General features: G+C 67.5%; 51 protein-coding genes (1 of these 51 running past the window's edge). 20 read left to right on the forward strand and 31 right to left on the reverse strand.

The features are described from left to right. Both N5C88_RS31450 and purN read right to left on the reverse strand, forming a co-directional pair. A partial coding sequence (locus N5C88_RS31450) for an RsmB/NOP family class I SAM-dependent RNA methyltransferase (protein WP_347881412.1) occupies positions 1-1,266 on the reverse strand: 1,266 nt, incomplete at its 3' end. A 1,114-nt stretch (positions 1,267-2,380) separates the two neighbouring features. Beyond that, positions 2,381-3,046, reverse strand: a complete 666-nt coding sequence (gene purN, locus N5C88_RS27520) for a phosphoribosylglycinamide formyltransferase (protein WP_059380499.1) — start codon at positions 3,044-3,046, stop codon at positions 2,381-2,383. Positions 3,047-3,171: 125 nt separating this feature from the next. Here purN and N5C88_RS27525 point away from each other — a divergent pair, with 125 nt between their 5' ends. From N5C88_RS27525 to coaBC, 4 genes are all read left to right on the forward strand, one after another. After that, on the forward strand, positions 3,172-4,137 hold the full coding sequence (locus N5C88_RS27525; protein ID WP_059380498.1) for a bifunctional riboflavin kinase/FAD synthetase: 966 nt from the start codon (positions 3,172-3,174) through the stop codon (positions 4,135-4,137). Continuing rightward, positions 4,127-6,988 (forward strand): isoleucine--tRNA ligase, encoded by a 2,862-nt coding sequence (gene ileS, locus N5C88_RS27530; RefSeq protein ID WP_118932853.1) that lies wholly within the window; start codon positions 4,127-4,129, stop codon positions 6,986-6,988. Before N5C88_RS27525 ends, ileS begins: the two co-directional genes overlap by 11 nt. A 2-nt stretch (positions 6,989-6,990) precedes the next feature. After that, positions 6,991-7,530: a signal peptidase II gene (gene lspA, locus N5C88_RS27535; RefSeq protein ID WP_059380496.1), complete on the forward strand. Its 540-nt coding sequence runs from the start codon at positions 6,991-6,993 to the stop codon at positions 7,528-7,530. A gap of 165 nt (positions 7,531-7,695) precedes the next feature. Then, positions 7,696-8,892 carry a bifunctional phosphopantothenoylcysteine decarboxylase/phosphopantothenate--cysteine ligase CoaBC gene (coaBC, locus tag N5C88_RS27540; RefSeq protein ID WP_059380495.1) on the forward strand — a complete coding sequence of 399 codons (1,197 nt, stop codon included), beginning with the start codon at positions 7,696-7,698 and terminating at the stop codon, positions 8,890-8,892. A gap of 95 nt (positions 8,893-8,987) precedes the next feature. Here coaBC and N5C88_RS27545 read toward each other — a convergent pair whose 3' ends face one another. From N5C88_RS27545 to N5C88_RS27575, 7 genes are all read right to left on the reverse strand, one after another. Next, the gene (locus N5C88_RS27545) at positions 8,988-9,881 is read right to left on the reverse strand and encodes a cation diffusion facilitator family transporter (protein ID WP_280016622.1); all 894 of its coding nucleotides are present in this window, start codon (positions 9,879-9,881) and stop codon (positions 8,988-8,990) included. 123 nt (positions 9,882-10,004) lie between these two features. Beyond that, complete coding sequence (locus tag N5C88_RS27550; protein WP_059380503.1) at positions 10,005-10,994, reverse strand: tripartite tricarboxylate transporter substrate binding protein; 990 nt, start codon at positions 10,992-10,994, stop codon at positions 10,005-10,007. 119 nt (positions 10,995-11,113) lie between these two features. Further along, complete coding sequence (locus N5C88_RS27555) at positions 11,114-11,800, reverse strand: AroM family protein (protein WP_118932851.1); 687 nt, start codon at positions 11,798-11,800, stop codon at positions 11,114-11,116. Beyond that, the gene (locus N5C88_RS27560; protein ID WP_059380492.1) at positions 11,797-12,726 is read right to left on the reverse strand and encodes a DUF1177 domain-containing protein; all 930 of its coding nucleotides are present in this window, start codon (positions 12,724-12,726) and stop codon (positions 11,797-11,799) included. Before N5C88_RS27560 ends, N5C88_RS27555 begins: the two co-directional genes overlap by 4 nt. Beyond that, on the reverse strand, positions 12,723-13,427 hold the full coding sequence (pepE, locus tag N5C88_RS27565) for a dipeptidase PepE (RefSeq protein ID WP_118932850.1): 705 nt from the start codon (positions 13,425-13,427) through the stop codon (positions 12,723-12,725). Before pepE ends, N5C88_RS27560 begins: the two co-directional genes overlap by 4 nt. 70 nt (positions 13,428-13,497) lie before the next feature. Further along, the gene (locus N5C88_RS27570) at positions 13,498-14,265 is read right to left on the reverse strand and encodes an IclR family transcriptional regulator (RefSeq protein ID WP_118932849.1); all 768 of its coding nucleotides are present in this window, start codon (positions 14,263-14,265) and stop codon (positions 13,498-13,500) included. Positions 14,266-14,425: 160 nt separating this feature from the next. After that, positions 14,426-15,379 (reverse strand): LysR family transcriptional regulator, encoded by a 954-nt coding sequence (locus N5C88_RS27575; RefSeq protein WP_118932848.1) that lies wholly within the window; start codon positions 15,377-15,379, stop codon positions 14,426-14,428. 137 nt (positions 15,380-15,516) lie between these two features. Here N5C88_RS27575 and N5C88_RS27580 point away from each other — a divergent pair, with 137 nt between their 5' ends. Further along, on the forward strand, positions 15,517-16,509 hold the full coding sequence (locus tag N5C88_RS27580; RefSeq protein WP_118932847.1) for a tripartite tricarboxylate transporter substrate binding protein: 993 nt from the start codon (positions 15,517-15,519) through the stop codon (positions 16,507-16,509). 17 nt (positions 16,510-16,526) lie between these two features. After that, positions 16,527-17,954 carry an amidase gene (locus N5C88_RS27585; RefSeq protein ID WP_280016623.1) on the forward strand — a complete coding sequence of 476 codons (1,428 nt, stop codon included), beginning with the start codon at positions 16,527-16,529 and terminating at the stop codon, positions 17,952-17,954. Between the two features lie 9 nt (positions 17,955-17,963). On the opposite strand, the gene N5C88_RS27590 is transcribed toward N5C88_RS27585, so the two are convergent. Beyond that, entirely contained in the window at positions 17,964-19,004 is a 1,041-nt protein-coding gene (locus N5C88_RS27590; RefSeq protein ID WP_118932845.1) for a metal-dependent hydrolase, read from the reverse strand. A gap of 106 nt (positions 19,005-19,110) precedes the next feature. Here N5C88_RS27590 and N5C88_RS27595 point away from each other — a divergent pair, with 106 nt between their 5' ends. The 6 genes from N5C88_RS27595 (at position 19,111) to N5C88_RS27620 (ending at position 23,398) form a co-directional block, all read left to right on the forward strand. Beyond that, positions 19,111-19,749 (forward strand): DedA family protein, encoded by a 639-nt coding sequence (locus N5C88_RS27595; protein ID WP_054455998.1) that lies wholly within the window; start codon positions 19,111-19,113, stop codon positions 19,747-19,749. A gap of 16 nt (positions 19,750-19,765) precedes the next feature. After that, a complete protein-coding gene (locus N5C88_RS27600; RefSeq protein ID WP_118932844.1) occupies positions 19,766-20,275 on the forward strand; it encodes a hypothetical protein in 510 nt (169 codons plus the stop codon). A 69-nt stretch (positions 20,276-20,344) separates the two neighbouring features. After that, a complete protein-coding gene (locus tag N5C88_RS27605; RefSeq protein ID WP_280016624.1) occupies positions 20,345-21,031 on the forward strand; it encodes a dUTPase in 687 nt (228 codons plus the stop codon). A gap of 173 nt (positions 21,032-21,204) precedes the next feature. Further along, on the forward strand, positions 21,205-21,897 hold the full coding sequence (locus tag N5C88_RS27610; RefSeq protein WP_280016625.1) for a 2OG-Fe(II) oxygenase: 693 nt from the start codon (positions 21,205-21,207) through the stop codon (positions 21,895-21,897). Positions 21,898-21,947: 50 nt separating this feature from the next. Then, positions 21,948-22,652 (forward strand): 2OG-Fe(II) oxygenase, encoded by a 705-nt coding sequence (locus tag N5C88_RS27615; protein WP_280016626.1) that lies wholly within the window; start codon positions 21,948-21,950, stop codon positions 22,650-22,652. 14 nt (positions 22,653-22,666) lie between these two features. Beyond that, positions 22,667-23,398, forward strand: coding sequence for a 2OG-Fe(II) oxygenase (locus N5C88_RS27620; RefSeq protein WP_251881646.1), 732 nt, complete (start codon positions 22,667-22,669; stop codon positions 23,396-23,398). A 12-nt stretch (positions 23,399-23,410) separates the two neighbouring features. Here the strand turns inward: N5C88_RS27620 and N5C88_RS27625 are convergent, their stop codons facing one another. Beyond that, on the reverse strand, positions 23,411-24,346 hold the full coding sequence (locus N5C88_RS27625) for a LysR family transcriptional regulator (protein WP_059380482.1): 936 nt from the start codon (positions 24,344-24,346) through the stop codon (positions 23,411-23,413). A gap of 146 nt (positions 24,347-24,492) precedes the next feature. Here N5C88_RS27625 and N5C88_RS27630 point away from each other — a divergent pair, with 146 nt between their 5' ends. Together N5C88_RS27630 and N5C88_RS27635 are read left to right on the forward strand one after the other, a co-directional pair. Then, on the forward strand, positions 24,493-25,482 hold the full coding sequence (locus N5C88_RS27630; RefSeq protein WP_280016627.1) for a tripartite tricarboxylate transporter substrate binding protein: 990 nt from the start codon (positions 24,493-24,495) through the stop codon (positions 25,480-25,482). Next, on the forward strand, positions 25,479-26,573 hold the full coding sequence (locus tag N5C88_RS27635) for a maleylacetate reductase (protein ID WP_223283241.1): 1,095 nt from the start codon (positions 25,479-25,481) through the stop codon (positions 26,571-26,573). The genes N5C88_RS27630 and N5C88_RS27635 overlap by 4 nt, the downstream gene beginning before the upstream one ends. Before the next feature lie 66 nt (positions 26,574-26,639). Here the strand turns inward: N5C88_RS27635 and N5C88_RS27640 are convergent, their stop codons facing one another. From N5C88_RS27640 to N5C88_RS27665, 6 genes are all read right to left on the reverse strand, one after another. Further along, complete coding sequence (locus N5C88_RS27640; protein WP_059380480.1) at positions 26,640-27,752, reverse strand: NADH:flavin oxidoreductase/NADH oxidase; 1,113 nt, start codon at positions 27,750-27,752, stop codon at positions 26,640-26,642. A gap of 107 nt (positions 27,753-27,859) precedes the next feature. Beyond that, positions 27,860-28,630, reverse strand: a complete 771-nt coding sequence (ehuA, locus tag N5C88_RS27645; RefSeq protein WP_059380479.1) for an ectoine/hydroxyectoine ABC transporter ATP-binding protein EhuA — start codon at positions 28,628-28,630, stop codon at positions 27,860-27,862. After that, positions 28,627-29,298 (reverse strand): ectoine/hydroxyectoine ABC transporter permease subunit EhuD, encoded by a 672-nt coding sequence (gene ehuD, locus N5C88_RS27650; protein ID WP_118932839.1) that lies wholly within the window; start codon positions 29,296-29,298, stop codon positions 28,627-28,629. The genes ehuA and ehuD overlap by 4 nt, the downstream gene beginning before the upstream one ends. Then, the gene (gene ehuC, locus N5C88_RS27655) at positions 29,295-29,948 is read right to left on the reverse strand and encodes an ectoine/hydroxyectoine ABC transporter permease subunit EhuC (RefSeq protein ID WP_118932838.1); all 654 of its coding nucleotides are present in this window, start codon (positions 29,946-29,948) and stop codon (positions 29,295-29,297) included. The genes ehuD and ehuC overlap by 4 nt, the downstream gene beginning before the upstream one ends. 10 nt (positions 29,949-29,958) lie before the next feature. Further along, a complete protein-coding gene (ehuB, locus tag N5C88_RS27660) occupies positions 29,959-30,867 on the reverse strand; it encodes an ectoine/hydroxyectoine ABC transporter substrate-binding protein EhuB (protein ID WP_280016628.1) in 909 nt (302 codons plus the stop codon). Positions 30,868-31,043: 176 nt separating this feature from the next. Further along, on the reverse strand, positions 31,044-32,198 hold the full coding sequence (locus tag N5C88_RS27665) for an ABC transporter substrate-binding protein (RefSeq protein ID WP_118932836.1): 1,155 nt from the start codon (positions 32,196-32,198) through the stop codon (positions 31,044-31,046). A gap of 263 nt (positions 32,199-32,461) precedes the next feature. Between N5C88_RS27665 and N5C88_RS27670 the strand changes: the two genes are divergently transcribed. Both N5C88_RS27670 and N5C88_RS27675 read left to right on the forward strand, forming a co-directional pair. Continuing rightward, positions 32,462-32,887, forward strand: coding sequence for an OsmC family protein (locus N5C88_RS27670; protein ID WP_280016629.1), 426 nt, complete (start codon positions 32,462-32,464; stop codon positions 32,885-32,887). A 138-nt stretch (positions 32,888-33,025) separates the two neighbouring features. Beyond that, positions 33,026-34,315 carry an Nramp family divalent metal transporter gene (locus N5C88_RS27675; RefSeq protein WP_280016630.1) on the forward strand — a complete coding sequence of 430 codons (1,290 nt, stop codon included), beginning with the start codon at positions 33,026-33,028 and terminating at the stop codon, positions 34,313-34,315. Positions 34,316-34,384: 69 nt separating this feature from the next. On the opposite strand, the gene N5C88_RS27680 is transcribed toward N5C88_RS27675, so the two are convergent. Then, entirely contained in the window at positions 34,385-34,606 is a 222-nt protein-coding gene (locus tag N5C88_RS27680) for a hypothetical protein (RefSeq protein ID WP_054455972.1), read from the reverse strand. A 184-nt stretch (positions 34,607-34,790) separates the two neighbouring features. Beyond that, positions 34,791-35,399 (reverse strand): TetR/AcrR family transcriptional regulator, encoded by a 609-nt coding sequence (locus N5C88_RS27685; protein ID WP_059380472.1) that lies wholly within the window; start codon positions 35,397-35,399, stop codon positions 34,791-34,793. A 104-nt stretch (positions 35,400-35,503) separates the two neighbouring features. Here N5C88_RS27685 and N5C88_RS27690 point away from each other — a divergent pair, with 104 nt between their 5' ends. Next, positions 35,504-36,787, forward strand: coding sequence for an MFS transporter (locus N5C88_RS27690; protein WP_088159629.1), 1,284 nt, complete (start codon positions 35,504-35,506; stop codon positions 36,785-36,787). 63 nt (positions 36,788-36,850) lie between these two features. Here the strand turns inward: N5C88_RS27690 and N5C88_RS27695 are convergent, their stop codons facing one another. Continuing rightward, positions 36,851-37,552 (reverse strand): GntR family transcriptional regulator, encoded by a 702-nt coding sequence (locus tag N5C88_RS27695; RefSeq protein WP_280016631.1) that lies wholly within the window; start codon positions 37,550-37,552, stop codon positions 36,851-36,853. Positions 37,553-37,681: 129 nt separating this feature from the next. Here N5C88_RS27695 and N5C88_RS27700 point away from each other — a divergent pair, with 129 nt between their 5' ends. Genes N5C88_RS27700 through N5C88_RS27710 form a run of 3 tightly spaced genes read left to right on the forward strand, consistent with a single transcriptional unit; the run spans position 37,682 to position 40,800 of the window. Continuing rightward, on the forward strand, positions 37,682-38,677 hold the full coding sequence (locus N5C88_RS27700) for a tripartite tricarboxylate transporter substrate binding protein (RefSeq protein WP_059380470.1): 996 nt from the start codon (positions 37,682-37,684) through the stop codon (positions 38,675-38,677). 50 nt (positions 38,678-38,727) lie between these two features. Continuing rightward, entirely contained in the window at positions 38,728-39,528 is an 801-nt protein-coding gene (locus N5C88_RS27705; protein WP_118932832.1) for an enoyl-CoA hydratase-related protein, read from the forward strand. A 21-nt stretch (positions 39,529-39,549) separates the two neighbouring features. Continuing rightward, the gene (locus tag N5C88_RS27710) at positions 39,550-40,800 is read left to right on the forward strand and encodes a CoA transferase (protein WP_280016632.1); all 1,251 of its coding nucleotides are present in this window, start codon (positions 39,550-39,552) and stop codon (positions 40,798-40,800) included. Positions 40,801-41,398: 598 nt separating this feature from the next. On the opposite strand, the gene N5C88_RS27715 is transcribed toward N5C88_RS27710, so the two are convergent. The 11 genes from N5C88_RS27715 to N5C88_RS27765 form a co-directional block, all read right to left on the reverse strand. Beyond that, entirely contained in the window at positions 41,399-42,133 is a 735-nt protein-coding gene (locus tag N5C88_RS27715) for an ABC transporter ATP-binding protein (RefSeq protein WP_059379867.1), read from the reverse strand. Then, a complete protein-coding gene (locus N5C88_RS27720) occupies positions 42,130-42,930 on the reverse strand; it encodes an ABC transporter ATP-binding protein (protein WP_059379868.1) in 801 nt (266 codons plus the stop codon). The genes N5C88_RS27715 and N5C88_RS27720 overlap by 4 nt, the downstream gene beginning before the upstream one ends. Then, positions 42,927-44,015 (reverse strand): ABC transporter ATP-binding protein, encoded by a 1,089-nt coding sequence (locus N5C88_RS27725; RefSeq protein ID WP_059379869.1) that lies wholly within the window; start codon positions 44,013-44,015, stop codon positions 42,927-42,929. The genes N5C88_RS27720 and N5C88_RS27725 overlap by 4 nt, the downstream gene beginning before the upstream one ends. Further along, positions 44,012-44,941, reverse strand: a complete 930-nt coding sequence (locus tag N5C88_RS27730; RefSeq protein WP_059379870.1) for a branched-chain amino acid ABC transporter permease — start codon at positions 44,939-44,941, stop codon at positions 44,012-44,014. Before N5C88_RS27730 ends, N5C88_RS27725 begins: the two co-directional genes overlap by 4 nt. A gap of 157 nt (positions 44,942-45,098) precedes the next feature. Next, positions 45,099-46,244 carry a branched-chain amino acid ABC transporter substrate-binding protein gene (locus N5C88_RS27735; protein WP_059379871.1) on the reverse strand — a complete coding sequence of 382 codons (1,146 nt, stop codon included), beginning with the start codon at positions 46,242-46,244 and terminating at the stop codon, positions 45,099-45,101. 237 nt (positions 46,245-46,481) lie between these two features. After that, positions 46,482-50,303 (reverse strand): trifunctional transcriptional regulator/proline dehydrogenase/L-glutamate gamma-semialdehyde dehydrogenase, encoded by a 3,822-nt coding sequence (gene putA / locus N5C88_RS27740; RefSeq protein ID WP_059379872.1) that lies wholly within the window; start codon positions 50,301-50,303, stop codon positions 46,482-46,484. Positions 50,304-50,459: 156 nt separating this feature from the next. Continuing rightward, entirely contained in the window at positions 50,460-51,092 is a 633-nt protein-coding gene (locus tag N5C88_RS27745; RefSeq protein WP_280016633.1) for a PqiC family protein, read from the reverse strand. Between the two features lie 80 nt (positions 51,093-51,172). Continuing rightward, positions 51,173-52,837 (reverse strand): MlaD family protein, encoded by a 1,665-nt coding sequence (locus N5C88_RS27750; protein WP_059379874.1) that lies wholly within the window; start codon positions 52,835-52,837, stop codon positions 51,173-51,175. A 39-nt stretch (positions 52,838-52,876) separates the two neighbouring features. Continuing rightward, on the reverse strand, positions 52,877-54,193 hold the full coding sequence (locus tag N5C88_RS27755) for a PqiA/YebS family transporter subunit (protein ID WP_280016634.1): 1,317 nt from the start codon (positions 54,191-54,193) through the stop codon (positions 52,877-52,879). A gap of 8 nt (positions 54,194-54,201) precedes the next feature. Beyond that, a complete protein-coding gene (clpA, locus tag N5C88_RS27760; RefSeq protein ID WP_059379976.1) occupies positions 54,202-56,514 on the reverse strand; it encodes an ATP-dependent Clp protease ATP-binding subunit ClpA in 2,313 nt (770 codons plus the stop codon). A gap of 55 nt (positions 56,515-56,569) precedes the next feature. Further along, positions 56,570-57,200 carry part of the coding region annotated (locus N5C88_RS27765; protein WP_280016635.1) for a penicillin-binding transpeptidase domain-containing protein on the reverse strand (this coding region is incomplete at its 5' end). The annotated region continues 873 nt past the right edge of the window, so 631 of the 1,504 annotated nt are shown.

Here is a 57,200-nt window from a genome sequence, read left to right on the forward strand (position 1 = left end):
GGCTACTTCGGCCGCGGTCGCCGCGCCCTTCTTCTTGCGCTCGAATACCGCGGCGAAAAAGCCGTCGGTGCCGTGCACGTCGGGGCGCAGCTGCACGTAGGGGCCGTCCAGCTTCAGGTTTTCACAGCGCGCGGCCAGGATCTCGGCGGCGTCCAGGCGCTCGAAATCGGGATGGCTGGCGAGGAAACGCTCGGCCTGGACCTCGTTTTCCTCGGCCAGCAGGCTGCAGGTGGCGTACACCAGGCGGCCGCCCGGAGCAACGCAACGCGCCGCGCTGTTGAGAATGCGTTCCTGCAGCTGACCCAGTTCGGCCAGCGCCTCGGGGTGCTGGCGCCATTTCAGGTCCGGATTGCGGCGCAGGGTACCGATGCCGCTGCAAGGGGCGTCGACCAGCACGCGCTGGGCCTTGCCGGCCAGACGCTTGACGCGGGCGTCGTTTTCGCTGTCGATGACCACCGGCACCACGTTGGACAGGCCGCTGCGCGCAAAGCGCGGCTTGGCGCGCTGCAGGCGGGCCGCGGACACGTCGAACGCGTACAGGCGGCCGGTGGAGCGCATCAGCGCGCCCAGCAGCAGCGTCTTGCCGCCCGCGCCGGCGCAGAAATCGATGATCATTTCGCCGCGGCGCGGCGCCACCAGCAGCGCCAGCAACTGGCTGCCCTCGTCCTGGACTTCGATGCTGCCGTTCTCGAACTGCGGCCAGCGATTGATGGCCGGACGGCCTTCCATGCGGATGCCCCAGGGCGAATAAGGCATGGCGACAGGCTCGTAGCGGCCGGCGCCCTGCTGCAATTCGGCCAGCATGGCGTCGCGCTCGACCTTCAGCGGGTTGACGCGCAGGTCCAGGCTGGCCTGGCGGTTCAACGCCTCGATCAGCGTTTCCGGGCTGTCCATGGCGCCCAGGCGTTCGTCCAGCCAGTCAGGGATGCTGCCGCGCACGGCGCGCGGCAGGGTCGCCAGGTCGATCTGCGACACGCGCTGCAGCCATTCGGCTTCGCCGGCGTCCATGCCTTCGGCCAGCGCCTCGGCGCCCAGCGTCGCGGCCAGTCCCAGGATGGCCAGGCGGCGCGAAGCGGGACCGACGCCGCTTTCGCCGAACTGGCGGTAGCGGCGCAGATGGCGCAGCACGTCGTAGACGGCCTCGGCGACCTCGGAGCGATCGCGCGCGCCCAGATTCGGATGGTTGCGCAGCCAGTGCGACAGGGCCGCGTCGGCCGGATAGGTCCATTGCAGGATTTCGCCCAGGACGCGCTGGACCTGGTCGATGCGGATCGCCGCGTGCGATTGGCGCGGGCGGTTGAATTGAGGTTTGGGCGGACGGTCCTGGCCGCCGTCGCTGCCGCCGCCGCGCGGGCCGCCATACTGGCCGCGCTCGCCGCCGCGATCATCGCCTCGCGGCGAGCCATAAGACGGACGCGAGTCCGAGCGGCCATCACGACGATCCGAACCATAGGAGGCGCGCTCGCCGCCACGGCCTTCGCCGCGCGGAGCGTCATAGGACGGACGCGAGTCCGGGCGGCCTTCACGGCGTTCCGAACCATAGGAGGCGCGCTCGCCGCCACGGCCTTCGCCGCGCGGGGCGTCGTACGACGGACGTTGGCCCGGGCGGCCTTCACGGCGTTCCGAACCATAGGAAGCGCGTTCGCCGCCACGGCCTTCGCCGCGCGGAGCGTCATAGGACGGACGCGGGCCGGGACGACCTTCGCGGCGTTCCGAACCATAGGAAGCGCGCTCGCCGCCACGGCCTTCGCCGCGCGGGGCGTCGTACGACGGACGTTGGCCCGGGCGGCCTTCACGACGTTCCGAACCATAGGAAGCGCGCTCGCCGCCACGGCCTTCGCCGCGCGGGGCGTCGTAGGACGGACGCTGGCCCGGGCGGCCTTCACGACGTTCCGAGCCATAGGAAGCGCGTTCGCCGCCACGGCCTTCGCCGCGCGGGGCGTCGTACGACGGACGCTGACCCGGACGGCCTTCACGGCGTTCCGAACCATAGGAAGCGCGTTCGCCGCCACGGCCTTCGCCGCGCGCCGGGTCGAAGGACGGACGCGGGCTCGGACGGCCTTCGCGGCGGTCCGAACCGTAGGAGCCGCGTTCGCCGCCACGGCCTTCGCCGCGCGGCGCGTCGTAGGACGGGCGCGGCGTCGGGCGACCGCCGGAGCGCTCGTCGCGGCTGCCGCCGGAACGGTCGTCACGGGCGCTGTCGCGTGCGATCGGCGCGCGCGCGTCGCCCTTGGGGCGCGAGAAGAAGGACCGACCGTCGCGGCCTTCGGACGCGGCCCTGGCGGCGCCTGCCGGACGGGAACGCGGAGATTGGGGTTTGGTCATGGTGTATTCCAGTGGGGCGGAGGGCTTCCGCCCGAAAAATTCGATTCGGGGCCGCTCAGGCGGCCGGCGACCAGGCGAAAAGGCGATCGGGATCGCCCTGCACGTTGACGCGATGGTCGCTGGTCAGGGTAACCCGGCCTTCGGCAAGCCAGCGCACCGCCGCCGGAAAAGCCCGGTGTTCGACCGCCAGCACGCGCTCGGCCAGGGATTCGGGCGTATCGCCCGCCAGGACCGGCACGCAGCCCTGGGCGATGATGGGGCCGTGGTCCAGCACCGGCGTGACGAAGTGCACGGTGCAACCGTGCACGCGCACCCCGGTCGCCAGGGCCTGGGCGTGCGTGTGCAGCCCGGGAAACGCCGGCAGCAGCGACGGGTGGATGTTCACCAGCCGGCCGGCGTAGTGATTGACGAAGCCCGGGGTCAGCACGCGCATGAAGCCCGCCAGGATGACGTAATCGGGTTCGTAGCGGTCGATTTCGGCGGCCAGCGCGGCGTCGAAGGCTTCGCGGCTGGCGTAGTCCTTGTGGTACAGCGCGCCGGTGGGGATGCCCTGCTGGGCCGCCCACTCCAGGCCGGCGGCGTCGGGCTTGCTGGCGATGACGGCGGCGACTTCGGCCGGCCAGCCTTCATTGCGGCAGGCCTCGGACAGCGCCTGCATATTGCTGCCGCGTCCCGAGATCAGGATGACGATGCGGCGCTTGGTGGTAGATATTTCCGGCAAGATAAGGAATTCCAAGGGAAATCGGGCCCGTCCGCCCTACGCAATCCCGCGCGCGGCGACAGCCTGGACGCGCGGCAAGTAAGGACAGGAACAAACCCGGAATCCAAAATTGTAAACTCTCGCTCGTGAAACCATCGCTGCGCATCTACCGATCCCTGCCCCCGCCCGACCGGCGCGCCCCTTGCGCGCTGACGATCGGCAATTTCGACGGCGTCCACCGCGGACACCAGGCCATGCTGGCGCGCGTCTGCCAAGTCGCGCGCGACCGCAACCTGACGCCCGCCGTGATGACCTTCGAGCCGCATCCGCGGGAGTATTTCGCCACCCTCAACCAACGCCCTGAGCTCGCGCCCACCCGGATTTCGGGTTTGCGCGACAAGCTGGCGGCGCTGGCGCGTTACGGCATCAGCCAGGTCGTGGTGGAGCGTTTCAACGCGCGCCTGGCTGAAATGTCGGCCAACGCCTTCATCGAACAATTGCTGGTCCAGGGCCTGCACGCCAAATGGCTGCTGGTGGGCGAAGACTTCCGCTTCGGCCACAAGCGCAGCGGCGACATCGACCTGCTGCGCGAGGCCGGCCTGCGCCATGGCTTCGAGGTGCAGACGCTGGCGGACGTGACCGACCAGCAAGGGCACCGGATATCCAGTTCCGAGGTGCGCACCGCGCTGGCGGTGGGCGACCTGGAACGCGCCCGCCACCTGCTGGGCCACCCGTACCACATCAGCGGCCACGTGATCCACGGCCAGAAGCTGGGCCGCACGCTGGGCTTTCCCACCATGAACCTGCGGGTGGCGGAGCGCTGCGCCGCGCGCTCGGGCATTTACGTGGTGCAGGTCTACGGCCTGGCCGAGCGGCCGCTGCCGGCGGTCGCCAGCCTGGGCGTGCGCCCCACGGTCGAAGACCGCGGCCGCGTGCTGCTGGAGTCGCACCTGCTCGACGAGACTGTCGACGCTTACGGTAAACTCGTACGCGTCGAATTCCTGCAAAAGCTGCGGGACGAAGAAAAATTTCCTGACCTCCCTTCCCTGACTGCCGCCATCGCCGAAGACGCGCGAAACGCGCGCGCCTATTTTGCCGTTCATGGACTATAAAAAGACCCTCAACCTGCCCGATACCTCCTTCCCCATGCGGGGCGACCTTGCCAAGCGCGAGCCCGCCTGGATTTCGCAGTGGGAGGAAAACCACGTCTACCAGGCGATCCGCGCCGCCAGCCGCGGCCGGCCGCGCTTCGTGCTGCACGACGGCCCGCCCTACGCCAACGGCGACATCCACATCGGCCACGCGGTCAACAAGATCCTGAAGGACATCATCGTCAAGAGCCGCAACATGGCCGGCTATGACGCGCATTACGTGCCGGGCTGGGACTGTCACGGCATGCCGATCGAAATCCAGATCGAAAAGAAGTACGGCAAGCACCTGCCCGTGGCGGAAGTGCAGTCCAAGGCCCGCGCCTACGCGCTCGAGCAGATCGACCGCCAGCGCAAGGACTTCAAGCGCCTGGGCGTGCTGGGCGAGTGGGATCGTCCCTACATGACGATGAACTTCAGCAATGAAGCCGACGAAATCCGCGCGCTGGGCCGCATCCTGGACAAAGGCTACGTGTTCCGCGGCCTGAAGCCCGTGAACTGGTGTTTCGACTGCGGCTCGGCCCTGGCCGAAGCCGAGGTCGAGTACGCCGACCGCGTCGACCCGGCGGTGGACGTGGCCTTCCCGTTCGCCGAGCACGCCAAGCTGGCCAGCGCCTTCGGCCTGGACTCGGTGGAAGACGGCGCCATCGTCATCTGGACCACCACGCCCTGGACCATCCCGTCCAACCAGGCGCTGAACCTGCATCCCGAAATCGAATACGCGCTGGTGCGCGTGACGCCGGTTCCCAAGTTCGGTCCGCTCCTGCTGATCGCCAAGGAACGCGTCGAAGCCTGCCTGAAGGCCTGGAACCTGGAAGGCGAAGTGATCGCCACGGCCCCGGGCGCGGCGCTGTCGGGCATCGAATTCCGCCACCCGCTGGCGCAGTTCAATGCCGCCTACGACCGCAAGTCGCCCGCCTACCTGGGCGACTACGTCACGGCCGACTCCGGCACTGGCGTGGTGCACTCGGCGCCGGCCTACGGTATCGAAGACTTCATCTCGTGCAAGGAGCACGGCATGAAGGACACCGATTTCATCAGCCCGGTCATGGGCGACGGCAAGTACGTGGACAGCCTGGCGCTGTTCGGCGGCCTGTCCATCTGGGACGCCAACCCCAAGATCGTCGAGGCGCTGACGGAAGCCGGCGCGCTGATGCACGTGGAAAAGCACAAGCACAGCTACATGCACTGCTGGCGCCACAAGACCCCCATCATCTACCGCGCCACCAGCCAGTGGTTCGCCGGCATGGACGTGGCCCCCAAGGACGGCGGCCCGACCCTGCGCGAATCGGCGCTGGCCGGCATCGACGCCACCGCCTTCTACCCGGCCTGGGGCCGCGCCCGCCTGCACGCCATGATCGCCAACCGCCCCGACTGGACCTTGTCGCGCCAGCGGCAATGGGGCACGCCGATGGCCTTCTTCGTGCACAAGGAAACCGGCGCGCTGCACCCGCGCACCGCCGAATTGCTGGAGCAGGTGGCGCAGCGCGTCGAGCAAGGCGGCATCGAAGCCTGGCAGACCCTGGACCCGCGCGAACTGCTGGGCGACGAAGCCGACCAGTACGAAAAGAACCGCGACACGCTGGACGTGTGGTTCGACTCTGGCAGCACGCACGCCACGGTGCTGGGCGGCAAGGACGGCGACTTCGCCGGCTCGCACGGCGCTGAGCTCGCCTGGCCCGCCGACCTGTACCTGGAAGGCTCGGACCAGCACCGCGGCTGGTTCCATTCGTCGCTGTTGACCGGCTGCATGCTTTACGGCCAACCGCCCTACAAGGCCCTGCTCACGCACGGCTTCGTGGTGGACGGCCAGGGCCGCAAGATGAGCAAGTCGGTGGGCAACGTGATCGCCCCGCAAAAGGTGTCCGACTCGCTGGGCGCGGAAATCCTGCGCCTGTGGGTGGCTTCCACCGATTACTCCGGCGAGCTGTCCATCTCCGACGAGATCCTGAAGCGCGTGGTCGAAGGCTACCGCCGCATCCGCAACACGCTGCGCTTCCTGCTGGCCAACCTGGCCGATTTCGACGCCGTGACGCAGTCCGTTCCCTATGGCGAGCTCTTCGAGATCGACCGCTACGCGCTGGCCATGACCGCGCAGATGCAGGCGGAAGTCCAGGCCAACTACGAACGCTACGACTTTCACCCGGCCGTCTCGCGCCTGCAGACGTTCTGCTCGGAAGACCTGGGCGCGTTCTACCTGGACATCCTGAAGGACCGCCTGTACACCTCGGCCGTGGACAGCCGCGCGCGCCGCTCGGCCCAGACGGCCCTGCTGGACATCACGCAAACGCTGCTCAAGCTGATGGCCCCGATCCTGTCCTTCACTGCCGAAGAAGCCTGGAAGGAACTGGTCAACTCGGCCTTGAAGAACCAGGCCGACGCCGCCCGCACCACGATCTTCACCGAGGTCTACCACGCCCTGCCGCCGTTCGCCGACGCCGACGCCCTGTCGGCCAAGTGGACGCGCCTGCGCGCCATCCGCGCCGAAGTCCAGCGCAAGCTGGAAGAAGTGCGCACGGCCGGCGACATCGGCTCCTCGCTGCAGGCGGAAGTGGACCTGTACGCCAACGGCGCCGACCAGGAACTGCTGGCCAGCCTGGGCGACGACCTGCGCTTCGTGCTGATCGTCTCGCGCGCCACGGTGCACGCGGGCGAAGGCGAGACCCGCATCGAGGTCACGCCGTCCACGCACAAGAAGTGCGAGCGCTGCTGGCACTGGCGCCTGGACGTGGGCCAGGACGCGGACCATCCCGAGATCTGCGGCCGCTGCGTGTCCAACCTGTTCGGCTCGGGCGAAGCCCGCGACAAGGCTTGAGCATGGCCCGCCCCTCCGAACCCGGAGTGACGGGCGCCGCCGCCCCCGCCCGCGCCGCGCCTGCGCGCGTGGGCGGCTGGCTGGCGCTGGCATTGCTCATCATCGTGCTGGACCAGCTGACCAAGGTCTACTTCAACACCTCGTTCCAGTATGGCGAGCGCGTCAACGTGCTGCCGGTCTTCGACTTCACGCTGATGTACAACCGCGGCGCCGCCTTCAGTTTCCTGGCGTCCGAGGAAGGCTGGCAGCGCTGGCTGTTCACCGGCCTGGGCTGCGTGGCGGCGGTGGTCATCACCATCATCCTGCGCCGCACCCATGGTCAGCCGCGCTTCAGCCTGGCGCTGACCCTGATCCTGGGCGGCGCCATCGGCAACGTCATCGACCGCGTGGTCTATGGCCACGTGGTGGACTTCCTGCTGTTCTACTGGAACAACTCCTACTTCCCCGCCTTCAATCTGGCGGACGTGGGCATCACCTGCGGCGCCGTGCTGCTGGTGCTGGACGAACTCCTGCGCGGCCGCAAGGCCAAGACCCAGGCCTGAAGACGGCCCGGCCGGGGCGCGATGCCCCGGCTTGCTCCCGCATTTCCCACGGTTTTTGTCCTGTTTGATGCCCCCTGAACGCATCGCGAACGGCGCAATGCCGCAATGCAGAATAAAATCACTGTCCGTTCCTCGTTAAACGGCGCTGAACCCGCCGCCTCCCTCATGCTCGACCTCGCCCGCAAACGCATCGTCCTCGGCCTGACCGGCGGCATCGCCTGCTACAAAATCGCCGAACTGGTGCGGCGCATGACCGAACAAGGCGCCACCGTCGACGTGGTGATGACCGAGGCGGCTACGCACTTCATCACGCCGGTCACGATGCAGGCCCTGTCGGGCCGTCCAGTGTTCGTGGATGCCTGGGATGCCCGCGTGCCCAACAACATGGCGCACATCGACCTGACGCGCGGCGCGGACGCGGTGCTGATCGCGCCGGCCAGCGCCGACTTCATGGCCAAGCTGGCGCACGGCATGGCCGACGACCTGCTGTCCACGCTGGCGCTTGCGCGCGCCTGTCCCCTGCTGGTCGCGCCCGCCATGAACCGCGAGATGTGGGCCAACCCGGCCACGCAGCGCAATGTGGCGCAGTTGCGCGCCGACGGCATCAGCGTGCTGGGTCCGTCCGCCGGCGAACAGGCCTGCGGCGAAACGGGCGACGGCCGCATGCTGGAAGCGCATGAACTGCTGACCGACCTGATCGCCTTCTTCCAGCCCAAGCTGCTGGCCGGCCGCCACGTGCTGCTGACCGCCGGCCCCACGTCCGAACCCGTGGATCCGGTGCGCGTGCTGAGCAACCGTTCGTCGGGCAAGACCGGCTACGCGCTGGCGCGCGCCGCGCGCGAAGCCGGCGCCCGCGTCACGTTGATCACCGGCGCCACCTTCCTGCAGGTGCCGCGCGGCGTCACCGCGCTGTCAGTCACCACCGCGCGCCAGATGCACGACGCCGTGATGGCCAGCGCGGCCGACGCGGACATTTTCATCGCCGTGGCCGCCGTGGCCGACTGGCGCGTGAAGAACGTCAGCAACCAGAAGCTGAAGAAAACCAGCGAAGGCGGCGGCGCGCCCGTGATGGAATTCGAACCCAATCCGGACATCCTGGCCGAAGTGGCCAAGCTGCCCAACGGCCCTTGGTGCGTGGGCTTCGCGGCCGAAACCGAGAAGCTGGCCGAGCATGCCGAAGCCAAGCGCACGCGCAAGGGCATACCGCTGCTGGTGGGCAACCTGGCGCACAAGGTCATGGACGCGGACACCACCGAACTGGTGCTGTTCGACGAGCAAGGCACCCATCCCCTGCCCGCCGCCGACAAGCTGGACGCGGCGCGGCGCCTGATCGCCGAGATCGCCGCCCGCTTCCCGAAGTAATAGCCAGGCCGCGTTTCCGGCCTGGCTGCTGACCACCCCCTGTTTCCGGACAGGGGTTTTTCTTTGCCGCGGGCTTGCCGCTCATGCGGCCGTCGTCAGTGGATATGCTCCTGCGAGGAACGATCCTCGCGCTCCATCTGCAGCGTCGTATGGTGCAGATGGAAATCCGCCTGCAGACGTTCCTCGATGGCGCGGCGCACCTGTTCGCCGTCGGCCCCGGCCGCCAGCACCACGTGGCCCGTCAGCATCGGATTGCTCTGCGTCACTGCCCACAGGTGTATGTCGTGAATCGAGACCACGCCGGCCGTATCGGCGATGGCGTCGCGCACGGCCTGCAGGCTCATGCCCGGCGGCACGCCCTCCAGCAAGATGTTCACGCATTCGCGCAGCAGCATCCAGGTGCGCGGGAACACCATGAAGCCTATGCCGACCGCCAGCGCCGAATCCACCCAGCGCCAGCCCGTGAACCAGATGAGCACGGCGCCGAGGATCACGCCGATCGAACCCAGCATGTCGGCCCAGACCTCCAGGTAGGCGCCCTTCACGTTCAGGCTTTCGTCCTTGGCGCCAGCCAGCATGCGCATCGAGATCAGGTTGACGATCAGCCCGACCACGGCGACCGCCAGCATCCCCAGGGACTGGATGTCCGCCGGCGCCGACAGGCGCTGGTAGGCCTCGTACAGGATGTAGAACGCCACGCCCAGCAGCACCAGCGCGTTGACCGCCGCGGCCAGGATCTCGAAGCGGGCGTAGCCGTACGTACGCATCAAGTCAGCCGCCTTGCGGCCCGCGCGTATCGCCACCAGCGCCAGCAGCAAGGCCATGGCGTCGGTCATCATGTGCATGGCATCGGAAATCAATGCCAGGCTGCCCGTGATCATGCCGCCCGCGATCTCCACCAGCATGAAGGTGCCGGTCAGGCCAAAGGCGATCCAGAGGCGGGATTCGGGCAAGGCGCGGACGTCGCCGTGCTGATGGCTGTCGCTCATGACTGTCCTGATCGTGGAAAGGCTCCATGACAAAGCCTGTAGCGGCTTCAGAGTCAAGCACGGCGGCGCGCGCCATGAAAAAACCCTCCGTGTTACCGGAGGGTTTTTGTTGGGCAACCCGGCTTACTGCTCCAGGCTGATGTTGGCCGCCTTGACGATGTCGGCCCATTGCTGGCGGTCCTTCTCCAGGAACTGGCTGAACTGCTCGGGCGTCATGCCGGTGACCGGCTCGGAACCCAGGCCGGCCATCTTCTCGACCAGCGCGGGCTGCTTCAGCACGTCCTGCATGGCCGCGTAGTAGGCGGCCAGCACGTCGGCCGGCAGGCCGGCGGGCGCGAACACGCCTTGCCAGGTCGGCATGTCGAAGCCCTTCAGGCCCTGCTCGTCCAGCGTCGGCACGTTGGGCAGTTGCGGCGCGCGCTTGATCGAGGCCACCGCGATCGCCTTGACCTTGCCCTGCGAAGCCAGCGGCGCGGCGGTGGAGATGTTGTCCATCGTCATGGCGATGTGGCCGCCCAGCAGGTCGGTGATGACGGGCGCGGCGCCGCGGTAGGCGGCATGCGGCACCTTCACGCCCAGCTTGTACAGCATGGTCTCGGCGATCAGGTGGTTGGAAATGCCCACGCCGGCGGTGCCGTAGGTGGCGGTCGGCGTCTTCTGGAAGTATTCCTTGAGTTCGGCCAGGTTGTTGGCCGGCACATCCTTGTTGACGATGACCACGTTGGGCTGCACCGCGGCCAGCGTGATGGGTGTGAAGTCCGACGGCTTGTAGTTCGTGCCCTTGGGGTTCAGGACATGGGTGATGGCCATGGACCCGGCGGCGGCGATGCCGATGGTGTAGCCGTCGGCCGGCGACTGGGCCAGGCGGTAGGCCATGATATTGCCGCCGGCGCCGGCCAGGTTTTCGACCACGACGGGTTGGCCCAGGCGCTGCGACAGGGGCTCGGCCAACAGGCGCGCCAAGGTGTCGGCGGAACCGCCGGGCGCGAAGCCCACCAGCAGGCGCACCGGCTTGACGGGCTTCCAGGCGTCGGCGGCGAAGGCCGGCGCGGCCGTCAGGGCTGTGACGGCGAACAGTGCGCCAGCGGCGCGATGCAGATTACGGCTGAACATGAAAAACACTCCCAACGATTGATTGACGAAGCCCGCTTCGTCTCCTCTCGCCGCTCGCCTGTCCCCGCCGCGCCGCGCATCGGTGTGCGCGGCAAGGTTGCGGGACGGGTTCGGCGGCGTTATTCCAATACTTGCGCCAGCGTCTGCGCCACCATGCGGTTGGACAGCAGCACCGGCCGGCCGGAAGCCTGCGCCACGGCCTGGCGCATGCGCTCGGCGTAGCCCATGCAATGCATGACGATCAGGTCGCAGGACGCGAGTTCGCGGCCCGCCCGCTCGAAGTTGAGCGCGGCCTGGGCCGCGTCGGCTTCGTAGGGGGAGGCATGCACGACCACGGTCTCGCAGGACAGCGGCACGACCATGTGGAAGGCGTCGACCTGCGCCTCCAGCGGCACCACCAGGCCCACCTTGCGGCAATGCTCGGCCAGGCCTGCGACCAGGTGGTCCACCACCTGTTGCGGCTCCACCACCAGCGTGCGCATCGGCGCGATCGCGGTGCCGGTGCACAGCGGCACCAGCACGTCGTAGCCCGCGGCGTCGGCCTGGCGCATGACTTCGGCCAGCCGCGCCTCGGCGGCGGCCGCGTCCAGTTCGATCTGCGAGCCGTCTCGCAGGCGGGTGGCAAAGCGGTATTCGCCCGGCTTGGGCGCGAGCGCGGCCAGGCCGGCGGCATCCAGTCCGTCGAGCGCGCCGAATTCGTCGATGCGCACCTGCGCGCCCAAGAGCGGCGCCATCTCGGGCACCACATCGCTGCGCGGCGACTGGCCGATGGTGAAGAACGCCACGCGGCGCGGCTGCGCGCTCATGCCTCGCCCGCGCTTTCGCGGCCCACGGTCTGCAGATGCGCCATCGAACCGTAGCGGCTCTGCAAGGCGGCCCATTCCTTGTCGTCGACGAAGCTCATCGCGCCTTGCCCGTAGAGCTTGGCGATCTCGATGCAGAAACGCATGGCGACGTCGGCGTCCACGGCGTTGGTCACGCCCGTGGCGCAGCCCGGCACGGTGGTTTGCGCGGTCAGCGCCACGCCCACCACCGGCGCGCCGGTGACGATCGTGGGCTGCATCAGCGAGTTCACGTGCTGCAGGCCGTTTTCGTAGGGCGTGATGTCCTGCGTGGTCAGCGGCAAGGTCAGCGGCAGCTCGCCGCTGACCCAGCCCATGACGTCCAGCATGGTCTCGGGGATGCGCAGCAGATAGCCCTGGCGCGCGACCGGCGTCAGCGCCACGCCGCGCTTGTTGACCAGGCGGTTGCCGCGCGTGGTGTCGACGGACAGGATCGCGTCCATGCGCGGGTCGACCTCATGCGACATCATCTCGCGCATCGGGAACGGCGAACGCATCATCGGCACCGGATGATGCGGCCGCGTGCCGGCGCGCGGACAGATGTGGGTGCGGATGCGCACCGTGCCCGGCATGACGTCGCCTTGGCGCGCCATGGCCATCAGCTTGAACGCCGCGGCAATCGCGACCACCGCGCCGTCGCTGTCGGACACCAGGCCGGTGACAGCCGGACGCGCGCCGATGCCGCCAAGGCGGCCGACGATGCCGAGTTGCGGCGCGGTTTCGTCGAGGCCCGGAATGACGATGGACAGGAATTCGGTGGCCGCGCCGTCGCGCTCCAGCCGGGTCACTTCGACTTCGCAGTTGCCCGCCGCTCGCAGTTGCTCGGCCACGGCCTCGCCCGTGATGTGGGCGGAGGACAGCAGTTCGATGGCGTCGATCACATGCTTCATGCCGGGATCTCCACGGGGCCCGGACGGAACACGCGCGGCTCTTCGTTGCCGAGGAACAGCGGCGCATCGTGCGGGCCGACCAGGTCGATCCGGTTGCCGCGCACGCGCAGCGCGGAGCCTTCCGGCAGGCCCAGCACGGGCATCCGCGGATTCAGCGCGCAGAACTCGGCCAGGCGCTGGGCGCGGGTTTCGCCGCGATGTCCGGGAGGATGGGCATTGGTGTAGTGCGGATTGATCTGGAACGACAGCAGGTCCAAGGCGTCGAAGCCTTGCGGATCCGTGATGGGCATGTCGTTGGTGGTGCAGATGCTGGGGCAGCTCAGGTTGGAGCCGGCGCTCCAGCCCAGGTAGGCCGCGCCCTCGCGCACGCGGCGCGCCACGACGTCCAGCAGGCCTAGTCGGCGTAGCTGGCCCAGCAGATTGAAGGTGTTGCCGCCGCCCACGATGATGATGGCGGCGCCTTCCAGCGCGGCCACCGGATCCTCGGCGCGATGCAGCCCCTGGATGGCCAGGCCGGTATCCGCCAGCGCCGATGCCACCAGCGCGGTGTAGTCGTCCCAGTCGCGCGTGACGCCGGCGTACGGCACGAAGACGGCCGGCGCGCCTTGCGGCAGCGACGCGATCAGTTCGCGGATGTCGGGCAGCGCGTGGACCAGATAGCCGGCGTCGCTGCTGGAATTGCTGAGGAGCAGTAGGTTCATGTGGAGGATTTCCGTAAGGGGATTTTCTGGGTGTCCGGCGGCGCGGACGCATCTGTGGGCCTGAAAGCGTTCAGGCCAGCCAATAGGGATCGTTCAGTTCGCGGCCCAGCGCCCCCACCTGCCGCAGCACCGACTCGCGCAAGCGCGCGACGCGGGCGGCATCGGCCTGGAAGGAAACGAAGGACAGGCACAGGCCGCGCAGTTCGCCGGTGGCGGGATCGCGCACGGCGGCTGCCACCGCGCCTATGCCCGGCATGGCCTGGTCGATGGCCACGCCGCAATGGTCGGCGCGGGTCTGCGCGACCAGGCGGGCCAGTTCGCCGACCGTGGCGGGACAATCTCGGCCTTCGGTGGGCAGCGGCTGGTCGGCGTCGGCGCCGTAGAGCGCCTGGAACTCGGTTTCGCTCAGGCGCGACAGCAGCGCCCGGCCCATGGCCGTGCCCGAGGCGGCGCGGCGCGAACCGGGCGGCGACAGCACCTGCACCGGGTGCGAACCGTTCAGGCGCTGCAGCACCACGGTTTCGCGCTGGTTCAGGGTGGAGAGATAGGCGGTCAGGCCGCTGTCGTCGGACAGCCGGGCCAGCACCGCGCGGCAGGCGTCGTCCAGCGGCGTGGCCGCCATGCCCGCGCGCACCGCCTGGGCCAGCATGGTCCCCGCGCGGTAACGACGCGTGGCGGCGTCCTGGTCGAGCAAGCCGTAGTGCTGCATCTGGTTGAGCAGGCGCGACGCGCTGCTCTTGGGCATGGACAGGCGCGCCGCCACTTCCGTGAAGCTCAGCTCCGACGCGCCTTCCGCGTACAGCCCCAGCACGCGCTGGACGCCATCGAGAATACTCATGCTTGTTCCATAAAACGGAACTTATGTTCCTGTAAGTTGAACAAGAATAATGCGGGGCTCGTCGGCGGTCAATACGGAAGGACCATGAAAAAGCCCCGGCGGTCGCCCCCGGGGCCTGGTCGCGGGAGCCGCGAGCGCCCGCGTTGACCAACGCAATGCTTCAGACCATCGGCCGCCCGTCCTGCGGCGCCTCGCAGAATTGCAGGAAGCGATGCAGCGGCGTCTGCCGTTCGGCGGCACGCTGCCACGCGAGGACCGTAGGCGGGTTCTGTACACCCAGCTCGACCGGCAGGATGACCGCCTCGGCCCCGACGGTCAGACGTAGTGCCGCCGCCAGCGGCAGCATGACCAGGTAATCCGTGGTGCGCACGAATTCATCGGTGAGCAGCAGATCGCTCACCTGGATGCCGCGCGGCGGCAGTTCCAGGTCGCATCCCAGGAACAGCGCGGTCAGCTTGTCGTGCATCATCGTGCCCGGACGCGGCTTGCACCAGGGTTCTGCGTGCAACTCGCGCAGCGTAAGGCGGCGGCGGGCGGCCAGCGGCGACAGCCGGGCGTTGGCGACGACCACCAGCGGCTGCGGCGGCACCAGCCGCAAGCGTCCCAGGCCAGGCGCTATCAGCTCGGGCGTGTCGTAACACACCAGCGCGTCCAGCTTGTCGTCCAGCAGCAGGTCCGCCATGGCGCGGTATCCGCCGGCCTGCACATCGAGCGCGACTCCGGGCTGCGCCTGGTTGAAGGCATGGATCAAGGGCGCAAGAGTCAGTTTGCCCATGTCGGTCGCCACGCCGATGCGCAAGTCGCCCAGACGGCCGCTGCGCACATCCGTAACGGCCTGGGCCAGTCCGCGGGATTGCGCCACCACGGCCTCCATCATGGGCAGGATCTGGCGGCCCATTTTCGTCGGACGCTTGGCATTGCCGATGCGTTCGAACAGCTTGAAACCCAACTGCGATTCCAGCTCGGCCAAGGTCTTGGAGACCGCGGACTCGCTCACGTTCGCGGCGGCGGCCACCTCCTTGGCCGACGGGGCATCGCGCAGCGCCAGCGCAATCTGCAAATGCCGCAGCTTCAGGCGCGAGGCCAGCGACTCGATAGGCTGCGGCTTGACCATTTTCTCAACCCCTTAGTCGAATAATTCACTATACGGTAAACCCTTGCGGACCGATGATAGCGGCATAGCGCGTGGCCATGAGCCGATCCGCGGCCGGCCAGGCCTCAGGAGCAATAGAGCGCAAACAGGAGACCGCCTTGCCAGCCCGACCCCGCCTTCTTGCCTTTATCCTTGCCGCCGCGACCGCGGCGGGCCTGCAACCCAGCGCGATGGCCCAGGAGCCAGCCAGCGGCGACAAGCTCGTGCGCCTGGTGGTCGGCTACGCCGCGGGCGGCGCCGCCGACGCGGTGGCTCGCGCCTATGCCGAACAATTGCAGGCGGCGGGCTACGCCAACGTCATCGTCGAAAACCGCCCCGGCGCATCGGGACGCCTGGGTTTCGACGTGGTGAAACGCGCCAAGGCGGACGGGCTCACCCTGTACCTGGGTTCGTCGCCGATGTTCGTGATCTTTCCGCTGACCTACAAGAAGCTGGGATACGACCCGGACCATGACCTGCGCCCCGTCGCCCTGGTGGCCGACGTGCCCACCGGCGCCGTCACGGGCGCCGCCCAACCCTACGGCAACATGGCCGAATACGTGCAATGGGCCAAACAGGCGCGCGCCAAGGCGACCCTGGGCCTGGCGACGCAAGGCAGCCCCGGCCAGTTGGGAACGATAGAAATGGGCGGCCAGAACGGCCTGGAGGTCGTGCCCGTGCTCTACCGCGGCGCGGCGCCGATGCTGGTGGACGTGGCGGGCGGCGAAGTGTCGATGGGCTGGGATGCCGTCGCCAGCATGCTGCCGCTGTACAACGCCGGCAAGGTGAAATTCCTGGGCGTGGCAGGCAGCCGCCGCCTGCCCACGCTACCCAATGTGCCGACGCTGCTGGAACAGGGCTACCCGCAGTACCAGCATGCCGCCAGCTGGTATGGCGTGTACGCGCCCGCGGCCACGCCGGACGCCACGATCGCCCAGCTGGAACAGGCTTTTGTCGCCGCCGGCAAGCGGCCAGCGCTGGTGGAAAAACTGCAGACCGCGGGCTTCCTGGTCGAACCCCAGGACGCGCAGGCCGCCAAGCGCCGCATCGGCGTCGAACGCGCGCACTGGGCCCCCATCGTCAAGGCCGCCGGCATTTCCTTCGACGAATAAGGCGGAACGTGGTTTCGATGAGCGACTCTCTTTGCGACTTGAGCGCGGTCGAAGCCGCGCGCCTGGTCCGAACCAAGGCGGTGTCTCCGGTCGAGCTGGTGCGCGCCTCCCTGGAACGGGCCGAGCGGCTGCAGCCCGTCCTGAACTGTTTCATCACGCTGTGCGCGGAAGAGGCCATGGCCGAAGCCCGGCTTGCCGAAACCGCGCTGATGCGCGGCGATGCTGCCGGCCTCTTGCATGGCCTGCCCTACACGGTGAAGGACCTGGTCAATACCGCGGGCGTGCGGACCACCTTCGGCGCGTTGCCGTTCAGCGCGAACGTGCCGGCCGAAGACGCCGTGGCTGTCGCGCGGCTGCGCCAGCAAGGCGCCGTCCTGATCGGCAAGACCACGACGCCGGAGTTCGGCTCCAAGTCCATGACGGATTCGCCGCTGTTCGGCCATACCCGCAACGCCTGGAACCTGGAACGCACCTGCGGCGGTTCCAGCGGCGGCGCAGCGGCGGCGACAGCGGCCGGCATCACGGCGCTGGCGGTGGCCAGCGATGGCGGCGGCTCCACCCGCATCCCCGCGGCGTGCAACGGCGTGGTGGGATTCAAGCAAAGCCTGGGCGCGATCCCGCACAGCCAGGCGCAGGACGCCATCGGCAACCAGACCTACGTGACGCCGACCACGCGCACCGTGGCCGATACCCGCTTGATGATGGCGGCCATGGCCGGTCCGCATGACTGCGATCCATGGTCGCTGGGCATACCCAGGGCCGACTACGCCGGCGCCGCGGCCGGTCCCGAAACGCTGCGCGGCAAGCGCGTCCGCTATTGCCTCGCCCCGCCCGGCCGCCCCGTGGCCGCCGACGTGCGCGGCGCGTTCGAGGCCGCGCTGGCGCGCCTGGCCGATTTGGGCGCGGAAGTCGAACCGTTCGACGGCGCGGGCTTCGATGTCGAGCCGATCTGGCGCGTCATCAACCACACGGTCTGGCGCACCCGCTTTCTGCCGCTGATAGAACGCGAACCCGACGCCTACAGTCCCACCTTCCGGCGGCAGATCGCCACCGCCGCGGCGTTCAGCGCCCAGCAATACCAGGAAGCCATGTTTGCCCGCACCGCGCTCTACCGCAAGGTGCAGGCCCTGTTCGGCCAGGCCGACCTGCTGGCCATGCCGACCATGTCGCGCACCGCGTTGCCGCTGGGCACGGACATATTCGACACCATGGACATCGACGGCCGCCCGTACGGCGACATCCGCGCCCATTGGTATCCGTGGACCATGCTGTTCAACCTGACCGGCCACCCAGCCATCAGCGTGCCTTGCGGCCTGGGCCAGGATGGCATGCCGATAGGCTTGCAGCTGGTTGCCCCTTGCCACGCCGACCTGCCGCTGCTGCAGGCGGCCGAAGCCTACGAGCAGGCCCGCGCGCCGCTGCCGCGGCCGCCCGCCATCGCGTAGATCGCGTCCCTACCTGGTCGACAGCTCCGACCACTGCGCCAGCGGCAAGGGCGGCTGCGCATGCAGGATGCGGCCCAGCACCAGCTTCAGTTCGGCCCAGCCGCCGCGCTCGGTGGGCCAGCTGGACGGCGTCACCGCCTGCCAGTTGCCGCCCGCCGCGCGTTCGGCCATCTTGAAGCGGAAGGTGTAATGTCCCGCCATGCCCATGCGCAGGTCCGTGACCACCAACGCATTGCCGATGACGTCGTAGCGCAGCCAGTCGTCGGTGAACCAGCTCAGGCGCTGGTGCAGCGGCACGTCCGCCAGCGCCTGCGCCACATGCAGGTTGAGCGGCTGGCGCAGCCATTCCGGCGGATCGCTGTCGAACAGGCTGCTGACCGATTCGTAATAGTGGCCATCTGGCGTCTTGGCGATGACGCGCCACACCAGCGTGTTGAAAGGCATGGGCACCGCGCGCAGTTCGCTCAGCGCAATGCCCTGCCCCTGCATCGCCTCGCGCACGCGGTCCTCGGCGGCGATGCGTCCGGCCAGCCCGAATCCCAGATAGGCGGTGCTGAACACCAGCGCCGCGGCCAGCAGCCGGCGCGCCGTCAGCGTCATGCCGAAGCCGATGGCGAACAACACCGCCAGCAGCAACGGCACGGTATAGACCGGGTCGATGATGAACACGGCTGCCCAGCTTTCGGGGATGAGCGCCAGCGGCCAGAACAGCTGCGTCCCGTAGACCGTGAAGGCGTCCAGCACCGGATGCGTCACCAGCACCAGCCATAAGGTCAGGAACAGCCGGCGTCCGCTGTATGGCGCCTGCGGCCAGTATTTGCGGATCAGCCAGGTCAGGAAAACAGCCAGTCCGGTCAGCACGAACACCGAGTGCGAGAAGCCGCGGTGGTAGGTCATGAGCGACACCGGGTCCGGATAGCGCATCAGGACGTCCAGATCCGGCACCGTGGCCAGCGCCGCGCCATAGATCAGCGCCCGGCGTCCCTGCACCCGCCCCAGCAGGGCGCCCTGTATGCCCGCGCCCAGCACCGCCTGCGTAACCGAATCCATAACTCTCCAACAATTAGCTTCATCCAGACGGACTATACGGCGCACCGACAGTTCCGCAGGCGTTAACATACCCGATTGCATTCAGCTAATTTTCAACTTCGTAAATATGGACCAATACATCGACCAGATCGCGATGTTCATCGAGGCCAACCAGGCCTGGGCGGGACCGATCACCTTTCTGCTCACGCTGGGTGAATCCATGGTGCTGCTGGGCCTGTTCATCCCGGCCACGGCCTTGATGCTGCTGACCGGCGGCCTGATCGGCGCCGGCACCCTGAATCCCTGGGCCATCATCGCCTGGGGCATCGCCGGCGCCATCGTGGGCGACGCGCTGTCCTACTGGCTGGGCCGCTGGGCCGGCCCCGGCATCCTGCGCCGCTGGCCGCTGAAGCAGCAGCGCAGCGGCGTGGCGCGCGCGCGCCTGTTCTTCTACCGCTACGGCTTCGCCTCCGTGCTGATCGGCCGCTTCCTCGGCCCCATCCGCTCCACCATTCCCACCGTCGCGGGCGTCATGGGCATGGGGCACAGCCGCTTCCAGATGGCCAACGTCGCCTCCGCCATCCTCTGGATGCCGCTGATGCTGGCCCCGGGCTACATCACCGCGCGCAGCTTGGGCACGGCGGACAACGCGCAACAGATTGCCATGATGATCGGCGCGGGACTCTCGGTACTGCTAGGATGCGGGCTGTTGATAGCCATGCTGCGCAAGCGCCGGGTCCCGGCGCGCCAACGCCGCGGCAACTGAACCGGAGAGAGGGGCAATGGCCATAGACGGGGAACCCAGGAATGGCGATTTCGCGCGCTACGTCGAAAACCTGACGCGCGCCGGCGGGGCATCGCCGGGACAGGTTCCCGACAAGCGGACGGACTCCCGCCCGGCAGCGCCCCCGCCTCCTGCCTCGCCATCCGAAACGCTGTCCGGCGCGCCCTGGGGCAAACCGGCCCCGCCGCCCCTGCAATCGCGGCAAGCGCCCACGGCCCCGGGCCAGACGGATGCCGCCGAGGTATCGATGGCCCGCCAAGCCACCCAGCGCAAGATCGGCGTCATCCTGACGGTGGGCGGCATCCTGGCCGGCTGGGCAGGCGCGCGCATCATCTTCGAAGCCCTGCGCGGCCCCGGCTTCGACCTGGACGAGGCCATGCCCGCCGTCTTCCTGTTTTTCTTCGCCATGATGCTGTTCAAGGCGGCCCGCAACGCGCGCAATCCGCGCAACAAGACGCCGCTGCCGCCGCTCAAGCGCTCCTCGTACCGCAAGGACGGCGGCGCCTGATTCCGCCGTCGCGGCGGCGCGGCGCGGACGGGCAATGGTGCTAACATTTCCGCCGCTGTCGAAAGACCCATGAACCACGGAGTGAAAGTGAATAACGTAGTCGGATTGAACCAGGCCCAGGCGGCCACGATGCTGAAGCTGCAGGGCCACTTGAACAGCATGATCAATCCGGATTGGGTCAACGGCGGAGCCCGCTTCCTGCGCGCCGCCTTCGTCGAATCCGCCGAAGCGCTGGAACACTACGGCTGGAAGTGGTGGAAGAAGCAGACCATCGACCTGCCGCAAGTGCAGATGGAGCTGGTGGACATCCTGCACTTCTATCTGTCGCACACCATCGTCCAGTCCCGCGGCGACATCGCCGCCGCCGCCGGCGCGCTGGTCGCCGACCTGTCCGGCCCGGCTTCGGTCGCGCTGGACGGCAAGACCCACATGCTGGACCAGCTGAACGTGCCCGAGCTGCTGGAACTGATCGGCGGCCTGGCCGTATGCGGACGCGCCAGCTTCAAGGTGCTGGAACAGACCATGACGTCCTGCGAGATGAGCTGGAACGACGCCTACACGCAATACGTGTCCAAGAACGTGCTGAACATCTTCCGCCAGCAGCATGGCTACAAGGAAGGCACCTACATCAAGATCTGGAACGGCGAGGAAGACAACGTCGTGCTGGCCCGCCTGCTGTCGCAGCTGGATCCCGCGCGCGAGGATTTCGCCGACCAGCTGCACCGCGAGCTGGAGCAGGCTTATTCGCGCCTCTGAGCCGCGACGGTTCCTGCCCGCCCGAAGAACGCCGCATCCGCGGCGTTTTTTGTTTTGGGGGGATGCCAGCGCAACAAACGGAGTTTCAAATGGGCGGTGGATTTCTACACTGGCCTCGCCTGTAATCACAGGGAGGACCGGGCATGCGCGCCGCGGCAAGCGGGAACGAAGACATGACAGCAACAGCCTATGACTGGCAGAACGTGGAGCACGCGCTTGATGCCCACGGCAACGCCGTGCTGCCCGGACTGCTGACACCCGCGCAATGCCGCGCCCTCGCCGCCCTCTATCTGGATGAAGCGCGCTTTCGTTCGCGCATCGTCATGGCGCGGCATGGCTTCGGCCGCGGCGAATACAAGTACTTCGCCTACCCCCTGCCGCCGCTGCTCGATCAGCTGCGCCACGCGCTCTATGCCCGGCTGGCGCCGATCGCCAACCGCTGGAATCAGCGGCTGCGTGCGGACACGCAGTACCCGCCCGAACTGGACGCCTACCTGCAACGCTGCCACCGGGCGGGCCAGACGCGTCCCACGCCATTGATGCTCCAGTACGGCGAGGGCGACTACAACTGCCTGCATCAGGATCTCTATGGCGAGCATGTGTTTCCGCTGCAGGTCGCCATCCTGCTGTCGCAGCCGGGCAAGGAATTCACCGGCGGCGAATTCGTCATGACCGAGCTTGCGGCCCGGAGCCAGCGCGCCGACGTCGTGCCGCTGGACCAGGGCGACGCGGTGGTGTTCACCGTCAATCAACGGCCCGCGGCGGGCGCGCGCGGGCCGCGCAAGGTCGCCATGCGGCATGGCGTGAGCCGCGTGCGCAGCGGCCGGCGCCATACCGTGGGCCTTATTTTTCATGACGCGGCATGATGCCCCGTTCGCTTGCGACCATCGATGAGGACCCTATGCATGACAGCGGCATGAACGCCCCCGAAACCAGCCTGGACCGCCTGGACTGGACGGACATCGGATCGCAGCTCGACGCCGAAGGCTATGCCGTGCTGCCAGGATTGCTGGGCGCGGAACTGGCGCGCAGTCTGGCACGGCAGGCCGACGCGCCGCCTGCCCGGCGGGTGAGCCTGACATCTGCCGGCCTGGGCCGCGGCGACCTGTACTACTTCGACGCCGGCATGCCGCCGCCGCTGGAGCAATGGCGCGCGGCGCTGTACCGTCGGCTGGCCGTTCACGCCAATCGCTGGAACGAGCTTCTGGACGTTTCATCGCGCTATCCCGATGAGCTGGACGATTTTCTTCAGCGCAACCGCGACGCCGGCCAGGCCCGGGCGCAATCGCACCTGAGCCGGCTCGGCGTCGAAGACTACATGGCACTGCACCAGCGCACTGAAGGCTTGCAGGTCTTCCCCATGCAGGTGGTCGCGCTCCTGTCCGAACCGGGAGACGGATTCCAGGGCGGCGAGTTCGTGATGACGGAGCAGCGCCCGCGCATGCAATCGCGTCCGCTGGTGGCGCCGCTAGCTTGCGGCGATGTCGCCATCATCGCCACGGGGGAACGCCCCTTTCACGGTTCCAAGGGTTACTACCGCGTCAACTTCAAGCATGCCGTCAGCCGCGTGCGCAAAGGAGTCCGCATCGGCCTTGAACTGTTTTTCCACGATGCGCCCTGATGCCAGCCCAAGCCATGCCCACATCGACCATGCTGCACGACCTGCCTGAAACCCGGATTGCGGATGCGGACTGGCAGGCTGTCGAAGACGATCTCGGCCGCGATGGCTACGCCGTGCTGCCGGGGCTGCTGACGCAGGCCCAGTGCGAGGCGCTTGCGGCCGGCTACGGCGAGCAAGCGCGCTTTCGCAGCCGCATCGTGATGGAACGCCATGCGTTCGGCCGCGGCGAGTACAAGTACTTCAGCTATCCGCTGCCCGATATCGTCGCGGGCTTGCGGCAGTCGCTCTATCCGCGCCTGGCGCCCATCGCCAACCGATGGCATGCCGCCATGCGCCTCGAAGCGCGCTTTCCGGCGACGCATGACGAATTCCGGGAGATCTGCCACGCCGCCGGACAGCGCCGGCCCACGCCGCTGCTGCTGCGCTACCAGGCGGGCGACTACTGCTGCCTGCACCAGGACCTGTACGGCGACCACGTCTTTCCATTCCAGGCCATCTTCCTGCTCAACGAGCCGGGACGCGATTTCGAAGGCGGCGAGCTGCTGCTGGCCGAGAGCAATCCCAAGCAGCCCGGCCGGGCCGACGTGGTGCCCTTGCGGCAAGGCGATGCCGTGGTGCTTGCCGTCAACCACAGGCCTGTGCGGTCGGCGCGCGGCTATTACCGCGCGAATCTGCGGCACGGAGTCAGCCGGCTGCGCAAGGGCGAGCGGCACACGCTGGGCATCATCTTCCACGATGCCAGGTAGGCTGCGCGATCGTCAGGCCGCGCGCGCAGCCTCGATGGCGGCATCCCAGACGGAAGGCGAGCCGATCTGCCGCCGCAACTGCTCGGTGAAGGCGCGGATGCGCGCGTTGGCGCGCGGCATGGCGCGCAGCAGGTAGATGCCGCTTTCGGGCGGCGGGCTGGCGTCCTGCAACGTCAGCTGCACCAGCCGGCCCGCGCCCAGGTCCACCCCCGCGGACCAGTTGGGCATGAGCGCGATGCCCAGCCCTTCCAGCGCCGCGAACCGGCGCGCGTCGCAGTCGTCGCATTCCAGGACGAACCTGGCGTCCCGCGCCCATTGGCCATCCCCCAGCTCGCGCCAGCCGCGCACGCTGGTGCTGTGGCGCCGGTCGATAAGGCGATGGCGCGACAGGTCCGCCAGCGTGCGCGGCACGCCGTGGCGTTCCAGGTATGAGGGCGCGGCGCAGATCAGATAACGGTGGCTGCCGATGCGCTGCCCGATCAGGCTGCTGTCGGGCTGCTGCCCCACCCGCACCACCACGTCCATGCGTTCGACCACCGGATCCACCACGCGCTCGGTCAGTTCCAGCTCCACCTGCAATTGCGGATGGCGCTCACCCAGCTGCTGCAGCATGGGCACCACGTAGCGCCGCGCGAACGCCGGCAGGCAGCTGACCCGCAACAAGCCCTGCACGGTCTGCTCCAGCGAAATGACTTCGGAGCGCGCCTCGGTCATGTCGTGCAGGATCTTCACGGCGCGCTCGTACAGCACCTCGCCGGCCTCGGTGGGCATCAGCGCGCGGGTCGAGCGCACGAACAGCGGCACCTTGAGCTCGGATTCCAGCGCGCCGATCTGCCGCGCCACGGACGAGGCGACCATGCCGCGGCGGCGGGCCACCTCGGAAAAGCTCTGGGCGCGGGCGACGTCGACAAAGATGGACAGGCTCTCGGCGAATTTGACGGTTTTCATTTGTGCGTGCAGCGCAAAAGGCTTTGGCGTAGGACGCCAGCTTTCCTGGGAGGTTTGGCAATTACGATAGCGTGCATGGCCGCATTTTGGCAATTTTGACAAAGATAAACGGCCGACTACAACGACGACAAGCCCTGGAGACACGCATGCCCCCGACTACCGCCCCCCGCCGTTCGCACCGCGCCCTGCTGGCCAGCGCCGCCCTTGCCGCAGGCGCCTGGGCCGCCGCCCTGCCCGCGCAGGCGGATTCCTATCCCAGCAAGCCGGTGACGGTGGTGGTCCCCTTCGCCGCGGGCGGCACCGTGGACCGGGTGGCGCGCCAGGTGCAGCAGGCGCTGCAGGACAAGCTGGGCCAGACGGTGGTCATCGACAACCGCGGCGGCGCCGGCGGCACCATAGGCACGGCGCTGGTGGCCAAGTCCGCGCCTGACGGCTACACAGTGGAAATGGTGTTCGATTCCTACGCCACCGAGCAGCACATCTACCCCAAACTATCCTACGACACGGCGCGCGACCTGACCGGCGTGTCTTACATGGTGCGCTCGCCCATGGTGCTGGCCGTGACGGGCAATGGCCCCTATCAGACGCTCGCCGACTATGTCGCGGCCGGCAAGAAGGGCAGCGTGTCCTACGCCTCGGTCGGCGCGGGCAGCTCCAACCATCTGGCGGCCGAAATGTTCCACCAGGCTGCCGGCACCAGCGGCATCCATACGCCCTACCGTGGCGGCGGCCCGGCCGTGTCGGACTTGATGGGCGGACATGTGGAGTCCATCATCGCCAGCCTGCCGCTGGTGCTGCCCCACATCCAGAGCGGCAAGCTGCGCGCGCTGGCCGTGACCGCGCCCAAGCGCGTCGCGGCCCTGCCGGACGTGCCCGCCATCGCCGAAAGCTATCCGGGCTTCGAGATCTATTCCTGGGTGGGCATGGTGGCGCCCGCGCAGACGCCGGCGGCGACGCTGGACAAGCTGGCCGACGCCACCATCGCCGCGCTGCGCGATCCGGCCGTGGCCGGACGCATCACCGAATCCGGCTTCGAAGTGGTGGCCGGCGGCCGCGACGACATGAACCGGCTGGTGCAGGCCGAGTCCCAGCGCTGGGGCGAGCTCATCAAGCGCCGCGGAATCGTTGCACAATGACCGACATGCAGACGGGGAACGCCATGCACTCCTTCATCTACGCCAGCCGCGCCCAGCGCGTGGTCTTCGGACCGGGCAGCCTGGGCGGCCTGGCGGCCGAACTCGATGCGCTGGGACTGCGGCGCGCGCTGGTACTCTGCACGCCGCCGCAACGCGCGCAGGCCGAACGGGTCGCGGCGCTGCTGGGCGAGGCGCGGGTGGCTGGCATCTTCGACCAGGCCGTGATGCACGTGCCGATCGAAATCGCGCGCCAGGCGCGGGAGGCGGCGCGCAAGCTGGGCGCCGATTGCGCGGTAGCGGTGGGCGGCGGCTCCACCATCGGCCTGGGCAAGGCCATCGCGCTGGATTCCGGGCTGCCGGTCATTGCCGTCCCCACGACCTATGCGGGCTCGGAGATGACGCCGATCTACGGCCTCACCGAGAGCGGCCTCAAAAAGACCGGCAAGGACGACCGGGTGCTGCCGCGCAGCGTGGTGTACGACCCCGAGCTCAGCCTGTCGCTGCCGGTATCGATGAGCGTGACCAGCGGCATCAATGCCATCGCCCATGCGGCAGAGGGCCTCTACGCGCAAGACGGCAATCCGATCATGGACCTGATGGCGCAGGAAGGCATACGCGCGCTGGCGCAGGCGCTGCCCGCCATCCACGCAGGCTCCCAAGGCGCGGAACTGCTGCAGGCGCGCAGCGACGCGCTCTACGGCGCCTGGCTGTGCGGCACGGTGCTGGGCAGCGTGGGCATGGCGCTGCATCACAAGCTCTGCCATACGCTGGGCGGCAGCTTCAACCTGCCGCACGCGGAAGTCCACACCGTGGTGCTGCCGCAAGCCCTGGCCTACAACGCCGCGGCCGCGCCCCGGGCCATGGAGCGCATCGCGGCGGCGCTGGGCGCGCCGGCTGCCGCGGCGGGCGTATTCGATCTGGCCAGCACGCTGGGCGCGCCCACGGCATTGCGCGACATCGGCATGCGCCAGGAAGACCTGGACCGCGCCTGCGACATCGCCATGCAGACACCCTACCCCAATCCGCGCCCGCTGGAACGCGAGGCCTTGCGGGCGCTGCTGCAAAACGCCTACGAAGGAAAACGGCCGTGATGGGTCAAGCGCGGCGGCCTATGGCAGCCTCTTTTCGGCGCTGACGGCGCGCTGCGCCCATCCCGCTCACCGTTGTCCGAAGCGCGTCTCGCCAAACAGCGCCTTCTGCTCACGCGGCTGCGAGCGCCAGTACTGGCGCGGCGCGCTGACCTGGCCGCCCAGTTGCGCGGCGGCGTGCCAGGGCCAGCGCGGGTCGTACAGCATGCCGCGCGCCAGCGCGACCATGTCGGCCTGGCCGCCCTGGAGAATGTCTTCGGCCTGCTGCGCCTCGGTGATCAGGCCTACCGTGATGGTCGGCATGCCCACCTTGCGCTTGATTTCGTCTGCGAACGGCACCTGGTAATTCGGACCCACGGGTATCTTCTGCTGGGACGAGACGCCGCCGCTGGAGACGTCGATGAATTCACAGCCGCGCTCCTTCAGGGCTTGCGCCAGGACCAGCGTCTGTTCCAGGTCCCAGCCGCCTTCGACCCAGTCGGTGGCCGACACGCGCACACCCAGCGTCACCGACGGCGGAATGGCCTCGCGCAGCGCCTGGAAGACTTCCAGCGGAAAGCGCATGCGGTTCTCGAGCGAACCGCCGTAGGCGTCGTCGCGCCGGTTGGACAGCGGCGACAGGAACTGGTGCAGCAGATAGCCGTGCGCGGCATGCAGCTCGATCGCGTCGAAGCCCAGCCGCACGGCGCGCCGGGCGCTGGCCACGAAGGCGTCGCGCACGCGCGCCAGGCCCGCCGCGTCCAGCGCGTGGGGCGGCGGTTCCGACGCGTTGTGCGGCACGGCCGAAGGCGCCCAGCCTTGCCAGCCGCCGGACTCGGGCGGCACCAGTTGGCCGCCGTTCCAGGGCGCTTCGCTGGACGCCTTGCGGCCCGCGTGGCCCAGCTGTATGCCCAGCTTGATGGGCGCGTAGCGGCGGATGGCGGCGACGACGCGGCCGATGGCCGCCTCGGTTTCGTCGGACCACAGGCCCAGGTCTCCCGGGGTGATGCGGCCGTCTGGCTCCACGGCGGTGGCCTCCACGAACAGCAGCGCGGCGCCGGACAAGGCCAGGTGCCCCAGGTGGATCATGTGCCAGTCGGTCGCCAGGCCGTCTTCAGCCGAGTACTCGCACATGGGCGCAATGACGATGCGGTTGGCCAGTTCCAGCTGGCCGATGGACGTGGGACTGAAAAGCAGGGACATGCTGGAGCCTCCGGGGCGTGGGATGCGACAGCATAGCGCCCCGGCCCGTCCGGGAGCCTGAATACCGCAGCCCCGGGCGGGGTCAAGGCGCGTCCGCAAGCGATGCGCTACTGCCCTTCGATCACCGAGTCCAGGAACTGGCGCGTGCGCGGCTCCTTGGGCTGGCTGAACAGCACCGACGATTCGGCGTCCTCGACGATGTTGCCCTGGTCGAAGAACAGGGTCCGGTCCGAGCTGCGTTCGGCGAACTTCATCTGGTGGGTGACGATGATCATCGTCATGCTGCGCCGGGCCGACAGGTCGCGCAGGATCTGCAGGATGCCGCCGACCAGTTCCGGGTCCAGCGCCGACGTCACCTCGTCGAACAGCATGATGTGGGGGCACATGGCCAGCGCGCGGGCGATGCCCACGCGCTGCTTCTGCCCGCCCGACAACTGCGCCGGATAGACATCCAGCTTGTCGCCCAGGCCGACCATTTCCAGGTACTCCACGGCCTGTTCGCGCGCCTGGGCGCGAGGCATGCCCCGCACATGCAGCGGCGCTTCCATGGCATTGGCCAGCGCCGTCATGTGCGGGAACAGGTTGAAGTGCTGGAACACCATGCCGATCTTGCCGCGCACCTTGCGCAGGTGCTCCGAGTTGGGGCCGACAGAACGGCCTTGCGCGTCGGTCCACATGGGCACGCCGTCGATCTCGATATCGCCGCTGGTGGGCCGGTCCAGCGTCATCAGCACGCGCAGCAGCGTCGACTTGCCCGAACCCGAGGGGCCGATCACGGCCACGGTCTGGCCCGACGGTATCTCCAGGTTGATGCCGCGCAGCACCTCCAGTTCGCCGTACTGCTTGCGCAGGTTCTTGATGCTTATGCTGGCGCTCATCTTTTTCCTCCATATCGTTGCAGGCGGGCCTCCAGGCCGCGCACGCCCCAGGCCGCCGCCAGGCTCAGCGCCAGGAACAGCAGGCCCACCAGTGTCAGGGGCTCGGTGTAGCGGAAGGTGGCAGAGCCGATCATCTTGCTCTGCTGCAGCAGTTCCACCACGGTGATCGCCGACAAGAGCGGCGTGTCCTTGAACATGGCCACCAGGTAATTGCCCAGCGCCGGCACCACCGGCGGAATCGCCTGCGGCAGCACCACGCCCACCGCCGTGCGCCAGCGCGACATGTTCAGCGCGGTGGCGGCCTCCCATTGGCCGCGCGGCACGGCTTCGATGCCGGCGCGGTAGACCTCGGCGCAATAGGTCGCGTAGTGCAGGCCCAACGCGGTGATGCCGGTGGCCAGCGGCGACATCCGCACGCCGGTCAGCGGCAGCACGTAGAACAGGAAGTACATCTGCACCAGCAGGGGCGTGCTGCGCACGAACTCGATCACGAAGGCCGTGGGCAGGGACACGATGCGCAAGCGCGAACGCCGCAGCAGGGCCAGCGCCAGGCCCAGCGTGACGGCCACCAGCATGCCCAGCACCGTGGCCTGGATCGTGATGAGCAGCGCGGAGCCCAGCGTGGGCAGGATCTCCAGCGCGAAGGACCAATCGAATACCGGCTTCATCGCACGCGCACCTTGCGTTCCAGCAGACGCACGCCGCCCGTGATCAACAGGGCCACCGCGAAGTACATCAGCAGCATCAAGGTGAAGATCTCGGTGGTGCGCAGGGTCTCGCTGCGCAGCAGCTGGCCGCGGAAGGTCAGGTCGGTGATGGTGATGAGGGACACCAGCGCGGTGTTCTTCAGCAGCTCGATCAGCAGGTTGCCGGCCGGCGGCAGCATGGCCGGCACGGCCTGCGGCACCACGATGCGGCGCATGATCTGGCCGCGCGTCAGGTTCAGCGCGATGCCGGCTTCGCGCTGCCCTGGCGGCACCGCTCGGATCGCGCCGCGCACCACTTCCGCGCCATAGGCGCCGGCGTTCAAGGCCAGCACCACGATGCCCACCAGCATGGCCGGCAGCTGCACGCCGAACAGCGGCAGCACGAAGTAGAACCAGAACAGCTGCACCAGGGCCGAGGTGCCGCGAAATACCTCGACGTAGACCGCCGCGATCCAGCGCAGCGGGCGCAGGGACGACAGGCGCCCGATGCCCGCGGCCAGCGCCAGCGGAACGGCGAGCACCACGGCGCCGGCCATGATCTCCAGGGTCACCGCCAGCCCCTGCAGGAGCGGCGGCGCCAGTTCGGCGAAATGCTCGGATATCAACCGCATGCGCGCCCCCTTACTGGCCGGCGCACAGCTTGGCGGCCGTGACCCCCTTGGGCAGTTCCTGCGCGGTGAAGCCGAAAGGCGTCACGAGTTTCTGGTGTTCTTCGGTGCCGATGAACTTGGCCAGTTCGGCGTTGAAGGCATCGGCAAACGCCTTGTCGTCGCTGCGGAACGCGTAGGCGCCGTAGCCGCGCACGTCCTTGCCGTCGATGACCGGGTCCTTGAACCGATCGGCCTTCTCCAGGCCGCTGGCCGCGCTGGTCTTACCCATCAGGTCGTTGACCGTGAGCGCCGTGGCCGCATAGGCGTCGGCGCGCCCCGCCTGCACGCCGGACAGCGCGCTGACCGCATCCGGGAACACCACCACCTGGGCGGGCGGCACCTTGATCTTGGAGGCGTATTCCGCTTCGATCGCGCCCACCACCACGCCCAGCTTGGCGTCGGGATTCTTCATCACGTCTTCGTAGCTGTGCAGGTTCTTGGGATTGCCCTGCTTGACCAGGAAGGACTGGCCCACGCCATAAGTGGGGTCCGAGAACGCCACCTGCTGGCAACGTTCGGGCGTGACGTACATGCCCGCGGCGATGATGTCGAAACGCTTGGCCTGCAGGCCCGGAATGAGCGAGCCGAACTCGGTCAGCACGCCCTCCACTTCGTTGATGCCCATGCGCTTGAGCACCACCCGCGCGATCTCCACCGATTCGCCGGTGACCTTGCCCTCCTTGCTGTCCATGAACGCGAACGGCGCTTCGTTGGCGTAGCCGATGCGTATCTTGCCGGCAGCCTTGGCGGCTTCCAGGGTGGACGCGGCGGCGGGCGCGCTCGCCGCCGGCGCAGCCTTGTCGGATCCCGAGTCGGAACATGCCGCCAGTACTCCCAGGCTCAAGGCGGCCAGCATGCGTCTGGATCGGATAAGGCTCATGGCAGTTTCTCCTGTATTTATTTCGAGGTATATGGATTCACTAAAAATGATACGCTATTAAATGATTTCTACACGAATGATGTGTCCGAAAAAAAGCAGGCCGCAGCCTGCTTTTTGCGCCATCTCCCTATGGGAGGTCAGGACAAGTTACGAATGGCAGAGATATATGTCCCTACTTATTCCGCGTAGGAAAAACGGCCGTTCCTGACGATGCCCATGACGCGGGCGCGCTCGTCGAAGCCCTGGTGATTGTCCTTGGTGATGTTGAGCACACCATTGGGCACGACCAGGTCGCGCGTGTTTTCCAGCGCGTCGCGCAAGGCCGCGCGGAACTCCGGGGTGCCGGGCTTGGCGCCGGATTTCAGCGCGCGCGCCACCGCCGAGTCCAGCAGCATCCAGGCGCCATAGGCGTCGCCCGCGAACTGGGTCAGCGTGTTGGCGCCGTAGCGCGCTTCGTACTTGTCGGCGAAGGCCACCGCCACCTTCTTGACCGGGTTGTCGTCGGGCAGTTCGCGCGCCACCACGCCGGGGCCGGTGGGGAACAAGGTGCCCTCCACATCCGCGCCGCCGACCTGCAGGAATTCCAGCGTGCCGATGCCGTGCGTCTGGTAGATGGCGCCGGTGTAGCCGCGTTCCAGCAGCGTCTTCTGCGGCAGGGCCGACGGCGTGCCGGCGCCGGCGATCAGCACGGCGTCCGGCTTGGCGGCGATGACCTTCAGCACCTGGCCGACCACGGAGGCGTCGGTGCGCTGGAAGCGTTCCTGCGCCACGATCTTCAGGTCGGTCCCGGCAGCCGCCGTGAACTCCTTCCACCAGCTGTCGCCGTAGGAATCCGCGAAGCCGATGAAGGCCACGTTCTTCAGGCCCTTCTTCTTCATGTCCGCCACCAGGGCGGTAGCCATCAGCGAATCGTTCTGCGGCATCTTGAAGGCCCAGGCGCGTTTCGGATCCGACAGCGGTTCGACGATGACGCTGGAGGCGGCCAGCGCGATCATGGGCGTGCCGGTTTCGGCCAACACGTCCAGGCCAGCCAGCGCGGCGGCCGTGGTGTTGGGGCCGACGATGGCGTCGACCTTGTCTTCCGAGGTCAGCTTGCGCATGTTCTTCACCGCGCGGCTGACGTCGGTGCCGTCGTCCAACACCACGTAGCGGGCCGGCTCGCCGCCCAGCGTGGCCGGCCACAAGCGGATCGCGTTATTGGTCTGGATGCCGATGGCGGCGGCCGGACCGGTGGTGGACACGTCCACGCCGATGACGATTTCAGCCTGGGCGGACAAGGCGGGGACGGCCAGCGCGATGGCGCAGGCGTAGCGGACGAGCTTGTAAGACATGACAGCAGTTCTCGGCGAGGTTTGAGCAGATGCCTGTATTTTGCCTGATGGGTGAGCGCCGCCTTGCGACCCGGATCAAGAAAGCGGGCCTGCGGTTACATCGGCTTGCCGTTGCGCGCAGACGCTTTCCGCGCCTGACGCATGCGTCCGCCGTATCATCGTCCATGCCATCTCAGGCAAAGCGCCCCGCCCCAGCTGGCGGCCCGCGCCCTCCCACACCGGCCGCGCACGCGACGGGCGCGGCCCTTCTACAGGAGTCACGCATGAAGAAAACCGCAAGCGCCCACTGGTCGGGCGATCTGAAGACCGGCAAGGGCACGATCTCCACGCAGAGCGGCGCGCTCAAGCAACAAGCCTACGGCTTTAACACCCGTTTCGGCGACACCCCGGGCACCAATCCCGAGGAACTGCTGGGCGCGGCGCATGCAGGCTGCTTCACCATGGCCCTGTCCAACATCCTGTCCGAAGCAGGCATGGTGGCGCAAAGCCTGGACACCAAGGCCGAGGTCACGCTGGACAAGGTGGACGGCGGCTTTGCCATCACCGCCGTGCACCTGACCGTGGAAGCCGTCATCCCCGGCGCCAGCGCCCAGGCCTTCGAGGACGCGGCCCGCAAGGCGGAAAAAGGATGCCCCGTGTCCAAGGTGCTGAACGCCAAGATCTCCATGGACGCCAAGCTCAAGTCCTGATCCCCTCCCGACCCGTGGCCCGTCCACCAAGGGCGGCGCCACGGGATCCATTGGGCCGCCCTATCCCCTGCTTGCCCAAAATCAATTTGACGACCGCTTTCCCCAAGAGGATGATGAGAATCATTCTCAGGAGTGAGCATGGGCCAATTCATCTACGCGATTTCCGGCGGCAGGACCGCGCTGGCACAGGACGTCCAGGTATCGGCGGGCCTGCGCCGCATCGCCGGCCCCGGCATCCTGGTGGCCGTGGGCTATATCGATCCGGGCAACTGGGCCACCGACATCGCGGGCGGCAGCGGCTTCGGCTACGGGTTGCTGCTGGTCGTCGTCAGCTCGGCCCTGCTGGCGCTGGGCTTCCAGATCCTGGTGTCGCGCCTGGCGCTGGCCACCGGACAGGACCTGGCCACGCTGACGGCCCGCCACCTGTCGCCGCGCGTGGCCAAGGCCGCCTGGCTGGCCGGCGAGGCGGCGATCCTGGCGACCGCCCTGGCAGAACTCATCGGCGGCGCGATCGCGCTGCGCCTGCTCTTCGGGCTGCCGCTGATCGCGGGCGTCGCGGTGACCGGCGTCGGTACTTTCGCCGTGCTGGCGCTGACACGCGGCAACGCCGACAAGCATGAGCGCTTCATCGCGCTGCTGCTGTCGGTGGTGGCGATGTCCTTCGTGTTCCTGCTGTTCAAGGCCAACCCGGCCTGGACGGAGGTGGCGCACGGGATCACGCAGACCGGCCGCGCGCTGCGCGACCCGCAGGCCTTCCTGATCGCGCTGGGGATCCTGGGCGCGACCCTGATGCCGCATAACCTGTACCTGCATTCCGGCTCGCTCGCGCAACGGGCGCAGCAATTGCCGCCGGCCGCCCGCGACCTGGCCATGCGCGTGGCGCGCAACGACACCGTCGTATCGCTGGGCCTGGCCATGCTGATCAACGCCGCCATCATGATCGTCGCCGCCGCCTCGCTGTCGGGCTCGGGCATCATCGTTTCCAGCCTGGACGACGCGCATGCCGTGATCGCCCAGACCCTGGGCATCGGCGCGGCCATCGTGTTCGCCGTGGCGCTGTATGCCGCGGGACAAAGCTCCACCATTACCGGCGTGCTGGCCGGACGCATCCTGTCCCGCGGCTTCCAGGTGCGTAGCGGCTGGTCGGACCGCCGCCGCGCCCTGGCGACGCGGCTGGTGGCGGGCGCGGCCGCCGTTGGCCTGCTGGCGTTCACCGGCGGCCAGGATCCGGACGGCCTGCTGGTGCTGAGCCAGGTCATCCTGAGCCTGGCCCTGCCCTTCGCGCTGGGGCCGCTGGTGCTGCTGGCCTGCCGCAAGAGCCTGATGGGCAGGTACGTGCTGCGCGGCGCCTGGGCCTGGGCGGCGGTTGCGGCCACGCTCGGCATCCTGCTGCTGGATGGCTATCTGGTGGCTGACATGCTGGTCTGATCCCCAGGGATAGCCAAGCATAAAAAAACGCCAGCAATGCTGGCGTTTTTCTCGTACCCGCTTTCGGGCTCAGTGGTAGGCGGAGACCACGGGGTGCTGGCGACGGCCGGCGTCCATGTCGTGCAACACCTCGCCGACGGCGCCGCCGAAGGCGGCCAGGCGCACTTTCAGGCGCAGCCAGCGCGAACCGGAAGCGTGGCCGGACAGGCTTTCCGCGATGATCGCGTCATGGATCAGGGTACGTTCCAGCTCATCCGACATGCGGGCATTCTTCAGCGCGGTATCGCTCATGGTTCTCTCCTTGAGAAAGCGATGTGGAACAACACGAGTCCATCTTAGACCTGTGCTTGCTGCGCCGCAATAAATTTCTTAAGCATTTTTTTGTGCGTTGCGCAATGGGGACAAACACCAAAAATGGTGCACATGTGCACTGCTGCCCGCACCTTTCTTGTGCCGCCCTTTCCCGGGCGCCCGATCAGCGCTGCGCAAGATGCGCCTGGATCAGCATGTCCGCCATCTGCGCGACCCGGCCGGCGGGCCCGCCTTCGCCAAATAGCTGGCTGGAAACAAAGGCCCCCTCGAACAACAGCAACAGGCCATCGCCCAGCGCGTCGGGATCGGCCGCCCCCATTTCCGCCGCCATGGCGGCCAGGCGCCGCCGCAGTTCGGCCTTGTGTTCCACTGCCACGGCGCGGGCGGGATGACCGGCTTCGGGGTATTCCACCGCCGCGTTCGTCAGGCCGCAGCCGCGGTAGCCGTTCTGCACCGCGCGCACGCCCAGACCGGTCAGGTAGGCCAGGATCTGGGCCCGCGGGTCGCCCGGATGCGCCGCGCAGGCCGCGTCGAAGCGCGCCCAGAACTCCGCGTCGTAGTCGCGCAGATAGGCCGCCGCCAGCTCGTCCTTGGACGAAAAGCTGCGGTACAGGCTGGGTTTGGTCACGCCCGCCTCGTTGACGATGGCGTCCACGCCCACTGCCCGTATCCCGTCCCGGTAGAACATTTCCCGCGCAGTCTTGCGGATGCGCTCGGCCGCCAGCGGCGGCTTGGATGCGGGCCGGTCGGCGGCAGAGGTTTTGCTGGCCATGAATGGGCTCCTTTTCCGGTTGGCGGATACGGCGAAAAACTGCTTGACTATGTTACTGACCGGTACGTACTATTCGCAAACTCCATTACGTACCGGTCAGTAACATGAGTATAGCCCACCCTCCCGTCCCTTTCCGGCGCGCCGGCCAGAAGTACGCTTTCGTCGTCGTCGCGGTCATTTTCCTGTCCTTGCTGGTTTCAGCCGGCCTGCGTTCCTCGCCCAGCGTGTTGCTGGTGCCTCTGGAGGAGACCTTCGGCTGGAGCCGCAGCACCATTTCGCTGGCCGCCGCGGTCGGCATCTTCCTGTATGGCATGGTCGGGCCGTTCGCGGCCGCCGCGATGGAGCGTTTCGGCTTGCGGCGCGTGCTGATCGGCGCGCTGATGCTGATGGCCGCATCCAGCGCGGCCAGCGCCTTCATGACCCAGTCCTGGCATCTGCTGCTGACCTGGGGCGTGTTCTCGGGCCTGGGGTCCGGCGCGGTCGCCGTGGTGCTGGGCGCCACCGTCGTCAACCGCTGGTTCACCAAGCACCGCGGCGTAATGATGGGCCTGCTGACCGCCAGTTCCGCCACCGGCACGCTGGTGTTCCTGCCGGTGCTGGCGGCGCTAGCCTCGTCGGGCGACTGGACGCGCGTGGTGTGGACGGTCGCGGCCGCGGCGGCGGCGCTGGTGCCGCTGGCCTGGTGGCTGGTGCCGGACCGCCCGTCCAGCGTCGGGCTGGTCCCCTTCGGCAGCGATCCGCATGCGCCGCCCGCGCCTGCCGCGCCGCGCACCGGCATGCTGGCGGCCACCTTCGGCGCGCTGGCGCGGGCCTCGCGCACCCGCACCTTCTGGTTCCTGTTCGCGACCTTTTTCGTTTGCGGTTTCACCACCAACGGCCTGGTCGGCACGCACCTGATCGCGCTTTGCGGCGACCACGGCATGCCCGAAGTGCAGGCCGCGGGCCTCTTGGCGTTGATGGGCATCTTCGACCTGATCGGCACCACGGCGTCCGGCTGGCTCACCGACCGCTACGATCCCCGCAAGCTGCTGTTCGTCTACTACGGCCTGCGCGGACTGTCGCTGATCTACCTGCCCTATTCCGACTTCTCGTTCTACAGCCTGTCGATCTTCGCCATCTTCTTTGGGCTGGACTGGATCGCCACGGTGCCGCCCACGCTGCGCCTGACGACCGAAGCCTTCGGCGAGCGCGACGCTTCCATCGTGTTCGGCTGGATCGTCGCCGGCCACCAGCTGGGTGCGGCCAGCGCCGCCTGGATGGCGGGCGCCGTGCGCGAAGCGCAGGGCAGCTACCTGATGGCCTTCGTCATCTCCGGCATGACGGGCCTGATCGCCGCCGTCATCGCACTGATGATAGGCAGGAAGCGCGTGGTGGCGCAGCCAGCCTGAATGCGCCCGCAGTCGGACAGCCGAGTTCTGGGCCCGCGCTGTCCGCGTCGATGACAGAACTCTTCAAGCCTTGGATGCCCCGCCCGCGCGTCCGCGCAAGTTGTAGGTCTTCTTGCTGCCCACATGCTTGCGGATGAGCGACTCCGCAAGCTCGCCGTCGCGCTGCATCAGCGCCTGCACAAAGGCCTCGTGGTCGGCCACCGCCGCCGTCCATTCGTCGATATCGAAATTCGACTTGTAGCGCAGCGCCTGCACCTGCAGGTTCAAGCGATCGTAGGAATGCGTCAGCGCCGGGTTGTGCGCCGCCCGGTTGATGGCGATATGCGTGCCCATGCTGGCCGCGAAATACGCGCGGATATCGCGCTGTTCATACCCTTGCAGCATCTGCGCGTGCAGTTGCGCGATATGCGCCAGTTCCGCGTCCGTCGCGCGCTCGGCGGCGCTGCGCACCGCCAGCCCCTCCAGCACCGACAGCACGTCGAAGATGTTCTCGACGTCGTCCGTCGACAGCTCGATCACCATCGCGCCGCGCTTGGGCTGCAGGGTCACCAGGCCGTCGGAAGCCAGCATGCGGTAGGCCTCGCGCAGCGGCGTGCGTGAAATCTTGAGCTGATCGCACAGGTCCCGCTCGTTCAGCCAGGTGCCCGGCTTGAAGGTGCCGTCAATGATCAGCTGCCGCAGTTTTTCTGCCACCACGGCCGGCAGCGTCGGGTGATGGATGGCCAAATCGGGGACGGACTGGTCCATAACTTCAGGGTTAGCCATGAGTTGTTGCCACTCGCTAATTCGACTATTTTTGTATCTGGTATACCAAACACCAAAGGCATACCAACCTGACCCCATCATAGAGCAAGCAACACGCGGGCAGGCTGACAACCACCAAAGGAGACCCACATGCACAAGCACGCTCGCGCCTGCGCCGGCGCCCTGGCGCTGACCGCCGGCCTGGCCGCCGCCAGTCCCGCCCTGGCGCAGGACGCATCCAAATGGCCGGAACGGCCGGTACGCCTGATCGTCGGCTTCGTGCCCGGCGGCGGCACCGACGTGTCTGCGCGCATCCTGTCCGCCCGCCTTTCGGCGTTGCTGGGCCAGCAGGTCGTGGTCGAGAACAAACCCGGCGCTTCGGGACTGATCGCGGCCGACTTCGTGGCCAAGGCCGATCCGGACGGCTACACCCTGCTGCTCGCCAACATGCAGTCGACCGTCGCCGCGCCCTATGTGGTGCAGTCCAACGTCGACCCGATCAAGGACTTCACGCCGGTGCGCTACATCGGATCGGTACCCAACGTGCTGGTGGTGAATCCGGCCAAGCACAGCTACGCCAGCGTGCAGAACCTGGTGGACGACGCCCGCGCCAAACCCAAGCAGCTGACCTATGCGTCTTCCGGCATGGGCAGCCCGCAGCACCTGAGCGCCGCGCGCTTCTCGCAGATCGCGGGCGTCAGCATGGAGCATGTGCCGTACAAGGGCAGCGGCCAGGCCATGACCGATCTGCTGGGCGGCAGCGTGGACATGAACTTCGACACCCTGCCCGGCGCCATCAACCAGATCCAGGCCGGCAAGCTGCGCCCGCTGGCCGTGACCAGCACCGAACGCAGCAAGCGCCTGCCCGACGTGCCGACGCTGGCCGAGTCTGGCATCAAGGGCCTGGACATCGTGCAGTGGTACGCGGTACTGGCGCCGGCCAAGCTGCCCAAGCCGGTGCTGGACAAGCTCGACCAGGCGCTCAGCCAGACGCTGGCCGATCCCGAGATCAAGGCCAAGCTGGCCGACCAGGGCATGGAACTGGGCGGCGGCCCGGCCACCCCCGCGGCCTTTGCCAGCTATGTGCAGGACGAATGGAGCAAGTACGGCAAGCTCACCGCCAGCCTGGGCCTGACCAAGCAGTAAGCCCGCAGCAAACCGGCGGGGGTGCGCCCCCGCCCACGCAAAGGAACACCATGAGCGCTACCCCCACTTCCGACGCATCCCCCATCCTGTGCCAGCGCGACGGCGACATCGCGACCGTGGTGCTGAACCGCCCTGAAAAGCTCAACGCCTTCACCATAGACAGCTGGCGGCTGCTGGGCGACGCCTTCCTGGAGCTGGACGCCGACGACAGCGTGCGCTGCGTGCTGCTGCGCGGCGCGGGCGAGAAGGCCTTCTCTCCGGGCAACGACATCAGCGAATTCGAGACCGCGCGCAGCAACAAGCGCCAGGCCATCGAATACGGCGCCGTGATGCGCCGGACCATAGAAGCCATCGGCAATTGCCGCCATCCGGTGGTGGCGCAGATACACGGCATCTGCGTGGGCGGCGGACTGGAGATCGCCAGCCTGGCCGATATCCGCATCTGCGGCGAGAGCTCGCGCTTCGGCGTGCCCATCAAGAACCTGGGGCTGGTGATGTCGTACTCGGAACTGGCGCCGCTGGTGCGCCTGGTGGGTCCGACCGCCGCGCTGCAGGTGCTGCTGGAAGGCACCATCTTCGACGCGCGGGAAGCGCTGCGCCTGGGCGTGGTCACGCGCGTGGCGCCCGACAGCCAGGTCGCCTCCGAAGCCCAGGCCGCCGCCCGCCGCATCGCCGACGGCGCGCCGCTGGTGGCGCGCTGGCACAAGAAGTTCATCCGCAATCTGGTGAACGGCAAGGCCTTGACCGACGCAGATCGCGACGAGGCCTTCGACTGTTTCGACACCGAGGATTTCCGCACGGGCTACCAGGCCTTCCTGGCCAAGGCCAAGCCGCAATTCAACGCCCGCTGAACCCCATTGCAAGGAGGACTCATGCATAACGATACCCAGGGCGATACCCCGCGCCCCGCCGGCGCGCTCGCCGGCATGCGCGTGATCGAGCTGTCGCAGATCATGGCCGGCCCGACCTGCGGCATGATGCTGGCCGACATGGGCGCCGACGTCATCAAGGTCGAAAAGATCGACGGCGGCGACGACTCGCGCCAGTACCGCGACCCGCAGATCAACGGCATCTCGGCGCCCTATCTCATGCTCAACCGCAACAAGCGCGCCATCGCGCTGGACTTGAAGCACCCCGAGGGCAAAAAGGTGCTGCTGCGCATGATCCGCGACGCCGACGTGGTGACCGAGAACTTCCGCAAGGGCACCATGGAAAAACTGGGCCTGGGCTACGACCGGCTGCGCCAGGAGAACCCCGGCCTGATCTACTGCGCGGTGTCGGGCTACGGCACCACCGGCCCCTATGCCGACAAGGGCGGCTTCGACCTGGTGGCGCAGGGCTTCTCCGGCCTGATGGCGATCACCGGCGAACCTGGCGGGCCGCCGTTACGCACCGGCAACTCCGTCGCGGACATCAATGCCGGCCTGCTGGCGGCCTTCGGCGTGCTGGCGGCCTATCAGCACAAGCAGCGCACCGGCGAAGGCCAGATCGTCGAAACGTCATTGCTGGAAGCCAGCCTGCAGCAGCTGTACTGGCATGCCGCCATCTATTTCGGCAGCGGCGTGTCGCCCGGCCCCACGGGATCGGCGCACGTGCTGAGCGCGCCCTACCAGGCTTTTCCCACCGCCACCGACTGGATCATCATCGGCGGCGCCAACGAGAAGAACTGGCAGCGCATCACCCAGGCGCTGGGCAAGCCGGAATGGGCCGAGGATACCCGCTATGCCCGCAACCGCGACCGCATGCAGAACCGCGATCAGCTGGTGGAGGAAATGTCCGCCATTCTGAAGACGCGTAGCGCGGAGGAATGGCTGGACGTATTCGACGATGCCGGCGTGCCCGCGGGTCCGGTGCATTCCATCGCTCAAGCGCTGTCGCACCCCCAGACGCTGGCGCGCGGCATGGTGGTGGAACAGGAGCACCCGGTCGCGGGCACGGTGCGCACCGTAGGCATGCCCGTGAAGCTGTCGGCCACGCCCGCTCAATACCACCGCGCGGCGCCGCGGCTGGGCGAGGACACCATCGCGATTCTGGGAGAGTTCGGCTATGGCCAGCAAGAAATCGACGCCTTGATCGAAGCCGGCGTGGTCACGGCCGTGGACCGGGAACGCGCGCCGGTTTAGAACATTTTGGGCTGGATTGCTGGCGTTTGGTTTTGTGAGGTGGGGTTCTTGAGTCGCCGGCATCCGGACTGCGGGATTCCGATGCTCGCCCCGGTGGGGCTGCGCTTCGGATCCCTCCGTCCAGCCACCGGCTTACGGCATCTGCCCATGAACGGGGGCTGAAACCAATGCATTAGGCGACTGTCAGCCGAGGCGGCCCGGAGCCATCCGAAGCGCAGCCCCATTGGGGCGAGCATCGGAATGGCGCAGGGCTGCCTTGGCGGTTAAAGAACCCTGACATCCACAAGCTCGATGCCCTGTCACTTCGGTTTTGTGAGACGGGGTTCTTGAGTCGCCGGCGTCCGGACTGCGGGATTCCGATGCTCGCCCCGGTGGGGCTGCGCTTCGGATCCCTCCGCCCTGCCACCGGCTCACGGCATCTGCCCGTGAACGGGGCTGAAACCAATGCACTAGGCGACTGTCAGCCGAGGTGGCCCGGAGCCATCCGAAGCGCAGCCCCATTGGGGCGAGCATCGGAATGGCGCAGGGCTGCCTTGGCGGTTAAAGAACCCTGACATCTGCAAGCTCGAAGCCCTGCCCCCGGGATCCTGCCCGCGCCCTACTCGGACTCGCCCAGATAGGCCGCACGCACCTTGGGATCATGCAGCATGTCGCCAGCAGGACCGGACAGGATGATCTCGCCCGATTCCATCACGTAGCCGCGATGGCTGTTTTCCAGCGCCAGGCGCGCGTTCTGCTCGATCAGCAGGATGGTCACGCCCTCGCTGGCGATGGTGCGCACCACCTCGAAGACCTTCTCCACCATCAGCGGCGCCAGCCCCATCGAGGGCTCGTCCAGCAACAGCAGCTTGGGGCGCGCGATCATCGCGCGGCCCATCGCCACCATCTGCTGCTCGCCTCCGGACAGCGTGCCGGCCGCCTGCTTGCGGCGCTCGGCCAGGCGCGGGAACAGCGTGAAGACGCGATCGGTGTCCTGGCGGATCTGGGCCGCGTCGCGACGGATGTAGGCCCCCATCGCCAGGTTTTCCTCGATGGTGAGCTGGCCGAAGATGCCGCGCCCTTCCGGCACCATGACCAGGCCGCGGCGCACCAGCTCATGCGACTTCTGGCCGCCGACGGACTGGCCGCCGTAGACCACTTCGCCGCCCGCCAGCGGCACCAGTCCGCAAATGGCGCGCAGCGTGGTGCTCTTGCCGGCGCCGTTGGCGCCGATCAGGCAGACCAGCTCGCCTTCGTCCACGCGCAGGTCGATGCCGCGCACCGCGCGGATGCCGCCGTATGAGACCTGCAGGCCCCGCAATTCCAGCAGGGGTTGGGATGCTGCTGCCGTCATGCCGGGCGCTCCTGATGAATCTGCGGATCCTGCGCGGCGCCGGCGCCCAGATACGCTTCGATGACCTTGGGATCGCGCTGCACCTGGGCGGGTTTGCCCATGGACAGCACCTTGCCGTATTCAAGCACCAGCACGCGGTCGCACAGGCCCATGACGAGCTTCATGTCGTGCTCGATCAGCAGCACGGTGATGCCGTCGGCGCGGATCTTCTCGACCAGCTTGCGCAGCACCACGGTTTCCGATGCGTTCATGCCGGCCGCCGGTTCGTCCAGCGCCAGCAGCTTGGGATCGGTGGCCAAGGCCCGCGCGATCTCCAGGCGCCGCTGGTCGCCGTAGGGCAACGAACGCGCCACGTCGTTGGCGCGATGGCCGATGCCGACATAGTCCAGCAGCTCTTGCGCCCGCGCTTCGGTGGCGGCCTCTTCGGCCCGCGTGCCGCGCGTGCGCAGCACGGCGCCGAACACGCCCGACTTGGTGCGCATGTGGCGGCCGATCATCACGTTCTCGATCGCGCTCAGGTTGGCGAACAGGCGGATGTTCTGGAAGGTGCGCGCCAGGCCCGCGTAGGCGACTTCATGCGGCTTCTTGCCGGACATGGATTCGCCATTGAAGGTGCAGCTGCCCTCTTCCGGGATGTACAGGCCGGTGAGCACGTTGAACAGCGTGGTCTTGCCCGCGCCGTTCGGGCCGATCAGGCCATAGATCTCGCCCTGCTCGATGTCGAAGCTGACGTCGGACAGCGCCTGCAGGCCGCCGAAGCGCTTGCCCAGTCCCTGGGCTTGCAGCAGTTTGCTCATGCTCCGCCTCCCTGGGTCTTGGTTGCGAGTTCACGCTTGCGCACCGCCGACGGCCACAGGCCGGCCGGACGGAACAGCATCACGCAGACCATGGCCAGGCCGAACAGCAGCATGCGTATGCCCTCGGGGTCCAGCACCACGGCGCCGAACAGCATGTGTTGCACCGGTTCGACCACCGCGCGCAGGAATTCGGGCAGCGCGGCCAGGATCAAGGCGCCCAGGATGACACCCGGGATGTGGCCCATGCCGCCCAGCACCACCATGCACAGGATGGAGATGGATTCCATCAGCGAGAAGCTCTCGGGGCTGACGAAGCCCTGCATCGAAGCGAACAAGGCGCCCGCCACGCCGCCGAAGGACGCGCCCATCGCGAACGCCAGCAGCTTGATGTTGCGGGTGTTGATGCCCATGGCCTTGGCCGCGATCTCGTCTTCGCGGATCGCTTCCCAGGCGCGGCCGATGCGCGAATTCTGCAGCCGCACGCAGACCACCACGATGATCAGCGTCAGCGCCAGCAGCAGGTAGTAGTACTTCTCCGGTCCGGTCACGCGGATGCCCAGCAGGCTTTCCGTGCGGCCGAAGGCGAACTCGCCCACCTTGAACGTGTCGATGCGGTTGATGCCCTGCGGTCCGTTGGTGATGTTGACCGGCGCATTCAGGTTGTTCAGGAAGATGCGGATGATCTCGCCGAAGCCCAATGTCACGATGGCCAGATAGTCGCCTCGAAGCTTGAGCGTGGGCGCGCCCAGCAGCACGCCGAACAGGCAGGCCACCGCCAGCGCGATCGGCAGGATCGCCCAGAACGGCAGATGCAGGCCGAAATGCGGCGAAGCCAGCAGCGCCCAGGTGTAGGCGCCCACCGCGTAGAACGCGATATAGCCCAGGTCCAGCAGGCCCGCGAAGCCCACCACGATGTTCAGGCCCAGCGACAGCATCACGTACAGGAGGGCGAAGTTCAGGATCCGCACCCAGCTTTGGCCGGCCATGCCGATCACGAAGGGCAGCACCGCCAGCACCACGCCGATCAGCGCGATGCCGATCAGGTTGCGGGTCGAAAACCCGCTGCTTTTCAGGGTTGCGTTCATGCCCGGTCTCCCACGCGTTCGCCCAGCAGGCCGGACGGACGGAAGATCAGCACCAGCACCAGCACGAAGAACGCGAACACGTCCTGATAGTGGCTGCCGAGGAAGCCCCCGGTCAGATCGCCGATGTACCCGGCGCCCAACGACTCGATGATGCCCAGCAACAGGCCGCCCGCCATGGCGCCCACCAGGTTGCCGATACCGCCCAGCACCGCGGCCGTGAAGGCCTTCAGGCCCAGCATGAAGCCCATGGTGTACTGCGACACGCCGTAATAGGTGGCGACCATCATGCCGGCCACCGCGGCCAGCGCCGAACCGATCAGGAAGGCCGCCGAAATCACGGTGTTGATGTTCACGCCCATCAGCCCGGCCACTTCGCGATTCTGCGCGGTGGCGCGCATCGCCGTGCCCAGGCGGGTCTTGTGCACCACGGCCAGCAGCCCGCCCATGATCAGCGCCGCGATCACCACGATGGCGATCTGCAGCGAACTGATGCGCGCGCCGGCAATCTCGAACACCTGCGGCGACAGCACCTGCGGGAAGTTCAGGTAGTTGCGGCCCCAGCCCATCATGGCCACGTTCTGCAGGATGATGGACACGCCGATGGCGGTGATCAGCGCTGCCAGGCGCGGCGCGCGGCGCAGCGGCCGGTAGGCCACGCGCTCGGCGGTCCAGCCCACGGCCATGCACAGCGGCACGGACACCAGCAGGCCGACGCCCAGCACCACGAAGGCGGACGTGGAAGGATCGCCGCCCACCAGCGAGATGGCGATGGTGGTCGCCGCCATCGCGCCTATCATGACGACGTCGCCATGGGCGAAGTTGATCAGCCCGATGATGCCGTACACCATGGTGTAGCCCAGGGCGACCAGGGCGTACACGCTGCCTAGCGTGACGCCATTAATCAGTTGTTGAATGAAGATATCCATAGGGGCCGCTGAATAAGCCTGGAAAAATCGCGCGTATCTTGCGGTGACGGCCCTAGGCCTGCCACGGCGCCGCGCGTGGCGCGCGCCTGACGGCGCGCACGCTGCAATACGGGCGGGACGCGGCGCGCAGCCGCCTTCCCGCCCCGGTCCAGCCGCCTTAGTTGGCCTGGCTGACCATCGTCTCAACCATCTCCCACTTGCCGTTCTTGACTTCGTAGATGGTGACCGAGATTTCCTTCAGGTCGCCCTTGGCGTCGTAGGAAATGTGCTCGCTGGTGGCGCCCTTGCGGTTCAGCTTGGCCAGCGCCGGCAGGTACTTCTCGGGCTTGGCGGAGCCGGCCTGCTCGATGGCGGTGATCATGTTCCAGGCGCCGTCATAAGCGTAGGGAGCATAGACGCCGGGGGCCTTCTTGAAGCGGGCCTGATAGCGCTGCTCGAAGTCCTTGCCGGCGGCCATCTTGTCCAGCGGCACGCCGGCCAGCGAGGCGTAGGTGCCGTCGGCGGCGTCGCCGGCCAGCTTGATGAAGGTGTCGCTGCGGGTCATTTCGCCCGAAACCAGCGGCGCCTTCAGGCCCAGGGTGGCCAGCTGGCGCTTCATCGGGCCGGATTGCGCGTCCAGGCCGCCGTAGAAGATGGCGTCGGGCGCCGAGCCCTTGATGTTGGTCAGGATGGCGGTGAAGTCGTTGGCCTTGTCGGTGGTGTACTCGCGGCGCACGACCTGGCCGCCTGCGGCCTTGACCGCCTTCTCGACCTCGTCGGCCAGGCCCTGGCCGTAGGCGGTGCGGTCGTCGATGATGGCGACCTTCTTGGCCTTCAGGCTTTCCACCATGAACTTGCCGACCGCGGCGCCCTGCTGGGTGTCGCTGGTCATCATGCGGAAGGTGGTTTCGTAGCCTTGCTTGGTGTACTCCGGCGAGGTCGCCATGGCGATCTGGGGCAGACCGGCTTCATGGTAGACGCGCGAGGCGGGGATGGTGGTGCCCGAGTTGAAGTGGCCCAGGATGCCGACCACGTCCTGGTCGACCAGCTGCTGGGCAACCTGCACGCCCACGCGCGGATCGGCCTGGTCGTCGCGCGACACCAGCACGAACTTGGCGGTTTCGCCGTCGACCTTGATGCCCTTCTTGTTGGCTTCTTCCAGGGCCAGGTTCAGGCCGTTCTGCATGTCCTCGCCATAGTGCGATTGCGGGCCGGTGAGCGGTGCGGCAAAACCGAACTTGACGTCGGCAGCCTGCGCGGAGGCGGCCATGCCGGCGGCGGCGATGCTGGCGGCGAGAAGCTTCAAAGTGGTGCGGAACTTCATGGGTATCCTCCGAGTGTCGGACTTAAGACCTTGTTATACCTGAGCTTTTAGCCAGGCTTTTGGTTTTTCACTACGGCAAGCCCGATGTAGCGGGAGCTTGCGCACGCATATTCTGCAAAATCCGGAAGCCGGGTTGCGACTTCCGGATTTAAGGTGCGACCGGATTTTCGTTCCAGTGCAACCTCGCCCGATATTGGAGATAACCCTTGGATGCCTGAGGGTTGTCCTATATCAGACTCAACCTATGGTCATGAGGCTGGCGTTGCCGCCCGCCGCTGCCGTATTGACGCTGACGGAGCGCTCCGCCAGCAGGCGTTCCGGCACGTAGCCAGCGCCCGCCGCGATCGCGTCGGGGGTCAGGCCATGGACCGACAGGATGGCGCCCGGGCGCTGCGCGATGCGCTGGTTCAGCGCCTGCAGCGCGTCGCCATCGCCTTCGAACAGCACCGCCTGATAGTCCGCCTGGTCGACCTCATCGTCGGCCAGGATGCCCGCCTGTTCCTGCTGGCCGGCGTCCAGCGACGCCAGCAGCGCCTGCGCCGCGGGCGTGTCCGCGAACCAGGCATGGTTGCCGGTCAACCTGGCGACGGACCACTGCGCCCGCGCGCCCGCTTCGGTGGCGGCCACGCAATACACGGCGCCGCGCGGCTCGACCACATAGGTATTGGTCTCGCCGGTCGGCCCGGGCAGCGCAATGCGCTGCGGCAGCGCCGCCGCCGCGTCCAGCGCCGGCGGCAGACCGGCCGGACGCGTACCCAGCAGACGGTACATATAGAGCGGACCGCCGGCCTTGGGGCCGGTGCCGGACAAGCCTTCGCCGCCGAAGGGCTGCACGCCCACCACCGCGCCCACGATATTGCGGTTGACGTAGACATTGCCCGCATGGACCTGGCCGGTCACGTGTGCGATGGTCTCGTCGATGCGGGTGTGCACGCCGAAGGTCAGGCCGTAGCCGGTGCCGTTGATGGCATCCAGCAAGGCGTCGAGCTCATCGCGCTGGTAGCGCACCACGTGCAGCACGGGCCCGAACACTTCGCGCGTCAATTCGCTGACGTGGTCGATTTCGATGATGGTCGGCGGCACGAAAGTGCCGTGGCGGCATTCGCCGTTGAGTTCCACCTGGTCCACGCGATGGCCCGCGGTGCGCATCGTTTCGATGTGCCGCTGGATGCCGTTGCGCGCTTCCGTATCGATCACCGGCCCCACGTCCACCGACAGGCGGTCGGGGTTGCCCACGCTCAGTTCGCGCATCGCGCCGCGCAGCATGGTCAGCACGTGGTCGGCATTGTCTTCCTGCACGCACAGCACGCGCAGCGCCGAACAGCGCTGCCCCGCCGAATCAAACGCGGAGGTCAACACGTCGAACACGACCTGTTCGGACAGGGCCGAGGAATCCACCACCATGGCGTTCTGGCCGCCCGTTTCGGCGATCAGCGGAATGGTGTGGCCGGCGTCGTCCAGGCGGTCCGCCAGCGTGCGCGCGATGATGCGCGCCACGTCGGTGGAGCCGGTGAACATCACGCCGCGCACGCCGGGGCTTGCGACCAGCTGCGCGCCCACGGTTTCGCCGCGGCCCGGCAGCAGCTGCACGGCGCCGGCAGGCACGCCTGCCGCGCGCAGGATGGCCACGGCTTGCGCGGCGATCAGCGGCGTCTGTTCGGCGGGCTTGGCCACCACCGTGTTGCCGGCGGCCAGGGCGGCCGCGACCTGGCCGGTGAAGATGGCCAGCGGGAAGTTCCAGGGGCTGATGCACAGCACCGTGCCCAGCGGCCGGTGCGTGTCGTTGCTGAATTCCGTTTCGGCCTGGTCCGCGTAATAGCGCAGGAAGTCCACGGCCTCGCGCACCTCGGCGATGGCGTTGGGCAATGACTTGCCGGCTTCGCGCACGATCAGGCCCAGCAGGGTCTGCATCTGCTCTTCCAGCAATTGCGCGGCGCGGCGCAGGCACTGGGCGCGTTCGGCCACCGGCGTGGATTGCCAGATGGGAGCGGCATTGGCGGCGGCGCGCAGCGCGATCTCGGCCTCGTCTGCCTGCGCTTCGACCACGTGGCCCACCACGTCGCGCAGATTGGCGGGGTTGCGGACTTCCATGGCGCGCGAGGCATCCCAGGCCCCTTCGCCCTCGCCCAGCATGGGGCCGGCGCGCCACGGCATGGCGGCGCTGGCCAGCAGGGCCGCGGACAGCGAACCCAGCCGATGCTCGTTGCTCAGGTCCAGGCCCGCCGAGTTGGCGCGGGCGCCCTCCTGCGGGTCGCCATAGAGTTCGCGCGGCAGCGGAATCTTCTCGTGCGGCGCGCCCAGCGGCGCGATGCGCGCGGCGGCTTCCACCGGGTCGGCCACCAGTTGCTCGACCGGAATGCTGTCGTCGCCGATCAGGTTCACGAACGAGGTGTTGGCGCCGTTTTCCAGCAGGCGGCGCACCAGGTAGGCCAGCAGCGTTTCATGCGTGCCGACCGGCGCGTAGATGCGGCACGGACGGTTGAGCTTGCCCTGCGACAGCGCGCCCACGACTTCGTCGTACAGCGGCTCGCCCATGCCGTGCAGGCATTGGAACTCGTATTGGCCCGGGTAATAGTTCTGGCCCGCCAATTGGTAGATCGCGGACAGGGTGTAGGCATTGTGCGTGGCGAACTGCGGGAACACGGCTTCCGGCGCGCCCAGCAGCTTGCGGGCGCAGGCCAGGTAGGCCACGTCCGTGTAGACCTTGCGGGTATAGACCGGATAGCCTTCCAGGCCGTCGACCTGGGCGCGCTTGATCTCGCTGTCCCAGTACGCGCCCTTGACCAGGCGCACCATCACGCGATGGCGGCTGCGGCGGGCCAGGTCGATCACGTAGTCGATCACGAAGGGCGCGCGCTTCTGGTAGGCCTGGATGACGAAGCCGATGCCGTTCCAGCCGTCCAGCTCCGGCTCGAAACAAAGCGCCTCCAGCAGGTCCAGCGAGATCTCCAGGCGATCGGCTTCCTCGGCGTCGATGTTCAGGCCGATGTCGTAGCTGCGCGCCAACACGGTCAGCGCCTTCACGCGCGGCAGCAGCTCGGCCATGACGCGTTCGCGCTGGGCGCGCGAATACCGCGGATGCAGCGCCGACAGCTTGATCGAGATGCCCGGGCCTTCATAGATGCCGCGGCCGGCCGCGGCCTTGCCGATGGCATGGATGGCTTGCTCGTACGAGGCGTAATAGCGGTCGGCGTCCTCGGCCGTGGTCGCGGCCTCGCCCAGCATGTCGTAGGAATAGCGAAAGCCGCGGGCTTCCATCTTGCGGTTGTTGGCCAGGGCTTCGGAAATGGTCTGGCCCGACACGAACTGTTCGCCCATCATGCGCATGGCCATGTTCACGCCCTTGCGCACCAAGGGCTCGCCGCCCTTGCCGATCAGCCGGGTCAACGCCTTGGACAGCGACTGTTCGCTGCTCACGGCCACCAGCTTGCCCGTGATCATCAGGCCCCAGGTGGCGGCGTTGACGAACAGGGATTGCGAGCCGCCCATGTGCGACTTCCAGTCGCCGCGAGCCACCTTGTCGCGGATCAGCGCATCGCGCGTGGCGCGGTCGGGAATGCGCAGCAGCGCTTCGGCCAGGCACATCAGCGCCACGCCTTCCTGGCTGGACAGCGAGAACTCCTGGATCAGCCCTTCCACCCCGCCGCCGCTGCGCTTGCCGCGCAGCTTCCGGACCAGATCGGCGGCCATGGCGTGGATCTTTTCCAGGTTGGGCATGCGGGCCTGGCCCAGCAGCAGCGGCACGCACTCGGGCTCGGGACGCCGGTAGGCGGCGGTGATGGCCGCGCGCAGCACCGACTGCGGCTGCACGTCCTGGCCGAATTCATAGAACGGCGGCGTGGGCGCGGAATGGCCCTCGCCCGCCTCGTCCTCGCCGCCCGCGTCCATGCCCAGGTGCGACATCTCGGCGGGCAGGTGGCCGCGCTCGATCTTGTCCAGGTAGGAAAGGATCGCCTGCTTGTGCAGCCAGTGCGGCGTGCAGTTGAGCTTTTGCGCGGCGGCCTTCAGCCGGTCGCGGAGCGCGTCGTCGACTTTAACGCCTAGGGTCGTGCTGGCCATAAGAGATTGCTTCCTGTCGCATGGCAAAGGTAGTACCGGGCCCTTGCGGGACCCGGTATGGGTAGGACCGTATGCTAGACAGGTTGCAACTTGCTTTGCACTATGGTTAACCCTAGGTTAACCATTTGAGATCAGGCGGGATTTTTGGCTGGACGATCAATCCTTGAGCGCCGCGCAGCCCAGCATCTGCACCGAGCCCGATCCCGCCGGGGTCTGCCCCCGTATGGCCGAGGCCATGGCGCTGGCCAGGCTGACCACGGCGCGCTGCTGCGCGGCGATCATGGCCGGCACGCCCTCTTCCGTCACCGGTTCCGTCACCACGCTGCGGCAAAGCAGGCCGGAACCCTTCATGTTGACCGGCCGCACGCGCCAGGTCGCATCGAGCTGGGCCATGCGGCCCGGCTCCAGCTCGAACCGCTGCACGTCGGTCTGCACGCGCCAGACCGCGGCGCCCGGCCCGGGCTTGACCAGTTGCACGTCCAGGGCGCCCAGCTCGCGCTTCAGCGCGTCCGACAGTGCGCCGCGCAGCTCGTCGCCCAGCGGCGAACTCCAGCGCTCGGAGTACAGCGCGGCCAAGCTGCCCTCGCCGCTGCGCACCATCAGCTGCGGCTGGTCCGCCTGCGTCGAAATGTTGACCGGTTGCACCTCGATCAGGAAGCTGGCGGGCGCCACGCCGGCGGCCGGCGCCTGGGCCGCTGGCGCCTGCAAGGTGTGATAGTGCACGGGCGCAGACGCTCCGCAGCCAGCCAGCGCCGCCGACAAAGCCAGCAAGGACAGGAGCGGACGCAAACGGGGCGCCGCGGATCGCGGCTGCTCGGAACTCGGAGTCGCCTGGCGGGCGCGGGGGAATGGGCGTCTATTCATGGGGTTCAGTTCCTGACAGGACCGGCGCCGGGGATCGGGTCTGGGCCGCGGCCGCGCAACAAGGCCTCGGGGTTGGCTTGCAGGAAGTCGGCCAGGGCGCGCAGCGAACGGGCCGCGCGGCCCAGTTCCTGCATCGCCTTCTCCGTGTTGACCGGCAAGGACGCATCGGAGGCCAGCAGCGCGTTGACCTGCGCCATGGATTCCTTGGCCTGCTTGAGCATGTTCTGCGCTTCAGGCGCGACCTGCTTGTCCAGGCGGTTCATCAGCTTGGAGGTGCTGGCCAGCGTGGTGCGCAGGTCCTCGCCGATCTTGTCGAACGGAATCTTCTCGATCTTGGCGACGATGTTGCTGATCTGCTGCTGCAATTGGTCCAGGTTGCCGGGCACCGTCGGAATCATGGCCGGATCCGAGACCTTGAACTCAACCGGCTTGGCGTTCGGGAAGTCGTCGAGCGCCACGTACAGCTGGCCGGTCAGCAGGTTGGCGGTGCGCAGCTGCGCGCGCAGGCCGTGCTTGATCATGCCGCCCAGCAGGCGATTGCCGGCAAGGTCGCCATCCTTGGCTGCGCGATCGCGCACTTCTTCGAACACGCGCCCCAGGCGTTCCGGATACAGGGTGGCGTCCACCAGCGAATAGAAGCGCTTGGCGATCGGATCGAAGTCCATGTTGATCTGCGTGACGTTGCCCAGCGTGATGCCGCTGAAATCGATGGGCGCGCCCACCGTCAGGCCGCGGATCGACTGGTCAAAACGCATGCGGATCGGGAAGGCCTCGCCGTCCGGATTGGCCTTGGCGGCCGCCTCGGTCGCGTACAGGTCGAACTGGGCGTCGGCCTGCGCCTGCTTGCCCGAATCGCGCGTGGTCAGGACCGGTTCGAAAGCGACGCCCCCCACCGCCATCGACACCAGCGATTGCGTGCGTACCTTGAGTCCGTCGGCGTTGACGCTGAAGTCGACGCCGCTGGCGTTCCAGAAGCGCGAGCCTTGGGTCACGAACTTGTCGTTGGGCGCGTCCACGAACACCTCGACGTTCACGGCCTTGCCGGTTTCATCCAGCGCGTAGCCGATCACGCGGCCCACGTTGATGCGGCGGAAGTACACGGGCGAGCCGATATCGAGCGAGCCCAGATCAGAGGCCCTGAGCTTGAAACGCTTGCCGGCGCGGTCATGCGTAACCGCCGGCGGAACCTCCAGGCCCTCGAAATGCAGCTTGGTAGCCTTCTTGGAACTGTCCTTGCCTTCGGCCGCGTCCACGCCGATATAGGCGCCGGACAGCAGCGTGCCCAGGCCGGACACGCCGCTCACGTCCAGACGCGGGCGCACCACCCAGAAGTTGGTGCCTTCGCGGGCCAGATCGGAAACATCCTTGGACAGCTCGGCCCGCACCACCACCTTGGTGCGGTCTTCGTTGAAGCCGATGGACTTCACGGCGCCGATGTTCACGTCCTTGTAGCGCAGCTGGGTCTTGCCGACTTCCAGCCCTTCTGCAGTATTGAACGAAATCGAGATGTCGGGCCCCGCCTGCATCCAGGTCCGCACGACCAGCGACAGGCCCATCAGGGCCGCCACGATGGGCACCAGCCAGATCCATGAAATCCGGCTCTTCTTCTTGCGCGAGATCGCGGGTGACGCGAACTTCTCTTCACCGGATCCGGGTGCTTGCTCGGACATCTACTCTTCCTTGTTCGTGGACGGAAGCCGCGGCGCTTCCTAGCCCATTTCCTTGCCGGCGAGAGACGCCGGCTGGCGCCCGCCTTCCACTGGCGGCGATTCTATTTCACTTTGTCCTTCCAGATCCCAACTGCGGCGCAGGTCGAAACTCATGGCAGACAACATGGTCAGGATCACTGTCAGCCCGAACGCCGCCGCACCCGCGCCGGCGCTGATTTCCATCAAGCCCTGGAAATCCGCCAACGCCGCCAGCAATATAACGACAAAAACATCCAGCATCGACCATTGGCCGATGAACTCGACCATTTGATACAGGCGCGTGCGCGGGCGCAGGTTGGTGGTGCTGCGCCACTGTTCCGTCAACAGCAACAGCATGAGCGCCAGCAGCTTGGTCAGCGGCACCGCCACGCTGGCGATGAAGACGATCAGCGCAATATCCCAAGAGCCCATATCCCACAGTTCAACCACGCCGCCCAGGATGGTATGGGCGCTGTCGCCTAGCACCGACCTGACCTGCATCACCGGCAGCACGTTGGCCGGGATATAGAACACCACGGCGGCCAGCAACAGCGCCCAGGTGCGTGCCAGATGATCGGGCTTGCGGAAATGCACCAGGGCGTCGCAACGCACGCAGTGGTGGTGTTCTTCCGGGTCGGCCGCGCGGGGCAGCGCCTGCACCTGACCACAAACATGACATCCGGTCAGTACCATGTCCGGCGCAGTCTGGGGTATATGCACCGGCACCACGCCCACACTCTCGGCGTAGCGCCACAGCACATGCGGCGACAGCCGCCCCAGCATCGTCAACAGGATGGTCAGGATGCCGAACGCGACCAGCCCGATGCCTGGAGTCACGGCGGCCATGCCCGCCAGCTTCACCACAGCCACCAGCACGCCCAGGAGGAACACCGGGACCATGCACCAGGGCCGCAGAAAGCCCAACAGGCGCATCGCGGTACGGAAGCCCAGGGGCTCGCGGCCGCGCGAAAGCGGCCCCAACACCCACAGCAACACGGAAAGCTGCAGCATCGGCAACGCGAAGCCCGCCATGCCGGTCATGATGGCGACAACCCAGTGGTCCTGCCGCCAGGTGATGAAAATGGCGTCCAGCAAGGACGCCTGCTGCACCATGCCCTGCACGGACATCGAAGCGACGGGATAGGCGTTGGCCACCCCGAACACGATGAGGGCGGCAATGGCGAGGGCCAGCCAATTGGACAAAGTAAGCCCGCTGTAACGCCACAAGGTGGCGCCGCAGCGGGCGCAATTGGCGGTCTCGCCAGGTTCAAGCTGATGCCGGCGATAGATGCTTGCGCAGTGCTCGCACTCGATCAGCGGCTGGCGGTCCGCGGTCATTGAGTCGCCTAGTCGACCAGTTCGACTTCCTGTTTGTCAGGCGCATCCGACGAGGGCGGCTTGCCGTTCTCGTCGAAGTCCAGCTTGACCTTGCCTTCCTCGTCCAGGTCGACCGTGACCGTGCCGCCATCGACCAGCTTGCCGAACAGCAGCTCGTCGGCCAGCGCACGCCGGATGGTGTCCTGGATGAGGCGCTGCATGGGACGTGCGCCCATGAGCGGATCGAACCCTTCCTTGGCGAGATGCTCGCGCAGACTCGTGGTGAAGATGGCTTCCACGCGACGCTCGTGCAGTTGGTCTTCCAGCTGCATGAGGAACTTGTCCACCACGCGCAGGATGATTTCGCGGTCCAGCGGCGCGAACGGGATGATCGCGTCCAGGCGGTTGCGGAACTCGGGGGTGAACATGCGGCGGATTTCCGCCATTTCGTCACCCACCACGCGCGAATTCGCGAAGCCGATCGACGGACGATTCAGGGTTTCGGCGCCCGCGTTGGTCGTCATGATGAGAATGACGTTGCGGAAGTCCGCCTTGCGGCCGTTGTTGTCGGTCAGCGTGCCGTGGTCCATGACCTGCAGCAGGATGTTGAACACATCCGGGTGCGCCTTTTCGATTTCATCGAGCAGCAGCACGCAGTGCGGCTGCTTGGTGATGGCCTCGGTCAGCAGGCCGCCCTGGTCGAAACCGACGTAGCCCGGAGGCGCGCCGATCAGGCGCGACACCGCGTGCCGCTCCATGTATTCCGACATGTCGAAACGCAGCAGCTCCACGCCCAGCGTGAAAGCCAGCTGGCGCGCGACTTCGGTCTTGCCCACGCCGGTGGGACCGGAGAACAGGAAGGCGCCGATCGGCTTTTCCGGCTTGCCCAGGCCCGAGCGCGCCATCTTGATGGCGGCGGACAGGGCTTCGATGGCGTTGTCCTGGCCGAAGACCACGGTCTTCAGGTCGCGGTCCAGCGTCGCGAGCTTGCTGCGGTCGTCGTTGGAGACGGACTGCGGCGGAATGCGCGCGATCTTGGACACGATGTTCTCGATGTCCACCTTGCCGATTACCTTCTTTTGGCGCGAGCGCGGCAGCAGGCGCTGCGCGGCGCCGGCCTCGTCGATCACGTCGATGGCCTTGTCCGGCAGATGGCGGTCATTGATGAAGCGCGCCGACAGTTCGGCCGCGGCCGACAGGGCGGCGGACGAGTAGCGCACGCTGTGGTGCTCTTCGAAGCGGCTCTTCAGGCCGCGCAGGATCTGCACGGTCTGTTCGACGCTGGGTTCGGCCACGTCGATCTTCTGGAAACGGCGCGACAGCGCGTGGTCTTTTTCAAAGACGCCGCGGTATTCGGTGTAGGTGGTCGCGCCGATGCACTTGAGCTGCCCGGAAGACAAGGCGGGCTTCAAGAGGTTGGACGCGTCCAGCGTGCCGCCCGATGCCGAGCCGGCGCCGATCAGCGTATGGATCTCGTCGATGAACAGGATGGCGTCGGGGTTGCCACGGATCTGCTTGAGCACGCCCTTCAGGCGCTGCTCGAAATCGCCGCGGTACTTGGTGCCCGCCAGCAAGGCGCCCATGTCCAGCGAAAAGACCTGGGCGGCCTGCAGGATTTCGGGCACTTCGCCGCGCGTGATGCGCCAGGCCAGGCCTTCGGCGATCGCGGTCTTGCCCACGCCGGCCTCGCCGACCAGCAGCGGATTGTTCTTGCGGCGGCGGCACAGCACCTGGATCACGCGCTCGACTTCGTGCTCGCGTCCGATGAGGGGATCGATGCGGCCCGCCAACGCGGCGGCATTCAGGTCGGTGGCGTACTGGTCCAGCGGCGACTGACGCGATTCGCCCTGCTCTTCACCATTGGTCTGCTGCTCTTTCTGCACGGCGGCGGACTCCACCTGGGGCTGTTTGGTAATGCCATGCGACAGAAAATTGACAACGTCCAGCCGCGTCACGCCCTGCTGCTGCAGGTAATACACGGCGTGCGAATCCTTTTCGCCGAAAATGGCCACGAGCACATTGGCGCCGGTAACCGGCTTCTTGCCGGTGCCTCCCGCGGATACATGCATGATGGCGCGCTGGATCACACGCTGGAATCCCAGCGTGGGCTGCGTGTCGACCTCGGCGCCGCTCGGGATCACCGGGGTGTTCTCCGAGACGAACTGGCGCAGATTGCGGCGCAGGTCGTCCAGGTTCGCGGCGCAGGCGCGCAGCACTTCAACGGCCGAAGCGTTGTCGAGCAACGCCAGCAGCAGATGCTCGACGGTAATAAATTCATGCCGGGCCGAACGGGCCTCGACGAAAGCCATATGCAGGCTGACTTCAAGCTCTTGAGAAATCACGCTTCCTCCGTAACGCATCGAAGCGGGCAAATACACGATTCATATTCTATGCCGATCATGGCGTAACGCCAGAGATTTCAAAAACCACTCTGTCGTGACGGCCTTGCGCATCCATGACGGTAAGCGTATACCGGCCGTCCATGGCCAACACTAATTTAAACGGATGACCCGACGCGCCGTGACCAACCACGCGCCCGTCCAGCATCCACCATACTTCGCCTTCTGTTCCCTGCACATCCACATCCAGCGCCACTTCGCGCCCGCCCGGCACGGGCCGCAGCACCGAGCCGCTGGCCACGCCGCCCAGACGCAGCGGTCCGCGCGAGGCATCGGCGTAGCCGGCAAAGGACGGCGGCGCCGTTTCATTCAGCACCCAGGCCGCGCGCTGCTCCGGACATTCGCCGGACGGCACGCTGCCGAGCTTGTAACCCAGGGGCCAGCATGTCACCGCGGCCTGCACCGTTTCGGGCCTGACGCGGACCTGCTGAGCGCCTTCCGGCAAGGCCGCCACGATATCCTGCAGTAGCGGCGCAGCCACGTTTGCCCCGAAAAATCCGGGGTTGGGCGTACCATCCGGACGGCCGACCCAGACGCCCATCGTCCACCTGTCGGTCACTCCAACGGCCCAGGCGTCGCGGAATCCGAAACTGGTCCCGGTTTTCCAGGCCAGTTGCCGCGCCGGACTG

The organism is Achromobacter sp. GD03932 (assembly GCF_029839485.1).
Lineage (GTDB): Bacteria > Pseudomonadota > Gammaproteobacteria > Burkholderiales > Burkholderiaceae_B > Achromobacter > Achromobacter bronchisepticus_A.

Coding starts and splice junctions, on each gene's coding strand:
- ileS (WP_118932853.1), top strand. CDS start 4,127: ATGGACTATAAAAAGACCCTCAACCTGCCCGATACCTCCTTCCCCATG.
- lspA (WP_059380496.1), top strand. CDS start 6,991: ATGGCCCGCCCCTCCGAACCCGGAGTGACGGGCGCCGCCGCCCCCGCC.
- coaBC (WP_059380495.1), top strand. CDS start 7,696: ATGCTCGACCTCGCCCGCAAACGCATCGTCCTCGGCCTGACCGGCGGC.
- N5C88_RS27545 (WP_280016622.1), bottom strand. CDS start 9,881: ATGAGCGACAGCCATCAGCACGGCGACGTCCGCGCCTTGCCCGAATCC.
- N5C88_RS27550 (WP_059380503.1), bottom strand. CDS start 10,994: ATGTTCAGCCGTAATCTGCATCGCGCCGCTGGCGCACTGTTCGCCGTC.
- N5C88_RS27555 (WP_118932851.1), bottom strand. CDS start 11,800: ATGAGCGCGCAGCCGCGCCGCGTGGCGTTCTTCACCATCGGCCAGTCG.
- N5C88_RS27560 (WP_059380492.1), bottom strand. CDS start 12,726: ATGAAGCATGTGATCGACGCCATCGAACTGCTGTCCTCCGCCCACATC.
- pepE (WP_118932850.1), bottom strand. CDS start 13,427: ATGAACCTACTGCTCCTCAGCAATTCCAGCAGCGACGCCGGCTATCTG.
- N5C88_RS27570 (WP_118932849.1), bottom strand. CDS start 14,265: ATGAGTATTCTCGATGGCGTCCAGCGCGTGCTGGGGCTGTACGCGGAA.
- N5C88_RS27575 (WP_118932848.1), bottom strand. CDS start 15,379: ATGGTCAAGCCGCAGCCTATCGAGTCGCTGGCCTCGCGCCTGAAGCTG.
- N5C88_RS27585 (WP_280016623.1), top strand. CDS start 16,527: ATGAGCGACTCTCTTTGCGACTTGAGCGCGGTCGAAGCCGCGCGCCTG.
- N5C88_RS27590 (WP_118932845.1), bottom strand. CDS start 19,004: ATGGATTCGGTTACGCAGGCGGTGCTGGGCGCGGGCATACAGGGCGCC.
- N5C88_RS27595 (WP_054455998.1), top strand. CDS start 19,111: ATGGACCAATACATCGACCAGATCGCGATGTTCATCGAGGCCAACCAG.
- N5C88_RS27600 (WP_118932844.1), top strand. CDS start 19,766: ATGGCCATAGACGGGGAACCCAGGAATGGCGATTTCGCGCGCTACGTC.
- N5C88_RS27605 (WP_280016624.1), top strand. CDS start 20,345: ATGAACCACGGAGTGAAAGTGAATAACGTAGTCGGATTGAACCAGGCC.
- N5C88_RS27610 (WP_280016625.1), top strand. CDS start 21,205: ATGACAGCAACAGCCTATGACTGGCAGAACGTGGAGCACGCGCTTGAT.
- N5C88_RS27615 (WP_280016626.1), top strand. CDS start 21,948: ATGAACGCCCCCGAAACCAGCCTGGACCGCCTGGACTGGACGGACATC.
- N5C88_RS27620 (WP_251881646.1), top strand. CDS start 22,667: ATGCCCACATCGACCATGCTGCACGACCTGCCTGAAACCCGGATTGCG.
- N5C88_RS27625 (WP_059380482.1), bottom strand. CDS start 24,346: ATGAAAACCGTCAAATTCGCCGAGAGCCTGTCCATCTTTGTCGACGTC.
- N5C88_RS27630 (WP_280016627.1), top strand. CDS start 24,493: ATGCCCCCGACTACCGCCCCCCGCCGTTCGCACCGCGCCCTGCTGGCC.
- N5C88_RS27635 (WP_223283241.1), top strand. CDS start 25,479: ATGACCGACATGCAGACGGGGAACGCCATGCACTCCTTCATCTACGCC.
- N5C88_RS27640 (WP_059380480.1), bottom strand. CDS start 27,752: ATGTCCCTGCTTTTCAGTCCCACGTCCATCGGCCAGCTGGAACTGGCC.
- ehuA (WP_059380479.1), bottom strand. CDS start 28,630: ATGAGCGCCAGCATAAGCATCAAGAACCTGCGCAAGCAGTACGGCGAA.
- ehuD (WP_118932839.1), bottom strand. CDS start 29,298: ATGAAGCCGGTATTCGATTGGTCCTTCGCGCTGGAGATCCTGCCCACG.
- ehuC (WP_118932838.1), bottom strand. CDS start 29,948: ATGCGGTTGATATCCGAGCATTTCGCCGAACTGGCGCCGCCGCTCCTG.
- ehuB (WP_280016628.1), bottom strand. CDS start 30,867: ATGAGCCTTATCCGATCCAGACGCATGCTGGCCGCCTTGAGCCTGGGA.
- N5C88_RS27665 (WP_118932836.1), bottom strand. CDS start 32,198: ATGTCTTACAAGCTCGTCCGCTACGCCTGCGCCATCGCGCTGGCCGTC.
- N5C88_RS27670 (WP_280016629.1), top strand. CDS start 32,462: ATGAAGAAAACCGCAAGCGCCCACTGGTCGGGCGATCTGAAGACCGGC.
- N5C88_RS27675 (WP_280016630.1), top strand. CDS start 33,026: ATGGGCCAATTCATCTACGCGATTTCCGGCGGCAGGACCGCGCTGGCA.
- N5C88_RS27680 (WP_054455972.1), bottom strand. CDS start 34,606: ATGAGCGATACCGCGCTGAAGAATGCCCGCATGTCGGATGAGCTGGAA.
- N5C88_RS27685 (WP_059380472.1), bottom strand. CDS start 35,399: ATGGCCAGCAAAACCTCTGCCGCCGACCGGCCCGCATCCAAGCCGCCG.
- N5C88_RS27690 (WP_088159629.1), top strand. CDS start 35,504: ATGAGTATAGCCCACCCTCCCGTCCCTTTCCGGCGCGCCGGCCAGAAG.
- N5C88_RS27695 (WP_280016631.1), bottom strand. CDS start 37,552: ATGGCTAACCCTGAAGTTATGGACCAGTCCGTCCCCGATTTGGCCATC.
- N5C88_RS27700 (WP_059380470.1), top strand. CDS start 37,682: ATGCACAAGCACGCTCGCGCCTGCGCCGGCGCCCTGGCGCTGACCGCC.
- N5C88_RS27705 (WP_118932832.1), top strand. CDS start 38,728: ATGAGCGCTACCCCCACTTCCGACGCATCCCCCATCCTGTGCCAGCGC.
- N5C88_RS27710 (WP_280016632.1), top strand. CDS start 39,550: ATGCATAACGATACCCAGGGCGATACCCCGCGCCCCGCCGGCGCGCTC.
- N5C88_RS27715 (WP_059379867.1), bottom strand. CDS start 42,133: ATGACGGCAGCAGCATCCCAACCCCTGCTGGAATTGCGGGGCCTGCAG.
- N5C88_RS27720 (WP_059379868.1), bottom strand. CDS start 42,930: ATGAGCAAACTGCTGCAAGCCCAGGGACTGGGCAAGCGCTTCGGCGGC.
- N5C88_RS27725 (WP_059379869.1), bottom strand. CDS start 44,015: ATGAACGCAACCCTGAAAAGCAGCGGGTTTTCGACCCGCAACCTGATC.
- N5C88_RS27730 (WP_059379870.1), bottom strand. CDS start 44,941: ATGGATATCTTCATTCAACAACTGATTAATGGCGTCACGCTAGGCAGC.
- N5C88_RS27735 (WP_059379871.1), bottom strand. CDS start 46,244: ATGAAGTTCCGCACCACTTTGAAGCTTCTCGCCGCCAGCATCGCCGCC.
- putA (WP_059379872.1), bottom strand. CDS start 50,303: ATGGCCAGCACGACCCTAGGCGTTAAAGTCGACGACGCGCTCCGCGAC.
- N5C88_RS27750 (WP_059379874.1), bottom strand. CDS start 52,837: ATGTCCGAGCAAGCACCCGGATCCGGTGAAGAGAAGTTCGCGTCACCC.
- N5C88_RS27755 (WP_280016634.1), bottom strand. CDS start 54,193: ATGACCGCGGACCGCCAGCCGCTGATCGAGTGCGAGCACTGCGCAAGC.